This window comes from Rhizobium sp. BR 315, assembly GCF_050577975.1.
Lineage (GTDB): Bacteria > Pseudomonadota > Alphaproteobacteria > Rhizobiales > Rhizobiaceae > Rhizobium > Rhizobium miluonense.
The window spans coordinates 1-56,553 of sequence record NZ_JARWKZ010000015.1 but is presented as its reverse complement, the minus strand read 5'-3'; the positions used below and the strand labels follow the sequence as shown (position 1 = coordinate 56,553).

The following is a 56,553-nucleotide window of genomic DNA, read 5'->3' as shown; positions in this document are numbered from 1 at the left end:
AAGTTCGTCGACGATGACACGGTACGTCTCCTCTATTTTCACCGGCGTCTTGCTCGTGCGAACCACCCGGACGACATATTGGCCGTTCGGACTCATCTTCGCTGAAGGGGGGCTCGCAACGACATCTCTCGTCGGCTCGAGCCGCTCTACGCCACCTGTCTGGCTCCATTTGAAGATGCGTACCTGGACATTGATCGTGTGGTCCCCGTCGTTGGCGAGGTTGAGGACCGCGGTGCCGGATGGCGCAATGAGCTCCAGGCTGGTGGGGGCCACGCGCAGCGATGCTGCGTTCACACCGTGGGTACTCAGAAACAAAAGCATGGTCATGGCAATGCGTGGCAACATGCGTTGCATGGCAGCCTCCTGTGCGTGAAGTTTTCTAGTAGGTGACGGTGATCGCCACGGTATCGGTATAAGCACCGGGAGCAGGGGTCGTCTGCGGCGGAACCCGTCCATAAACCGTGAGGTTCTGGACATTGCCATTGCCCGTGCCGGTCTCGGTGTCGGTGCCGATCGTTGTCCCCCAGACTTGGCTACGCGCGGAATCCTGGTAGAGGCCGTAGCTGATTGTCGCCGCCCCAGGTCCAGTCATGAGACGAACGCTCGTGGTTGCACCGCTCCCCGCACCGGCGCTCAAGCCCACATTATAGGTTTGTCCGGTTGTACACTGAACGCCGATGGTACTCGTCTGGTCGATATTGGCGCCGATGACGCCGTTGGTGCCGAAATTAAGATTGCCGCTGGTCTGGATCAGACACTGCGCCTGGATGGTGATGCTGACCGTCATGTTGCCGTTCACGACGGCCGCCATGGCGGGCGGTTCTGCTATGATCAAAGCGGCACCAAAGAGAACAGTACCGCACAGCACTCTCTGCATTCGCGATCCCCTAACCGTGTTCTCTGAAACATCGGAATATCAGAAACTAATCATATGTTATTGATTCGAGCAATCAGCAGAGACCGCGTTCATTTGCTGTCAAAGTATCAAATGAGTTGCTCGCCGATATAAATCGCATTTGTTCAGTATTTACTTATGTATGGATGATGTTCCCGGAAATAGCGGTTAACGCTCGCTCGGCGTGCCTACTATGATATGTACAATTAAAGAGGGAATATATTTTCATTTCAACCTAACAATTCGACCCTGTTCATGGCGGCAGTCGATCGGTGATTCGATTTGGTCACGATGGAAGGAAGGGGCATAAATCGTGCATACTGCATGGCTGCGATACCGGCATCAATACTCGACTTGCCGAGCGAGTGACCCGTCGTACCCCCGTCAAATAGAGGTGAGCGTAGCCGCTCAGTTGATGACCAACCCGAGAGCCGTAGCATCCGATCTTTCGTCGCTTCCGTCAGCGGCGTTGAGCACGATATGGCTCACGGAGTCGATGATCGCGTATTTCTCCGCTTGATATCTCCAGTATTCGGAGACGAACGTGTGGGACAGCCAGAAGCTGCTCTTTCCCGGCGCGCCAACCCATCCGACGCTGCCGAATTCGGCGGCTCGCTTGAACAGGCGCTTCAGATGCGTTCTGGAAATCATGAACTGATCCTGCATCATCTTCATGGAAACACGGCCGATCAGCACCTTGTCCGCTGCAAAGTCGATCGAGGTTATCCGGGAGATGAGGTAATCCATGACAATGCTGCCGGATGTGGCCCAGTTGAACAGGTTGTACGTCACTCCGGGATTGCGAAGAGCATCGCTATCCACGATGCGCTTGGCAATGATGGGATGCATGCGCCAGGTCGCTTCCGGATCGAGGGCGATCGTCGCCATGCGGTTGCCGCCGTCGAGCGTATCGAGCACGATGAGATGGGTATGGATCCAGCGCATCATGTAGTCGCGAGTGAATGGTGTCGGCTCCAGTAGGGTGATGCGACGATCCGGACTGCGCTGCACCGGCTGAATGAACTTGTAGGCCAGCATCTCCTTTAGGAAGGCGGCGGCGGTATTGCGGCTGGCGATGCCGTGCTTCACGGCAAAATCGATGAATCGGCTACTATAAAGCCCTGGCGTCGGCTCGTCGGGATAGCCGAGGGACAGCGAAAAACCCGCATGTGCCATAAGCCATCGCTGCTGCGCTGCCATAATGGAGGCTATGCGGGGATTCTCGCTGTATATCGCCATAAGCTCATGTGCGCTCTGCAATATAGCAGATAGAAAATGCTCGTTGCGAACTAGCGCATTTGCCGTGAATACCATGCGAAAAATTCAATATTTTAAGTTTCATAAGGGAATCGTGAGTGGCTCCAGCCTCGGCCACGGGATGATAAGATCATAAGAACAGTTGTTTGTCTCGTGGTCTGCTCGATTAACTTTAAGCATAAGGCTTAACGGGGAAGTGTATCCCTTAAGCATCAGCCATTTTCGGCCCGCGCGCTTTCTTCAACATTTCTTTGCACAAGGCCTGCAGTTAGCCATGTTTCGGTAAAATCCGCGCCACAGTTCTCGCGAGAATGGGCATTCTAGATTTTGTCGGATGGAGCGATCGATGGATACGCAGCCTGTGAGATGGTGGAATGGTCAAAGCGAGACGACCCGGAGGTTGGGTACCGGGCTCGCAGTTTGCGGCACCGTGGTCGGTGCTCTCTATCTGATTGTCGAAACGGCCCCGACCGAGCGGGCTATGCGGCTGTTCGACGAGAGCGGCCGCATCACAGTCAGTAGCGCCAAGCCTTTCGAACATGTCGCGATGAATGGGCCGCAGCTCGCAATCGATGCGAGCCCGGTCCAGCAGCTAATGTCCGTGCCGATCCCGACATCGTCGCCTCTTGCTGCCGTCAAAGCCACGGTTCCGGCAAAGCATGTGGCGTCTCGTTCCGATATTGCAAAGACCAAGGTTGCAGCTGCCAGCGGCGTCGAACAGTTTGACCGCTGCCTGCCGCAATGTGAAACGCGCGATCCTTTGATTGCAGGCTATCCGCAATATGCCCAGGCCGAAGTGCCGTCAGTGAGCAGCGATCCGGCTCCCGTGGTGGAGGAAAGCGTAGGGTTCCGCCCGCTGGCGGGAGCGCGCAACCTGTTGAGCCAGGCGGTGGATGCGCCCGGCAACGTGCTTCGTCGCGGACGGCAGGCGCTCGACGATGTCGCTCGTCTTGACTGGTAAGCCTCCGCGCCTCCCACATAAAGCAGCCCCATTTCGCAACGAGGCTGCTCTTCGTTTAGATCTCGATGGGAGTTATTCTGCCTGACGTTGCGACTATGCTCGCTCCGCCCAGATCTTCGCCAGTTCAACGAGCGTTTTAACGGCCCTTTCCATATCCTGCCGGCTCACCCATTCGAGCGGCGAGTGAAAAGCATGGCCGCCGGCAAAGAGATTGGCGCATGGCAAGCCCTTGAACGAGAGCCGAGAGCCATCCGTGCCGCCGCGAATGCTGCCGCGCACGGGCGTCATGCCGGCGCGCCGGATTGCCTCCACGGCATGATCGACGATTTCCGGATGACCGTCGAGAACGGTCTTCATGTTGCGGTACTGGTGCTTCACCGTGAAGGTGTAAGACGAGCCGGGGTAGGCTGCCATGACGTCCTTGACGATCCCCTCCAGCATGGTCTCCTTGACCGCGAGGCCAGCCTCGTCGAAATCGCGGATGATGAAGCCGAGCGAGGCCTTGTCCATCGAACCGCTGACACCGGTCGGATGGATGAAACCGTCACGGCCGCTCGTCGTTTCGGGCGCGATGTCCTTCGGCAGCCTGTGGATGATCGCGCCGGCGATCTTGATGGCATTCTCCATCTTGCCGAGGGCAAAGCCTGGATGGATGGCGACACCCTGGATGAGGACCTCGACGCCGTCAGCCGAAAACGTCTCGTCTTCGATGTGGCCTGCGGTTTCGCCGTCAACCGTATAGGCAAATTGCGCGCCGAGCTTCTTGAGATCCACCTTGTCGACGCCACGGCCGATCTCTTCGTCGGTCGTGAACAGGAGCTTGATCGTGCCGTGGCTGATATCCGGATTGTCGACGAGATATTGGGCCGCCGCAACGATCTCGGCGAGGCCTGCCTTGTCGTCGGCACCGAGCAATGTCGTGCCGTCGGAGGTGATAATGTCATTGCCGATCTGGTCGCGCAGGGCAGGGTGCTCCTCGACGCGAATGACCTGCTGCGGGTCGCCGATTAGCCTGATATCGCCGCCGCGATAATCCCGCAGAACCTGCGGCTTGACGTTCGTGCCGGTGAAATCCGGAGCGGTATCCATGTGGGAGCAGAAGCAGATCACCGGAACCGGCTTGTCGACATTGGAATGAATGGTCGCGTAGACGTAGCCGTGCTCGTCCAGATGCGCATCGGTCAGCCCGATCGCCAGCAGTTCATCGACGAGAATGCGTCCCAGATTCCTCTGCTTCTCGGTGGATGGTTGCGTGTTCGAGGTCGGGTCCGACTGGGTGTCGACGACGACATAGCGAAGGAAGCGATCGGTGACGGTATCGGTCATGAGCTTGGCTCCAATTGGTTTTCTGCGTTGCATAGCTATAAAGCTGTGCCGCCTTAGCGTGAATCCGTTTCGCGCTAAACGAAGATGCCGAATAACAGGAAAACATGGGCCGGAGCCACGGAAAGCGGAGCCGGCTTGCCGACAAGGGCTCAGCAAGAGGCTGAGCGATGGCTCCAGCCAAGAAATGGCCGCCCCAGCGGGAGCCAGGGCGGCCGTAGAAACCATGCCGCTTCGCTGCGGCATATATCTTAGTTCGCCGGAGTCAGCGTGACAGACGTGCCGGTCGCGGCAAGGTTCAGGCCGAGCTGGCCGGTCACGCTCACAGTCTGGAGATGGATCGAGCCGGCGGTGCCGCCAACAAGAATGTTCGTGCCGATGCCGGCACCGACGGTCGCTTCGACGGTAGCACCCTGATAGAGGCCGCTCAGCGAGCCATGATGATAGCCGGCTGTCGGCGCGAAGACTGCCCAGAGGAGACGGCTGCGAGTGGTGAAGCCGAGATCGACACCCATCTTTCTGATCGCACCGGTATAGTGATCGATGCGCTCGCGTCCGACCGTCGAATGGAAGGTGCAATCCACCTCCTTGGCCGATCCGAGCACATAGCCGACGCCACCGCCGATATCGCAATCGAGATAGCCGATCTTAACGCCGTTGCGCTGGTCGGATTCCTCTTCGCGATAGGTCGTCGTCAAATCCGCCGCGCGCGCCACCGCCGTGCCGGCGACGATCAACGACGCTGCAGAAAATGCCAGTGTCAGAATTTTTCTCATCTGTTTTCTCCTTGTCAGAGTATTATGGGTGTCGGGCACCCTGTGCGGTCGAGCCGATAGAATCAACCCTTACCCAACGTCTGTAGCCGCAGAACGATCTCAAAAATAAGGCGGCTATCGTCATGATCCGCCTCACAATATAGAGCGCTATGCCGGTGGCGGCAGCCCCTTGCTCTTTCACGTTTTGCAACCGACTGAATCGCGCCGCGTCAAATCGGCCGCGCAAGAGTGCAGAACCCGAGGTTTCGGCCGATCACGCGTCTTCCAGCAGTTTCTCTTTTGCGGTGAAGGCAAAGACATCGACCGGTTCGCCAAGGCCCTTCAGCGGAAAGGAGCCGAGGCATTCCATATCGCGCTGGCAACCAGCCATGTCGACGAATGCCTTGGACAGCAGCACCGGCCGCTTCACCTGCTTGGTCAGCGTCTCCAGCCGGGAGGCAATGTTGACGGCTGGGCCGATGACGGTGAAGTCGAGACGGGTGCGTGAGCCGATATTGCCGTACATCACGTCGCCGACATGCACGCCGACGCCGTAGCGCAGCACCTCGCGGCCATTCTTGCGATTTTCGTCGTTGAGCGCTGCGACCGCTGCCTGTGCCTCGCTGATGGAGACGAGGAGATTGTGGCAGGCGTCGGGATTGCTGAGCGGAAAGATCGCCAGGAGCCCGTCGCCCATGAATTTGAGAATTTCGCCGCCATGCTTTTCGATCGGCTCCACCATCGCGTCGAAGTAGCCGTTGAGCAGCTCGATAACGTCGTCGCGCGGCCACATGTCCGAGATCGAGGTGAAGTCGCGAAGGTCGCAGATCAGGATCGCTGCGCCCACCGTGGTGCCGCTGCCGCGCGTGGTCGCGCCCGCCAGGATCTTCTCGCTGGCATGCGGCCCGACATAGGTGCGCAGCATTGTGCGAGTCATGATGTTCTTCAGCCTGATTTCGGTCACCATCGTCAGCGCCGGAAGCAGATCCTTCAGGAAGGTGATGTGCGCGTCGGTGAAGCCGCCCGGCGCATCCGAGGCGAAGGTGACGATATGGCGCTTACCGAGCGTGTGGTAGATCGGCCAGGCGATGTAATCGGTCAGTCCCTCCGCATGCAACTCCTTATAGAGCGAATAGGGAAGCTCATCCTTATGCGAAACCTCAAGATTTTGCCGGACCTCGACGGCCCCGTTGAAGATTTCGTTGATGGGGCTGGCCAGAAACTGCGGCGTGTTCTCGACGCCATAACTGAAAGTGGCGATGTCGCCTTCCTTCATGCCGGTACGCCAGAGGATTCGCGCGCCGAGCCACTGCGGATGCAGCGTCCTGAAATGCAGCGTCGATCGTCCGACCGGAACTCCGATCGCCCGCATCTTCTCGCACAACTCGACGAGGATGTTGTCGATGAAGCGTTGATCGCGAACGTCATTCATCAGCCAATCGAGGATCTTGCTCTGCTTCGTCGGCCAGATGCCACGGTCATCGATTTCTGAGCCGGCCATTGTCTCCATAGAAGATTGCATTTCCATACCCCGTAAATTCCTTCGCCTGTCATCGGCTCACGCAGCGTGACTATATCTTCCTCGCCATTTACCGGGAACGGTATTCGCGCCCAAGCTCGAGGATTTACAAGCCACTCGTCCGGTCTGGCGCGGCAGCGCTGAATCGGTCATATCACTGATATGGTTCCGCAGCTTGCCTGCGGCAAACATTTTGTTGGAAGGGCAAAGAATTGAGAGCATATTTGGCGGGGCCTGAGGTGTTCCTCCCCAATGCGAGAGAGGTTCTGGACCGCAAGATTGCCATGGCGCGCAGCCATGGTTTTACGCCGGTATCGCCCGGCGATCTTACCGTTCCCGAAACGGAAACAAGGCATCAGCGCGGTCTCGCCATCAGCGCCATCAACGAAAGCCTGATGACGAGCGCCGACCTGATCATCGCCAATCTGACGCCGTTTCGCGGCGTTTCGGCCGATGTCGGCACTGTCTTCGAACTGGGCTTCATGTGCGCCCGCGGCTGCCCGGCCTTTGCCTTCTCCAATAGCAGCGAAAATCATTTCGAGCGAGTGAGCGATCTCTATGGTGGCAACGTGCAGCTCGGCCCGGACGGACGCCACCGCGGACCGGATGGCATGGCGCTGGAAAACTTCGATATGACCGAGAATCTGATGCTGGACGGCGGCATCGCGGTCCGAAACGGCGCGATAATGACGCGCAGGGTGGCACCGGGCCAGCTCTTTCTTGACCTGACAGCCTTCGAGGATTGTCTGAAGCTGGCTGCCGAAAAATTGTTGAAACCGGCAATCCGCGCCTGATCTCTGCCGAGTGTCCGCTTCGTTTCGAGGCCGATCAATTGGATGCAAGGCGGGAAGCATGGCAGTTGCGAGCATGCCTGCCGCGATGGTGGCAGGCATGCCAGAGTGTCACCACGGCCCTCCCAGAGCGTCATCGATGGCTTGAGCTCTTGCCGGGAGCCGATCATAAGCTGCGATATCCGGTTTGGCGAAGCCGGCGAGGCCGAGCGAGCTTAGAATATCGCGCCCTTCCGGGCTTTGGTGCGCCTCAAGAAGGGCAGCTTGAAGTGCATTGATCCTCTCGGAAGGCTGTTGCCTGGCGGCGACCAGAAGTGGAAATGGCGCCGGCCTCGTCGTTGCGACGATGCGCAATGGGGCAATCATGTCCGGCTCGTGCAGTTCCAGTAGCTGATAGGCGTAGGCGTCGATCGCACCGACATCGATCGCACCGGTGCGGATTGCCTCGACCACGCCGCGCGGATTGAGCAGCGGGCCGATGGTTTCGCGCACCGAACGTCCGTTTGCGATCTCGGCGAAGAATTCCCGCGGGGCATTGTAGCCGGACTGCGAGTCCCGCACGGTCCAGCCCCAGCGCAAGGTCGCAAAATCGGCCTCTGCGAACAGTTTGTCACGCGCGGCGACGATGTGGCTTGCATAGACCGGCTGCCCCTTGGCCCAACCCGCCAGCGAAACGGGTGCAGCTAGCGGCACTGGTCGTTCGGCTGCTGCAACCCTCGAAAACGGAAAGCCGCACATGAAGACGGCACCCATGTCCGGCCGCGACCAGAGCTCGGAGAGGGGAGCGGGGGCTGCATGCGGAATGACCTCAATGTCGATACCGGATTGGCTCAACAGCCAATGGAAAAGGCGATCCCATTGTCCCGAAATTTTCGGGCTGAGATTGTACATGCGCGAACAGGCAATGGCTGGGGAGAGGCGCGTCGTCATGGCGGTCACGCGAAACGGAGGCGCTGGCCGATATTCATGCGCCTGGCCTTGTCGACCATCGCCGCGCCGAGTGCGACGTCGGTGGTGCTGAGCCCGCGATGCCAGAAAAGGATGGTCTCATCGTCGTTTTCGCGGCCTGGTTTAGCGCCACAGACGATCTGGCCGATTTCAGCATGCAGCGTCTCGGCGGTGACCTTGCCTTCGTCGACGTGGCGGCGCAGCGCGCCGAACGGACGGCCAGGCCCGCACTGACCCCAATCGTCGACCACCACCTTGTCCATGATGTCGGTCAGGTCGAATTCGAGCGCGCTCATCGTGCCGTAGGGGACGACGAAAGCACCTTTCTTGACCCAGGCGGTCTTGAAGAGTGGCGTCGGCTCCGGCAGGCGGCTGGCCTCGATCATGATGTCGGCACCCTTGAGGCAATCTTCCCAATTGTCCGTCACGATGATCTTCTTGCCCAGATCCTTCTCCAACCGCGCGGCGAACGCATCTCGGCTTTCCGGACGGCGCGAATGCACGCGGATCTCGTCGAAATCGAAGAGGTGATCGAGCAGGCGCACGTTCCAATAGGACGTGCCGCGCGCGCCGATATGGCCGAGGATCTTGCTGTCCTTGCGGGCAAGATGCCGGGCGCCGATCGCCGTGACGGCACCGGTGCGCATGTCGGTGATGGCAGTCGCATCGATAATCGCCTTCGGCACGCCGGTGTGTGGATCGAACAGGTTGAGCACGGCCATTTCAGAGGGCAGGCCCTGCTTGTAATTGTCGACGAAATCGCCGACGACTTTGACGCCGGCATAATCAAGTGGTTTCACATAACCGCGCAACACATTGAAATGACCTTTGTCTGAGCTTTCCGGGACGAGATGGACACGAGGTTCGATCACGGTCTCGCCGCGTCCCTGCGCGTCGAGCGCCTTGGTGACAGCGTCAAGAATCTCATCGTTGGAAAGCGCAAGTGCCTTCGCATCGATGGCGTTCAGATAGTCGATCCAGATTTCCTGCATTGCCATTCTCCAGGTCAGTTGCCGGTCATGCCGGCTTATCGAGGAAGGAGGCCGCGGACGGCCTGCCGGAAAGCTTCAATCAGGTGAGGCTACGCTCTTGGTGCCGCTGCCCCTGATTTCGTCATGGATGGGGAGCAGCCCCTTCTTCCCAAGGTGTGTTTCCTATGAATTCCGAAAGCCTCTGAAAATCCGGTCCCTGAGCCCGGTCCTCGTCGAGCGGCGGCACAAGGGCGCGAGCCTGCCGATAGGCCTGCTCTGTGCCCGCGCCAAGCTCACCCTGCACGCCGCGAAGCTCAACGGCCTGGGCCGAAGCGATGAGCTCGATGGCAACGAGATAGCGCAGCCGTTCGATGATCGCCTCGGTCTTTGCCAGAACGCTTGGCGCCATCGATGCCTGGTCCTCGATGCCATCGGCGACCGGAATGGGCGTCAGCGAAATCGGCGCAGCAAAATGGCGTATCTCGGTTTCGAGCGCCGAGACGGTTTTTTGCACGGTCGCGAAACCTGTGCGGCTCTGGCCGAGCGGTGTGAGGAACCGTGGCAGTTCCGACATCGCAGCCGACATGATCTTCATCGTGCGGTAGGCCGTCGCGGCTGCGCAATGCGCCAGCGCCTGGCCGAGGCGCTCCCAGGCGAGCACGAAAGCCGTCATGTCGAAATTGCCATGCGAAAGGATGAGGCCTTCGTCCGCCAATACGACGGGGTTGTCACCGGAGCTGGCGATTTCAATCTCCGTCGCCTCGCGAGCCTCGGCGATCGCATGGAGAAGCGCACCCCAGACCTGCGGAGCACAGCGATAGCTCAAAGGATCCTGCAGTCGCCGGGCCGCGCCTTCGGTGAGCAGCGAGCCTCCGGAAAGCAGGTCGCGGAGCCTCGCTGCCGCCTCACGTTGACCGAATGCCGGCCTTGCCGCCAATGCCCGGTCGTCGAAAGCGGATACGTTGGCGCGGAAGGCTTCGAAATTCAGTGCGATGGCCGAAAGCGACCAGTCGGACAGCCGCTCCACATCTTCGAGGCAGAGGCAGGCTTTCCCGACGGAGAGGCTGTTGGCGACGACAAGAGCGTGACCGTCCTTCGGCCCGAAAGGCAATGGTTTCAGTCCAGCCGTTTCAAGAGCTTCGCCGGCCGCCATGACGACACCGCCGACTTCGGCCTCACCATCCCCTAACAAGGCCCGACCCATATGTGCAAGCGGCGCGAGATCGGCGGCGCCGATGGAGCCCAGCGAGGGCACAACGGGATGGAAGCCGGCATTCAGCGCCGCCACCAGGCCGGAGAACACCGGCAACGAGACGCCAGAGCCGCCAGCTGCCATGCCGGTGATGCGCGCCGCCATCATCGCCCGCACGACATCCCGCGGCAACGATGCTCCGACGCCGACTGCACGGGCTTGCGGCACACGCATCTGGAAAGCGACAAGATCATCCGTATCGAGCCTGGTATCGACGCCTGCGCCCAGTCCTGTCGTCAAACCATAAACTGGCCTATCGTCTGCCAGATAGCGTTCCACGACGGCACGTGCGGCGGCGATCTTCCGCTCGACATCAGGTGAAATCTCAATCAAGGCGTTCTGCCGCGCGATCGCGGCGATATCGCTCACCGTCGGGGGCATTCCGGTGAAGGATATGATGTTGTCCGCCTTGCTCATTGCCGCCTGCCTCCAAGAAGTGCGATCGGTTTCCTGCGATCTTCGCCGGAATACGCCTCCCGTCGAAATCTGTCGTTGGAATAGATCGGCACCACACATATCACGGCATAGGGGTGGCGACGGTCATACCGATTGGAGAACACTCTATCTCCTTACTCTGCTGGATCGGGCTGCATCGCCCGGCTGCCCGACATTCATATTTGAGGCCATTGCGCATATCTCCCAAGTCGGCCAACGCTGCCGTGCGGCGGGTGACCTCAGTTTCGGCTTGCAGCCATAAGCGGTCTGATTTCCTGGGTCGTCCCGTCAGTCAGTCCAAGATCGGTGACGTGCGGGCCGGGGTTGCATGCAAGGCTGGCCCCGACGACTGCCTTGAAGGTGCGAATTGGCGGCATCCAATCGGCGATCGCATCGGCTGCCGTGCGCAGCTTGGCGAAGTCGTCGGCAACTTGCTTTGCAGGAGCGTCCGACAACAGTCCGCAGACGGGCAGGGCGAGCACGGCCGTAACCTTGCCGCCTGCCGCCGTTGCCATGCCGCCGCCGGCATCGATGACGGCATTGGCAGCCGCAGCCATATCTGCGGGATCGCGACCGAAGACGGTAAGGTTGTGACTGTCATGCGATATCGTCGTTGCCAGGGCGCCGCGCCAATGGCCCCAATCTTCCAGAATGCCGATGACGGGCGTGGGGTCTTTTCTTCCATGGCGATGGATGACGGCCATCAAGAGCATGTTGTCAGGCAGCACGAGCTTGTCGTCGCTTACTTTGACAACCGCCTCTCCCCATTTGGTGAAACGCGGGCTGACGACCGTGTGGACGCGTGCCTCGGTCGTGCCTGGAAGCCTGATGTCAAAATCGGCGGCAGAAAGCTTTTGAAGCTTTACGGTGTCGCGGTAGGCGTCTGTGGAGATGCTATCATCGGCTGCGGTAAGTTCGCCATTTCTTGCGGCCTCGCGACCCGATGCATAGACGCGGTCAACCACGATCTTTTCGAGATCGGACAGGATAACGATATCAGCGCGCCGGCCAGGAGCGATCAGTCCGAGATCGTACCGATTGAACCACATTGCGGCATTGAGCGTGGCGGCGCGAATGGCGTCGATCGGCTTCATGCCGTGGGCAATGAGACGCCTGAGAACGGATGACATTGCTCCGTCGCTCAAAAGATCATCGGGGAAGACATCGTCGGTGCAGATCGTCAGCGTCTGCGGCAAATGCGGCAGCTTCTTCAGCGCCTCGATCACGCCGGGAAGGACATAGTCATGGGAACCGCGCAACTCGACGGTAAGGCCGGCTCGCAATTTCGCCAGCAGATCTTCGCCCGACGTAATCTCATGATCCGATTGAATGCCAGCCGAGACAAAGGCCTGCAAATCTGCGTCTTCGAGGCCGCGGGCATGGCCGCAGACGCGCTTGCCGCTGGCAAGCCCGGCTTCCACGACGCCGCGCATCGGCTCGCTTCGCTCAAGCACGCCGCGCATGTTCATCACTTCGGCAACGCCCGAAATCTCCGGCCAGCTCAGCATGGTTGCCATTTCGCCGGCCCGGAATTCCGCACCGGCGAGCTCCAGGCCTGGTGCCGAAGGGACGCAGGATGGCGCCAAGGTCAAAAAGCGCAGCGAAAGTTGTTTCGTTTCTTCCAGCGCCCATCGAATGCCGTCGAGGCCGGCGACATTACCAACTTCATGGGGATCCCAGCACACGGTCGTCGTTCCCTGGGGGACGACGGTCTCCGCATATCGCCTTGGCGTTACCATCGAGCTTTCGACATGCATGTGCGTGTCGATAAATCCGGGCGTGATGAAGCATCCTGAGGCATCGGTGGTCTGCTTGGCGTCCGTCCTGCTTGCTGCAGCATGAACGCTTGCAATCAAGGGGCCGACAAGGCCGATATCGGCCGGCCGCATCTCCGAGGTTGCGACGTCGACAAGTGTCCCGCCGACGATCAGCACATCGAACGGTTCAAGGCCGCGTGCCGCCCGTACGGCGTGATCTCGCAGGGCAGACGAATTGAGGTCATGAGGTTCATTCGGCATTTTTATCTCCCTGGGAGAAGGCCGACGGGCGTGCGGTGGATTGCCTCACGACAAGATCGGTTGGGAAAATTCTGCTGGCATCAGCTTCGCCGGTGACGAAGGAAAGCGCATGGGTGGCCACCGCCTCGAGATCCTGGCGGACCGTGGTGAGGGGCGGCGAGACTATCTGCGCCCACATCAGGTCATCAAAACCCGTGAGCGATATATCTTGCGGGATGCTGTAGCCTCTGTCCCGGACAGCGAGAGCAAAGCCTATGGCGAGCGCGTCATACGCGGCAGCGCAGGCGGTAAAGCGACTGAGATCGAGCTCGCGGCCGAGAACACCGCCTGCTTCGAGGGTTGCGTCGCTATATTTCAGCGTCGGCTGGATCCCAGCCGAAACGAAGATCTCGCACATTCCTTCGACGCGCTCGCGCGCCACCAGCGAATTTTCCGGCCCGGCAAGGACAAGAAGTCTGTCGTGACCGAGCTCAATCAGGTGCCGAGCTATCTTGCGACCACCTTCGCGGTGATCGCTTGCAGCAATATTGCCGGCGGTGGCGGCGCTGTCGATGATGGCAACCGGGACTGAAAAGCTCTGCGGCATAACTGTCGTGCCCCGGGTCGGTATGATGATCAGAGCATCGACGCCGCGAGCGATCATGTTTCTTATTTCGAAATCCTGCTGCGCGGGATCACCCTCGCTGTCGCCGATCAAGACGGCAAGGCCTCGCTGCTTGGCGGCGCGTTCGATGGCCTGGGCAAAGGCGGGAAACAGAGGCTGCCCGATATTCGGAACCAGCAAGCCGATTGTATTGCTTTTCCCCGTGCGCAGCGCGCGCGCCGCGTGATCCGGGACATAGCCCAGCGTCTCCGCCTCTGCCCGAATCTGCAAGGCCAGGGCCGGCGAAACTCGTCCCTTGCCACGCAGGGCATTGGAAACGGTTGCCGTAGAGACACCCAGCCTGTCTGCAATCTCGCGAATCGAAGAAGGGCGTGTTTCGCTCATTTGGGAATGGTCTCGATCTCCTCTGATTAAACGATTAATCAAAGTGATGTATTTTTGCAAGTCCTTATTTGCAGAGGATGTCTTTTGCGCGAGGTTCGCCGATAATGGTCTATCCGCATCTATAGGTGAAACAGCCTTAGCCTCATCGCGTCGATTGGTTCAAGGCTAAACGCATGGATTGTAGCTCGCCATCGGCCGCTGAAGCCATCGGCAGGCACAACAATGGATCTTATCGCCATTTTTCGCCTTCCCGTCCAAAAAGATAGAAAGTCTATAGGAAGTATATAGATAATGTAAATCCTATATATGAACTATCATATGTGAGAGATAGTCTATCGCATCTGCGTATTAAAGCCTCTCATTGAAGTAATGAAGGGGCGAATCCACGCCCTAAAGATTTCGTTAAGTATTATGATTTATTAAAATTGAACATACTAATTTTGCAAATTCGAAGGAACTAAATCCTTCGTCGAGTGAATTTCTAGTTGAAAGAGCCGGAAGGGATATCACGACGATGTTAGGAATCCATGGTGCCGCTGGAACGATGAAAACCGGTGCGTTGGATGCGATGAGTGCCAATATCATGATCGCTGACGCCAAACTCAATATTGTCTATATCAATCCGGCAACTCGGGAATTGCTGCAGGAGGCCGAAAACGACCTCAAGAAAGAACTGCCGCGGTTCAGCATGGCGACCCTCGTCGGCTCCAACATCGATATCTTTCATAAGAATCCGGCGCATCAGCGTTCAATGCTCGCGGCTTTGAAGAAACAACACAGGGCGACGATATCCGTTGGCCAGCGCATGTTCGATTTGATCGTGACGCCGCTTATGCGAGCAGAGAGGATCATGGGCTTCGTCGTTGAATGGGCCGATGCGAGAGCGAGAATCCAGAATACCGATTATCGCAATCAGCTGTTGGCGATCAATCGTGTGCAGGCTGTCATAGAGTTCACGCCAGCCGGCGAGATCGTCAGCGCCAACGACAATTTCCTGGCGGCGGTCGGCTATACGCTCGCCGAAATCAAGGGGCAAAATCACCGCATATTTCTGGAGGAAGGCGAGGCGGGAGATCGTCAGTTTGAGCAGCTCTGGACAGATCTCCGCGCCAACAATCCTCATATTGGGGATATTATACGCTACGGCAAAGGCGGAAGAGCCATCTATCTGAATGCGTCCTACAATCCGATCACGAATGACGCTGGAAAAGTTGTAAAAGTCGTCAAATTCGCAACCGACGTCAGCGAACGCGTATTCGCTGTGCGCACGGTCGGCGATGCATTGTCGAAACTCGCGCTCGGCGATCTGAGCTTCTCGCTCGATCGGCAGTTCGCAAAGGATTTCGAGGCTTTGCGGGAGAATATGAACTCGGCCATGCAGCAACTAGGCGAGACGCTCGCCTCTGTTTCCCGGTCGACCGGCTTGATCGATGATGGCGCACGCGAAATCAGCGATGGCGCCAGCAATCTGTCGCGGCGCACGGAGCAGCAGGCTGCGGCGCTGGAGGAAACGGCTGCCGCCCTCGATGAAATCACGGTCAATGTCGGCAACGCCTCAAAGCGGGCCAATGAGGCGCGTCAGGCCGCCGCAACGGCAAATGACAGCGCATGCCGCTCCGGACAGATCGTTGCCGATGCCGTCGGCGCAATGGCACGTATCGAGGAGTCCTCCAATAGCATCGCCAACATCATCGGCGTGATCGACGAGATCGCCTTCCAGACGAATCTCCTGGCGCTCAATGCCGGCGTGGAGGCTGCGCGCGCCGGCGAAGCGGGTAAGGGATTTGCCGTCGTCGCTCAGGAAGTGCGTGAACTCGCCCAGCGCTCGGCCAAAGCTGCCAAGGAAATTAAGGAGCTGATCCGAAATTCCTCGGAAGAGGTGAAGCATGGCGTGAAGCTCGTCCATGAGACGGGCGATGCGCTCAAGACGATCCAGGACAATATCACCTCCGTCAACGAGCATATGCAGGCCATAGCGGTCTCCGCGAACGAGCAGTCCACCGGATTGTCCGAGGTCAATTCCGCCGTCAACCAGATGGATCAGGTGACGCAACAGAACGCGGCAATGGTGGAGGAGGCAACAGCCTCAAGCATGACGCTGGCCCAAGAGGCCGAACGGCTGCGGCAGATGATTACGCGCTTCAAGCTGCCGGGGCAGTCGAGCTACGCCGGGGCAGCTCAATCCGCGGCCACGTCGACCAATGAGGATGCATTCGCCTCGTTCAGCGAACCGAAGAAAATCGTACGCCTGTCCTCCAATTCGGTAGCGAGAGGTCGATGAGGAAGCGCACAGGTCCCGGCGGATGGAAAGGTTCGATGTCGAATCCGCAAAAGGACCTGTGCAGCCCTCACGAGCAATTGGGTTAAGAGCGATCGGCGTTCATTCGATCATTTCCGGAAGCGACGGTTCAGCCGAAGGCTGGATCGTCGCTTTCGTCAAATAGGAGCTTGCTGTCACCCATCGGATAATACGGCGCGTGCGGCAATCGCTCATGTTTTCGCTATGAGCCTAGCAACACCCTGCAAGATACTTGGATCTCGCCGGACGGCTTCTGCCGTCGGGTCAGACGTATGCTTCCCGCTTGCCGAAGTCGGTGGACGCGTCGAAATTCTTGGTTCCGATACGATCGCTTTCGCCGGAAAGCGCCGAGCCCGATTTGCCACCCTTATTTTCAGTGTTTGCGGCCGAGTTCGCCCTATCGGCGTCCTGGAGCTTTTGAAGCTGTGCTTGAAGCTTGCCTATCTGCTTTTGCAGGGAGGCCTTTGTCTTTTCGTCCGTTGCCTTATCCAGCTCTTTCGTCTTCTCCTTGATTGCGGCTTGAAGCTGAGCCTCGGTGGCGGCAGACGATGATGCGTTGGCAACTGCCGTTGCCGCGGCAGATGAAGAGACAGCAGAAACCATGGAGCGTTGCCCTTTGAAAAGTTTGCGCGAGCATCGCATGGCCTTGGTTAACGCAGGACTAATCCGCAGCCTGCCGGGCATGACAGTTGCCGAGTTGTGTTATGGACGAAAGTCTTCGGATCGTCGCTTTGAACGAGCACCGCGATGCCGCAAGGGGCTGGGGTACAGCGGCGCCGGCAAAGCCCCAGGCTTAAGATAACCTCCTTCAGCGCAGGGTGGGGTCCAGCCTGTCGCGCAGCCAGTCCCCGACGATCGATATCGAAAGTGTCGTGACAACGATGATCGCGGCGGGTGTCAGCATGATCCATGGTGCGGACTGGATATAGTCGCGGCCATAGCCAACCATGTTGCCGAGACTGGTCTGCGGCGGCTGCAAGCCGATGCCGAGGAACGATAGGCTGGATTCGAGCAGGATGACGCCAGGGATGTTGAGCGTCATGGCGACGACGATCGTGGTGGAAATATTGGGCAGGATATGTCTCAGGTAAACGCGGGCCGGCGAAGCGCCGATATCGCGGGCGGCAACCGCATAGCCCTGGGCATTCGCGGAAATCGCAAGCCCCCGCGCCATGCGGGTGATGATATCCCAGCCGTTAAGGCCAAGCAGCAACACGAAGATGACGAGAGAATTGCCGAGGAATGCCAGCACGGCTATGGCGATGATCATGAAAGGCATGGCCAGCTGGGCGTCGACCATCATCAGGATCAGCTGGTCGACCCAGCCGCGAAAATAGGCGGCAAGGAACCCCAGGGTCACCCCGATGATGGTGGTGATGATGGTGGCGGCGAGTGCGATGGTGATTGATATGCGGATCGAAGCGATGACGCGGGAAAAGACGTCGCGTCCGAGCTGATCGGTGCCGAGCATGTGCTCGAACGTGCCGCCGAACAGGGCGGGCGGGCAGAGGCGCGCCAGGACATTGGTGGCCATGAAATCATAGGGCGCCAGCCAATGGGCAAAGAGCGCGACAAGAATCATCAGCCCGAGCCAGGCGAGGGAGATCAGCACCAGCGGCGGCCAAGCGGAGAAGAAGGCCCGGAGGTTGCTTTTCCTCTGGATGACGCCGCCGAAGGCCGGCGCGTTTTCAACTTCGGCTGCCATCGGAAATTCTCCTATGATTTGGCCTGGCGTGGCGCGCGCATGCGCGGGTCGATGACGCCGTAGAGAAGATCGACCAAAAGGTTGGACATGACCATCATCGCGCCGATGAGCAGCAGGATGACCTGCACCACCGCCAGATCGCGGGACGTGACCGACGAGATCAACAGACGCCCGATTCCGGGCCACGAGAAGACGCTTTCGACGACGACGGCGCCGCCAACCATTGAGCCGAGCATGAAGCCGAAGATGGTGACGATAGGCACGGCGGCATTGGGCAGTACGTGGCGAATGACGATTTTGGTCCACGGCACACCCTTGGCGCGGGCGGTCCGAACGAAAGGTTGACCGAGCACTTCGACCATTGCTGAACGGGCGTAGCGCGCGATGACCGCAGCGCCGGCGATTGAGAGGGTCACGATGGGCAGTACCATGTGGAGCGGGCTCGAGTAACCGCCTGACGGCAGCCAGCGCAACTGCACCGCAAAGATCAGCGCCAGCACCAGGGCGAGTACGAAGGTGGGCACTGTAAAGCCCAGCACGGAGATCGACATGATCAGCCGGTCGAACACGGAATTGCGATGCAGGGCGGCGGTAATGCCCGCCAAGAGGCCGAGCGCCGTTTTGAGCAGTAGCGTGGGTGCCATGATGGCGAGCGTCGCCGGAAGCCGGTCGAGCACGACGGCGAGGGCGGGCCGGTTCTCGCGCATGGAATTGCCGAGATCGCCGTGCAGCACCGCGACCAGATACTTATAGAACTGTACCCAGATCGGCTGGTCGAGACCCCATTGGCGGCGGAAGGCCTCGATGACTTCCGGCGGCGTATTGGCAACGTCGAAAAACCGGCTCAGCGGATCGCCCGACAGGCGCATCACGAAAAAGGCAAAGGTGACGATGATGAACAGCGTCATCAGCGCTCGCAAAAGTCGCGAGCAGACGAACTGGACCATGCTCAGGCCACCTCCATGCCGGATAGCGAGGGATTGTTGACGAGGTGGCAAGCCACCGCGCGACGGCCCTTTTCGACGAGCTCGGGGCGGATCGAGCGGCAGGCTTTGCGTACCTCTGGGCAGCGGGTGTGGAAGGGACAGCCGGCGGGCATGTCGATGGCGCTCGGCGGATCGCCCTTCAAGACGATGCGATTGCGTCTGCTGCGTCCCGGCATCGGCACGGCGGAAACCAGGGCACGGGTATAGGGATGGGCCGGGTTGGCGAAGACTTCACCGACATCGCCCATTTCGACGATCCGGCCCAGATACATGACGGCAACGCGCTCGGCGACCTGACGCACAACCTTGAGGTCATGGCTGACGAAGACGCCGGTGAAGTTGGCGCGGGTGCGGATGTCGTCGAGCACATTGAGAACCTGCGCCTGCACGGAAACGTCGAGCGCGGATACCGGCTCGTCGCAGACCAGCAGCTCCGGATCGATGATGAGCGCCCGGGCGATGATGACGCGCTGGCGCTGGCCGCCCGACATTTCATGCGGATAGCGGGTGCCGTGGTGGGCGAGCAGGCCGATCTGCCCCATGACATCGGCTACATGAGCGCGACGTTCGGCGGCGGAGAGCTCCGGTCGATGGACGATCAGTGGCTCTTCGATCTGTAGCCCCACGGGAATGCGCGGGTCGAGCGCTCCGAGAGGATCCTGGTAGATCATCTGCATGCGCCGGCGCATGCGGCGCCAATCGGCATCCGGCTTGGCACTGACCTTTTCGCCGCCGAAGCGGATTTCGCCGCCGCTGGCGGGTATATGGCCGAGCAGCAGCCTGGCCGTCGTCGATTTGCCGCTGCCGCTCTCGCCAACGATGCCGAGCATTTCACCGGGCGCAACGTTGAAGGAAATTCCGTCGACGGCTTTGAGGAGCTTGGTGGCGGAGAACAGCAGGCCGCGTTCGCGCACCTTGAAGACCCGGCTCAAGTTTCGGACTTCCAGCGCGCCTTTCATTGCATGGCTCCCGCCAGGACATCGCTCGCCGCTACTGACGGCGATATGAGCATGCAGGCGGCGCGGTGCGCAACCTGGCCACCCACCATGCGCAGTGTCGGCACGGCCTGCGCGCATGTTGTCATGGCCGCGGGGCAGCGCGGTGTGAAAGGGCAGCCGGGCGGCAGTCTATCGGGTGGCGGCACCGTGCCGGGGATGGCGACAAGCCGGCGGCGAGGGCCATCGAGATCCGGCAGCGCGGCAATCAGCCCGCGCGTATAGGGATGAGCAGGCCTGGAGAACAGCGCACTCGTCGGCGTGTCCTCGACCACGCGACCGCAATACATGACGACGACGCGCTCGGTCATTTCCGATACCATGCCGAGATCATGCGAGATCAGGACGAGCGCCATATTGCGTTCGCGACGCAGGTCATCGAGGAGATCGAGGATCTGCGCTTGAATGGTGGCATCCAGCGCTGTCGTCGGTTCGTCGGCGACGAGTAGTTCGGGATCGCCGGCCAAGGCCATGGCGATCATCACGCGCTGGTTCATGCCGCCGGAGAACTCATGCGGATATTCGCCCAAGCGGCGGCGGGCATTGGCGATCCCGACGCGATCAAGCAGACGTTCTGCTTCTTTGCGGGCTTCCGCTCCGCGCAGATTCCGGTGTAGCGCGAGGGCCTCGGTCAATTGCCAACCGATCTGGTGGAGCGGGTTCAGTGAGCTGGTCGGGTCCTGGAAGATCATCGCCACACGACCGCCGCGAATGGCGTTGAGCTTTGGCTCGGGCAAACCAAGGATCTCGCGGCCGTCGAATTTGATCGAGCCGTCAACGCGGGCATTGGCACCGAGCAAGCCAAGGCTTGCCATCCAGGTGATCGACTTGCCGCAACCGCTTTCGCCGACGATGCCAAGCGTCTCGCCGCGGTGGATGGATAGGTTGACGCCGTGCAGGGCACGCGCCGTGTGGTGGCGACTGCTGAAATCGACGCAAAGGTTGGAAATCTGGACGAGCGGGGCAGCTTCAGCCATGTTGCGTTTCCATCTGCTGTTCGCGCAGGGCGCGCAAGGTGCCGCGATCGACGGTAATGAGGTGTCGCCCGGTACTCTCAAGCACCACGCAGCTCAGGACCCCGGTGGCATAGATGCCCGTGTCGACATTGATGCGGTTGGGCAGGCTCTCGACGCGAGGGCCTGAGGTATGGCCATGCACCACGACCTTTCCAAAGTCCGTTCTTGAGGTCAGAAACCGGTCGCGAATCCATGTCAGGTCTTCCTTGCGCTGCTCCCCGAGGGATCGATCGGGATTCACGCCCGCATGAGCGAAGAAGTAGCCGCCCCGTTGGTAGGATAGTAGCAGGGTGGCGATGAACTCCTTGTGACGCTGCGGCATGCGTGCGACGAGAGCGAGCCGCATGACCTCGGCTGCTACCGGATCGGCCATTGCGCGCATGACCTCCTCGGGGGAGAAACCGTAGGATGCCAAGGTCTCAAGCCCGCCCTTGCGGCCCCAGAGTGGTAGAACGGCGGCGTCGGTCAGGAACTCGTTGAGCCAGGCATCGTGATTGCCGGTAAGGCAGACGATTTCCATCGTCTCGTTGGCGGCATTCTGCTGGGCGGCGATCTGCTCGATGACCGACCGGGAATGCAGGCCGCGATCGATCAGGTCGCCGAGATAGACAATCACCACGCGCTCGACAGGGTGCTGTGCTCGATCGGCGGCGATAGCTGCCTGCATGGCCAGCAGATGATCGAGATGGCCGTGGATATCACCTACGGCATAGATGCGCACGCCTTCGGTGCCGGCCGGCAGCACGTCGCGAAAATGGCTCCAATTGCCGCCGCTCATGTCGATCGGCAGAGGTTGCCGCATAAAGAAGGTGGTCACGAAGTTCGTCCTGCAAGGTCGAGGAAGGCGGCGGACGAGCGTTGAAGCGCCCGCCCGCGCGGTGTCTTTAGTTCTTGATGGCGAAATGGCCCGGCGTGAAGTCCATGGCAAACATCGCCGACGGCGCCCATTCGATGTTCGATCGCTTGCCGTAAAGAATGGCGTTCTGGTGCAGGACGATCATGCCTGGATCTTCGTTCTCGATGATGTCGAGGGCGCGCGTGAAGGCCTTTTTGACCTCGGCTCGATCGGTCGACTTGTTCAGTACGTCGCACAGCCGGTCGAACTCGTCGTTCTGCCACATCCCGGACTTTGGATTGGTCTTGGTGTTGTAGGTGCCGTTCGGGCAGTTGTTGGCCAGAAGCGCTGCCGGGAAGGCGAAATAGGCGGTGTTCGAAAGGTCCTGCATCATGCGGTGGGGGCTCGGATCATTGGGATTATCGATGACCGAAAATTCGATGTTGAAGCCGATGGCACGCAGATTTTCGAGATTGTACTGCGCAATGGTCAATTCGTTGGGATAATAGTTGTTGTGCGCGCGGTAGGTGATCGGTTCGCCCTTGTAGCCGGATTCGGCCAGAAGCTGCTTGGCCAGCTGCGGATTGTACTCCGAGGTCTGGTGATCGGTGGCGAAGAGATCTCCGAACAGTGGATGCTGGAAGCCTTGCGACATCGCGGTGCGGCCGCCCCAGAGCGTCTTGACGATGGTCTGCCGGTCGATGGCATGGCTCAAGGCCTGGCGCACCTTCACGTTCTTGAGAGGGCCGTTGTTCTCGTCGAGAGCGATGAAACGCACGTTGGCGACGGGGCCGCCGACGACACGGAAGTCGGACGAGCCTTCGATCATCGGGACCTGATCGGGACCGACATCGGAGATGATATCATACTCACCCGACATCAGGCCGTTCACGCGGCTGGCAGCTTCCGGCACGACGAGGATGTTAAGCTTGTCGATCGGAGGCTTGCCGCCCCAGTAATCGGGATTGGCGACCATGTGGATGGCCGAGCCGGGCTCGATGTTTTCGACCTTGTAGGGGCCGGTGGCGATCGGCTTGGCCGCCCAGGCGTTCCAGCTGGCGGTTTTCATGAAACCGCGCTTGGAGATGATGGCGGCATAGTTGACGCGGGCGAGGCGGGCTTCGGTATCAAGCGTGGCCTTCTTCATGACGAAGCGGACGGTGAGGTCATTGACGGCTTCGACATGGTCGAGCAGCGGCCATTCGGAGGCGCGGCTGGCTGCGACGGTCGCCGGCGGCACGATGCCCTTGCTGCCGTCGGCACGGGTGAAAGTGGTTTCGCCCTTTTCGCGGGCGGCCGTCTGCGAGGGCAGCAGGCCGAAGCGTTCGTCCGAGAATGAGAAGACGACGTCTTCCGCGGTCATGGTGTCGCCGTTGTGGAACTTGACGTTCGGACGCAGCTTGAACTCGAGCGTCTTATCGTCGATCCACTTCCATTCGGTCGCGAGCCCTGGCTTGGAGGCAAGGTTGGGGTCCTGCAGATCAAGCGCGATAAGCTGTTCGAAGACCGAGTTCTGGAATTTGCGCGCCGCTGTGCTGCTGTACTCGACGGTTTCGATCGAGCCGGCATTGCCCATGGACTGGACCGCAACGTTGATGGTGACGTCCTTAGCCATCGCAACGGAGGCGAAGCCAAGGAACAAGCCGCTCATCAGAGCAGCTTTGGTGAAGGTCTTGAGGGTCGGTTGCATATACGTCTCCCGTGAGGCCGCCTGTTCGCGGCATGGCTCGACCGTGATCTGCCGAAGAGGGTTCGGCAGACTGCGTGATTAATGGGCGCCGCGAGTTCGCCCTCGCAGCGGGAAAAGTTCTAGATGTGGCGCTCGTTACTCGGCTGGCGCCTTGACCACGATTGCCTCGTGGCTGACCGATGGGACCGTGGCCGCCGGCGAGGCCCAGGCCTCATCGACATAGCTTTGGGTCCCCACACTTCCGAAGCGCAGGTGCGAGGTCTTGCCCTGAGCCGTAGCCGTAAACTCTTCGGAGACCGGAGCGCCGATGGCTTCACCGTTCTCCAGCAATTCGTGCATGACACGGCCGGTCATGGTGTCCGGCGCGGCAATGCCCAGCATGTGCAGGCACGTCGGCGCTAAATCCGTGATACCGGTGCGGGTGGTGATGACCTGTCCTCCCGCCTTGAGGCCGGCGCCGTCGGCAATCAGCACGGCCGTCAATTCGGCGAGATGCAGGCCGCCATGCGTGCCGCCGCCGACATCGATCTTGTAATTGCCGACATCGCAGGTTGATGTGCCCGGCACGCCGAATTCATTGGGCGTATGGTCGCCGACGAGGTTGATATAGAGATCGGGTGCCCGCAGATGACCGGCGCCGGTCAATTCTAGCGCCAAAGTACCGTCGATCGTGCCATAGGGCGAACCAGGCTCGATGGCGCGGGTAAAGGTCGCGCCATACCAATCCTGCGCCACGATGGCATCAAAGGCGGCCTGCAGGAGTCCCTTATCGTACTGGCGCAGCCACAGGCCAGGCGCGCGACCGCGGCGGAAGATGATGTCGACTTCATCGTCGAAACGGGTGGCGGCGCGGATGCCTGCGGCCTTGAAGGCATCGTCGACATTGATGAAGCGGGTCGAGGTCGTGTGGCCGTGGTCTGAGGTGATGAAAACAGCGATCGCATCGCGCTCGGGCTGATGCTCGCGCCAGTCGAGCAGGGCGCCGATGGCCGCATCGCACTGGATCAGGCTTTCAATCTGCCCTTCGGTGCCGAGCCCGTGGAGATGGGAAGCGCTGTCGACTTCGGTCAGCCAGATGATCGAGGCGCTCGGCTTCTTGGCCGGCCAGACGGAATTGACGAAGATGTCGACTGCCTTAGCCTCGGCGCCGCGTTCGAAGCCTGTGCTTGGGACTTTGTGGCGTGCGGTGATGTCGATGGCGAGATCGTGCGGGAAGGCGAGCTGCGGATGGCGGACGTTGAAGCCCGTCTGCCCAAGTTCGGCACCTTTCCAATTGAGCGAGGTGAACGAACCCTGACCGCTGGAGGTGACGACGGCAAAGGACCTGCCGGCTTTGGCGAGGGTTTCGCTGAGGTTGACCGTGTGCACCATGCCGCCGGCATATTGTGCCTCGCCATGGCGCCAATCGTGGATGGTGTCGGTGCCGGCAAGTCTGTTGCCGCCGTCGCGGGCGTAGAAATCGTTGCCCAGAACGCCCGTGCTCTCGGGCTTGGCACCATTGGCCAGTGCCGACAGCGCGCCGCGCGTTTCGCTCGGAAACACCGTGCGGTGATCGCTGCTGGCGACGCCCCTTTGCTTCAGGGCGTGAAGGTTCGGCATGGTCACGGCATTGATCTGGTCGGGCCGGAGCCCGTCGACGCCGAGAATGATGGCGTGGGCAATGTCACTCATGGTCCGGGTTCTCTGCTGCGGTAGAAACTTGGAGCGCGTCGTCGTCCGCTTTCTCCGGGTAAAGGATGCTGGCGCCAGCCTCGGTGAGAAGAGCGGTAAAACGGGGGGCGAGCTGTTCGTCGGTGACGAAGGTGCTGATATCCTTGAAGGGGATGGACTGGTAGCGGCCAGGTGCACCGATCTTGGTGTGATCGGCCACATAGATGGCGTCGCGCGACTGGCTGACGATCTGCAGCTTGAGCCGCATGTTGTGGCGGGTTTCTTCGACGAGGCCGAAGCGTTCGTCCAATCCGTAGACGCCGACTATGGAGAGATCGAAGCTGCAGTTTTCGATGGCATCGAAAACTTCGTCGCCGATCAGCATCTTGCTTGAGGCATTATATTCGCCACCGGTGAAATGAACACGGTGGCGCTGGCCCGCCTGCAGCGCTTCGCCGATAGCAGGCATATTCGTCATCACCGAAACGGTCGGGCCGTCGCGCATCGCCTCCGCAACGGCAAGCACCGAGGAACCGCCGGTCATGAATATCCATTGATCGGCTTCGATGAGCGAGGAAACCCTGCGGCCCATGGCCTGCTTCCCAGCCCGCTCCATCAGCACACGGTCTTCGAGCGGCGCCTTGCGATCCGACGGGATGGCGCCGCCATAAACACGTCTTAGGGCTCCATTGCGCTCGAGCGCCACTAGGTCGCGGCGCACCGTCTCGGTCGAAACCCCGAATGCCTCGGCCATGGCGGCGATCGACATGCCATGGCCGCCGTTGACGAGGCTGACAATGTTTTGATGTCGACCGGCTGCGGGAAGTTTCGACAAAGGTCTCTCCTTGGTTCGCGGAGAGACTTAGAGGTTCAAAATTACAGTCGCGTGACACCTAATTGAAGTTTGTGTAACGAAATTAAGAGAGGCAACATTATCACACAAAGTCCAACATTCGGCGGCGCAGCTCTACAGACCTGCCGATAGAGCCTTGCTCAGCATGACGCTGCGATAATTGGTGTGGGACCATTGTTCATGGCCAATGAAACGATAGCCAAGCCGGGTATACCAATCGACCAAATGCGTGGCGGGCTCAGCCGTATCGAGCGACAATTCCCGCGCACCACTGGCAATCGCCTGTCGCTCGGCAAAGGCGATCAGCTGGCGGCCAAGCCCCTTGGCCTGCAGGTCGGGCTCGACGCCGAATTGAGCAATGCTCGATACCTCCGGTTGGTCGTACCAGGCACAGCCCTTGGTCTGGCTTGCATTCTTGAACAGGATCGTGCCGCAGATTTTCCCGTCTATTAGGCCGACGAAACACTGACCTTCGGCAATGCGCTTCGCGGTAACCTCATCGCTCTGATGGGTCGCCATAAAGCGCAGCCCCATTCTCGCCAAGCCGCCATACGCGCGATGCAGCAATGCGGTCATTTCGTTTATGGAGTCGGTTTCCATCCATGGGCGTATGACCAGAGTAGAGGAGGTTGGACGTGTCATGTGCGATGCTCGCTGGCTGTCGTTAATATGGAGGTGATGAAAATTGATCTGCCAATACCTTTGAGCAGGACCCTTATGACCGCAGGGAGGTCGTTTTCGCCCTTCGTCGTATCCGCTTGGCTCAACAGGAGAGCTAGAAGCTCAAAATTACGGTTGCGTGACATTTGTTTGAAGTTTGTGTGCCCGGGCACACAGGATGACACTTATCCATAAAGGACCACAGGGAGTGGCAGGCAGTTCCATGCCCTCGCCGGTAAAGCCTCGCTCTGCGTGACGTTGCAATGACCGGCAACGACCTTGCAGACCGCGGACACCAACCAATAGAAGATCAATGACATCAAGATCGTGATTTCGCCGCTGGCCAAGATCGCTTCCGAGGCGATGGGGGGACAGATAATGAGGCCTGTACGCCGGAAAGGCTCGAGCCAGCGATTTGTCCTGCGCCGATGCTTTCATTGCCGCTGGCCTGGAATTGAGCTCATTTCATGCCGCCAATTTCAATAGCCAGGCATCATGGTGTTTGAGGAAGGCCATGAGGCGATTGCTGTAGTCGTCACTAACAGCCTGGCGTACGCTTTCGCGCTCGGCCAAGGCCTCTCGCCAGGGTTTGACGCGCGGCAGCCTATCAAAGACTCCGGTCGGTGTAATGGTGTCGAACACATCGAAATAGCGGAAGATTGGGGCAAAGACCGCGTCGACCAGGCTAAACGATTCGCCGGTGAAAAATGGCCCGGCACCCAATTCGGCCTCAACGCGGCCGAACTTGTCGATAAGGGCGAGGCGCTTGGCTTCATAGGTAGTGGCATCCTTGGCGGTCTCGAAGCCCCACAGGTCTGAAAGGATGGAGGAGCCGAACTCGATCCATCCCCGGTGCAGCGCCCGCTTCAATGGGTCAGCAGGGTGGAGCGGAGCGCCGGGTTGCGTTTCCTCCAGATATTCGCAGATCACGGCGCTCTCGAATAACACCGCTTCGGTTCCATCTTCCCCACTGACGATCAGCAGCGGCACCTTGCCGAGTGGCGAGATGGCATGGAACCAATCGGGCTTTGCCGACAGATCGATATAACGGCGCTCGAAAGGGATGTTCTTTTCGGCAAGGGCGATGGCGGCGCGCTGGACGTAAGGGCATAAATGGTGACTGACGAGGGTCAACTTTGTTTCGGACATGGTGAGTTCTCCTGAAGTCGGTTCAGCGTAAGGGAAGAGTTGGACGGAGTGCATAGCGGCCGTCGCCAAGCAGGAATTGGGCTACGGACAGCACGACGAGGTAGAGCGGATACTCCCAGCCACCGCCCGGCGCGTTGAACACCCACCCATTGCCGCTATGCGCCCAGATGATCGCGCCGAGCAGCGCCAGGAGCAGCGCTAAGGCGACCCAACGGGCATAGATGCCAAGAACCAGCATTAAGCCCCCGACGGCCTCGGCCGAGAAGGTGAGATATGCCAGCCATCCGGGCAGGCCAATCGACTCGAAATAGCTCGCCGTACCGGCAAGTCCGAAGGTGAAAAGTTTGAGCACAATGGAATGGGCGAGATACATCACGCCGAGGCTGACACGCAGCAGCGTGACGGCATATTCGGTCAGGCGATCATGAGACATGGGCGGAGGCTCCACTGAGTGTAGATGTTATTGCATCTATATTGAGTCTTGAGCTTTCGGTCAATATGGATGTAATTGCATCTATGTCCGAATGTTCAGATGCATCGCAACTCCACCCCTCCATCACCCGCGCATGGGTGCGGCTCATGCGCGCCCAGCAGATTGTCCTCGAGGCGATCGAGCAGGATCTGAAGGCGGCCTCTGTTCCGCCGCTTGGGTGGTATGACGTGCTTCTGGAACTGTCGCGAGCCGAGGACGGTAGATTGCGGCCTTACGAGATCGAGCAGCGTACGCTGCTGGCACAGCACAATCTGTCTCGCCTTCTGGACCGGATGGAAAAGGCCGGGCTTGTTCAGCGGGAAGTATTCTCAGAAGACGGTCGCGGCCGTTGGGTCATCATTACCGACAATGGCCGAACCATGCAGAAGCGCATGTGGAGCGTCTATGCGGCAGCGATCCAGCGTCATCTCGGTGATAAATTGGACATTGCTCAGGCTGATCAACTGGCCGATTTACTGGCAAAGCTGTCACGCACTCCCTGATTTCTCGGGTAAAACCAGAGCGGTAACTTTCCTGAGGCAGGGCACGGTTTGCCGTGCCCGCCCAGTCCATCGGCGTCGCTTTGTCTGGAGATCTATGCCAGTCGATCCTTGGCCAGATAGTAGAAATACAACGCGCCGCGCTCAAGGATCTCGTCGTTGAAGTCGTAGGTCGTGGTGTGCAGGCCAGCGCTGTCGCCGTTGCCGATCAGGACATAGGCGCCGGGAACCTTTTCGAGCAGGAACGAAAAGTCCTCGCTTCCCATCAATGGAAGGTCAAGATCGACAAATGCGTCCTCGCCGAAGCGCTGCACGATCATGGATTTTGCCGTTTCCACGGCTTGCCTGTTGTTGATGGTCGCGGGATAGCCGACATGCCAGTCGAAAGAGATATCGGCACCGTAGCTCTTGGACTGAAATGTTGCGATCTGTTTCACGCGCCCGCGGATCTCCTCGCGCACCTTCGGGTTCATCGCCCGCATGCTGATCTCAAGCACTGCAGTGTCGGGGATGATGTTGGATGCCGAGCCGGATAGGAAGGCGCCGACGGTCACGACCGCGGGCTGGTGAGGGGAGATGTTTCGCGACACCAGCGTCTGGAGCGCCATGACGATGCTGGAGCCGACGACCACGGGATCGACGGTCAGTTCCGGCTGCGCACCATGGCCGCCCTTGCCCTTCACGGTCACCGTCACCACGTCGATCGAGGCTGCGATCGGTCCGGCGCGGGTCGTGAAGGTGCCGGTTGGGATGCCCGGCCAGTTATGCAGCGCGAAAACCTGATCGCAGGGGAAGCGCTCGAACAAACCATCCTCGATCATCAGCTTGCCGCCGCCAAAATTCTCCTCGGCCGGCTGGAAGATGAAATGCACGGTGCCGGAGAAACTTTTGTCCTGCGACAGCGCCCACGCCGCACCGAGAAGCATGCTCGTATGGCCGTCATGGCCGCAGGCATGCATGGCGCCCGGGTGCTGGCTGGCATAGGGAAGGTTGGTTTCCTCCTGCATCGGCAGGGCGTCGAAATCGGCGCGAAAGCCGATGGCGCGATTGCTGTTGCCAGCGCGAAGGCTCGCGACGATGCCGGTCTTGCCGAGGCCGCGCGTGATCTCGAAGCCCCATTTTTCGAGTTGAGTGGCAATGAAATCGGACGTCTTAAATTCTGAAAGCCCGATCTCCGGCATCTGGTGCAGCCGGTGCCGGATCTCGATAAGTTCCGGCAGGAAATTCTGGAAATCGATGTCGCTCATTTCAGTCCTCATCCCATCCGGAGAAATTGGCGAAGCCGTTCGGATTGCGGGTTCCTCATGACGTTCTCAGGGGCGCCACGCTCTTCGACCAGTCCCTTGTGCAGGAAGATCACCTCGCTCGAAATGTCGCGCGCAAGCGCCATCTCGTGGGTGACCATGATCATGGTGCGCCCTTCTTCGGCAAGCTTCTTGATCACCTGAAGCACCTCATTGACGAGCTCCGGATCGAGTGCGGATGTCGGCTCGTCGAAAAGCATCACCTCTGGCCTCATGGCAAGCGCACGGGCGATTGCCGCGCGTTGCTGCTGCCCGCCGGAGAGTTGTGCCGGATATTGATCGCGCTTCGGCGTAATGCCGACCTTCTCCATCAAGACCTCAGCCTCGGCGATCGCATCCTTGCGTGACGTGCCGAGAACATGGATCGGTCCTTCGATGATGTTTTCGAGGATCGTCCGGTGAGACCAGAGATTGAAGCTCTGGAAGACCATGCCGAGCCGGGTGCGAATGTGTTCCAGCTGCCGGGGATCCGCAGCATGCATCTTGCCGCCCCGCGCCGGAGCCGTGCGGATGGCTTCACTCGCCACCGAGATTTCGCCCCTGTCCGGCGTCTCGAGATAGTTGATGCAACGGAGCAAGGTGCTCTTGCCCGAACCGCTGCTGCCGATCAGCGAGATCACATCGCCCTTGCGGGCTTCGAAGGATATACCCTTCAACACCTCGACATCGCCGAAGCTCTTGTGGATGTCCTTCACCGAGAGCGCAGTCTCGACCATTTCAATTCCTCCCGAGGCTTTCAAGCTCACTTCCGAGCGGCGCGATAGCGCGTCATGCGGAGCTCGACGACGTTCATGATCCGGGTCAGGATGAAGACCACGGCGAAATAGATGATGCCGGCGGCGATCAGCGGTTCGAAGATCAGCAGCGACTGGCGCTGCAGCATCCGCGCGGTTCCCATCACCTCAAGAATGGTGATCGTCGAGGCGAGCGACGTCGTCTTCAGCAGGATGATGAGATCGCTCGTCAGAACCGGCATGCAGTGGCGGAATGCTTGCGGCAGCGTCACGCGACGAAGGATCGTCCATGGTCTCATGCCGACCGAAAGAGCCGCCTCGATCTGGCCGCGGGGGATCGCCTGAATAGCGCCACGGATGACTTCGGCATTATAGGACGCCTGGTTCAGGCTGAGTGCTGCAATCGCGTACCAAAGGCCGTCACGCAGATAGGGCCAGAGGAAGCTGTGGCGAACCCAGGTTCCAGGCAGGACCTGACCGAGGCCGTAATAGATCAGATAGATCTGCACCAGCAAAGGCGTGCCGCGAAAGGTGAAGGTGAAGGCGAAGGCGGGCCAGGCCAGCAACCTGTACTTCGACAGGCGGGCGAGCGCGGTCAGCGTGCCGATGACGAGGCCGAAGATGCCTGCCGTTACCGTCAGCAGCAGCGTCAGCGGCATGGCCTTGATGAGGGCAGGCAGGAAGGAAATGACGTTGGTGATCGTTTCCATCAGCGATGCCCCCGGTTCAGGTGCTTTTCGATGCGGCTGATGACGAGAACGGAAACCAGCGTAATAAGCAGGAAGAGCAGGGCCGTCAGGCCATAGAAGAGAATGTATTGCTTGGTGCTGGCGGCTGCGCGGTAGCCGGTATAGAGCAACTCGCTAAACGAGCCGAGCACGGAGATGATGGCGCTTTCCTTGGTGATGGACAGCCAGAGATTGCCCATTCCGGGCACCGCATGGCGCATCATTTGCGGCAGGACGACGCGGGTCAGGATCTTGCGCTGCCGCATACCGATCGACACGGCCGCCTCGATCTGGCCGGGGGGCACCGCAAGATAGGCGGAGCGGAGAACCTCGGTCATGAAGGCGCCGGAGACGAAGGCGAGCGCGATGATAGCCGCCCAGAAGGGGCTGAACTGGAAGCTGGAGTCGACGAGGCCGGCATATTTCAGGAAGCGTTCGGCACCGCTTGCGACGGAGAAATAGAGGAGAAGAATGACCAGCAGTTCCGGCAGCGAGCGTACGACCGTCGTATAGATTCCGGCGATGATGCGAAGCGACCGGTGGTGCGAAAGCTTGCCGGCGGCTCCCAGGAAGCCGAAAATCACTGCTACTATGTAGGAGACGATCGATACCTGGAGGGTCATCAGCAAGCCCCAGGCGAAATTTGCGCCCCAGCCTTCCGGCCCCCAGCCGAGCAAGTGCCAATATGTGTCCATGCGTTCTACCTGCTCTATGCGGCTTCGCCTGTGGAGGTCAGCCGGACGGCCTTATGTTGCCGATATGCGGAATCGGGCGCCGTCTGCTCATGAAGGCTGCGATGAGGCTGTGGAAGCGATGTCGCGACGCGAGCAGGTATGGGCGCCGCCGGGTGCGGAAGAGGCCACGCCCGGCGTCACGCAATTACTTCTTGTCGAAGATCCACTTGTCGACGAGCTTCTGCGTCGTGCCGTCCTTGTCGAGTTCGGCAAGGGCCTTGTTGACTTTGCCGAGTGTGTCCGAATCGCTCTTGCGGATGGCATAGGCTACGCCTTCGCCAAGCGTGGTGCTTTTCGGGACTTCGAGCTTCACCTCGTAGTCGGCACCCGCGGGCGACTTCAGGAACGTCTGGATGTAGAGATCCGGGATAAGAACATAGTCGACGCGGCCAGCAACGAGATCGGCAACGGAGTTGTCAGCGGTGTCGTAGCTCTTGGCTTCTGCACCCTTCAGGTACTTGGCGACGTAGGCGGCCTGGACGCTGGAGGTCTGCACGCCGATGATCTTGCCTGATACGATCGACGGATCGAGGATCTTGCCTGCGCCGTCAGGCGCATCGACCGTGGTGATCTTCGTGCTATCGGACTTGGCGCCGACGAAGGACGTTCCCTCGGTGTAGTAGGGCGTGCTGAAGTCGACGACCTTGCGGCGATCATCGGTGACTGAGAAGGCGCCGATGATGAAATCGACCTTCTTTTCGTTCAGCGACGGGATCAGGCCGTCCCAAGCCATCTGCTTGATATCGCACTTGATCTGCATTTTCGCGCAGACAGCGCGTGAAAGATCGGCCTCGAGGCCTTCCCATTGGCCGGCGGAATTGACCTGCGTAAACGGCATATAGGGCTCGGGGGTCATGCCGAGGCGGATGGTATCCTCGGCATGAGCAAAGCCGGCGGACAGTATCAGTGCGACACCGGCGATGATTTTCGATTTGAAGCTGTGCATTCTGTTCTCCCGTTGTTCTTGAGTTTGCTTATCGGCCGTTGCGGTACCAGCGCAGCGACATGCAGGACAGGCCCGCATCGATCTTTCCGATCTCGGTCGTCTTCATCGGCACGACCTTGTAGCCGAGCTTGTCGAGCATCTCGATCGTGCGCGGGAAGTCGGAACCGACCATGACGACATCATTGACGCGCAGTGCGTTGGCAGCGGGCTCCTCGCCTTCCGGAATGATGATCTGCTTGAAATCCTTGAAGACGCCGGAGCGGGCGAGGCGGGCGGTCGACAGCACGCTTTCGTCGTCGAGCAGCGAGCAATCGGTTTTGAAATGCAGCACGCCTTCCGGGGTCGCTACGATCTCAGCCTTGCGGCCGAGCTTGGCGATGCAGGCGGAAAGGGCCTCGGCACCAACCTTGTCGGTGCGTGCGGAAAGGCCGATCATGACGCTCTTCGGCGTCGTCAGCACGTCGCCGCCATCGGCAAAACCTGGGGTCGGCAGGTCAAGCACGGTTTCGAACATATCGCGCAGCGTCGGGGTGATTTCGGCCGTTTCGCCGACACGGCTGACGGCGCCCGGACGAAGGAGGATCGCGCCTTCGGGAAAGGCGAGTGCGGGGTCTTCCACGAAGATCGAGTCCGGGAAGGCTTCGAGCGCTGGCAGGATCGTTACTTCTACGCCGGCGTCACGCATGGCGGCGATATAGGCGTCGTGCTCGGCCTTGACGCCTTCATAGGTCGGGTTGCCCCGATCGTCGGCGCGAAGGCCATTGACGACAGAACGCGAAGGCTCGCGGACGATGACGGAATTGAAGTGATAGACTGATCTTGCTTGCGACATTTGCAGGTACCTTTACTTTTGTACGGGCTTCTCTATCCGGCTCAACCGGCGGCGTAAAGCAATTGTGTAGCTGCCGGCTCGCGGCGCGAAAGATGAATTCCGGCGAGCATGCAGCGGACCGATCCGCCCGCAAGCTCGATGGTCGAGACGTCGAATGGCAGCAATTTTGCCGACTGTTCGATGTCTTCGATCTGCGCGGCATCAAGCGCTTCGTGGGCCCTGGCGGACAGCACGACCAGCCTGCCGTCCTTGCCGTCCAGCTCAATCGCGTTGCCGGCGAAGTTCTCAATCTGCTCGATCGACAGGTCGATGACCTTGCGGCCAGTCTCTTCGAGGCGTGCGATGATTTCGCGCCTGCGGGCGACATCCGGGATCATCTGCGATCCGAGAAGTGCAAAGTCGGTTCCGATGCACATCAGCACGTTCGTGTGATAGATCGCCTTGCCGTTGCGATCGACTGCGTCGAAGACCATCGGCTCGAAATTGAAATGCGTGCAGAATCGTTCCAGTGCCACTTCATTGGTGCGGTTGGAGCGGACGGCATAGGCAACGCGGCCGATATGGTCGAGCACCATGGCGCCGGTGCCTTCGAGATAGACATGGTCTTTCTCAAGGCCGGAATAGTCGATTACGTCCTGGACGCGATAGTCGGTCTTCAGCATCTCGATCACGTCGCTGCGCCGTTCGGACTGGCGGCTCGCCGAATACATCGGATAGATGGCGACATGGCCGCCCGAGTGCGTGGAAAACCAGTTGTTCGGAAAGACGGAGTCGGGCGTTGCGGCTGTCTTGTCTTCGAAGACATGCACGGTCACGCCGGCCGCAGCCAGCCCCTCGGCCATGCGCGTCACCTCGTCGAAGGCGGTGCTGGCTATGGCCGCCGCCGCCCGCTTCTCGTCATTCGACTGGAACGAGTTGTCGTTGGCGGTCATCGGATTCGGCGTGAAGTGATGCGGCCGGATCATGACGACGGACTTCGGCGCTTGTACGGAAAGCTTGCTCATTGCTCAGACATCGCTCCGTCGCAGCACGGATGCTGTCTGACCAGGCAAGAGTGTTTTTATACCGACTGATCGGACCAACCCAGCGACATTGCCGCCGCCTACATAATCAACCACGTGTTTCAGCTCCCTCAGGAAGTTTGATGAGGGCAGCGTAGGTAGGCATAGCGTTAGTTGAAATTTGAGAACTATAGAAATTTTGATAGAAAAGTGAGCATACTGCTTGGTTGCTTTGTTCAAATTGTTCAGTGCACTTTTATGGTGTGCGGATTGGCGTTCGATTTCCTCTTGGCAGGAGGATTGGCGGACTGTGTTCTCTCGGTCTTGCTGCATGCGCTTTCCAACCTGGGCGAGGTGCTCAGCTTCGATCCTCAGCACTCCCGGAGCGAATTGCTACACGAACGGGAAGGTGACGAAGATACGCCGCATGGAGAGAAACTAAGTGCACATTTGGCGCATCGAGATGCTTGACCTTGGCTCAATTATATTGCTATGTGGCAATATAGCTAAAAGGTGATATATGCAGCAAAACCTCGATGCAATCTTCTCGGCACTGTCCGATCCGACACGACGGGCGATCGTCGCCAGGCTGAGTCAGGGCGCCGCCACGGTCGCCGAGCTCGCTGATCCTTTCGATCTGGCGCAGCCTACCATTTCCAAACATCTGAAAGTTCTGGAGGAAGCGGGGCTCATCGCCACGAGGCGGCAGGCGCAGTCACGTCCACGAGAGCTGTGCCCCATTGCATTAAAGGGGATCGCCGATTGGCTCGAAGACTACAGCCACTTCTGGCGAGAGAGCTTCGATCGTCTGGATGCCTACATTGAGAAGACAGGAGGAAACGAAAAATGAATTCTGATCAATTGCGTACGCCCGTCTCGAACGAAATTCGGATGGTGAGAGTGTTCGCTGCACCGCCCGAGGTGATTTTCAAGGCATGGACCGATCCCGAAATCATGGTGGAGTGGATGGGGCCGAAAGGCTTCCGGTGCGTTCCGGACAAACTCGAGCTGCGCATTGGCGGTGCCCATCGCGCCTGCCTCATAGCACCCAACGGCGAGAACCATTGGGTCGCGGGACGATATTTGGAGATCAACCCGCCATCACGTCTCCGCTTCACCCATCATTGGGAGCAGAGCGACGGCGGCATAAGCCCCGAGACGATCGTGACTGTCGACTTGGTCGCATTGGGAGGCTCGACGGAAATGACGTTTCACCAGGGACCGTTCAGCAGCGACGCGTCGCGCGATGGCCACACCGATGGCTGGAACCAGACCTTTGAACGACTGGCACTCCTGCTCAAGCACCAGGTCGAAGAGGGCCGGTGACATGGGACAACCTATGAAACTCTATTATTGCGAGACGCTAAATCCGCGAAAGGCCTGTGCGGCAGCCCGCTATCTCGGTGTGGACGTCGAGTTCATTCGCGTGGATCTGGCGCGTGGCGAGCAGAGAACGCCCGAATTTCTGGCACTCAATCCGAACGGCAAGGTTCCGGTTCTAACCGATGGCGATTTACGGCTATGGGAAGCCAACGCGATCATGCGCTTCCTGTCCGATCGGGCGGGTTCGGATTTTTGGCCGGAAGATGCGCGACGGTTCGATATGACACGCTGGATGAGTTGGGACGCCGTCCATTTTACCCGCTATGGCGCAACGATATGGTTCGAGAGGTTGATCAAGCCGCTGTTGGGGCTGCAGGAGGACGAGCGGATCATTGAAGAGGCGCGTTCAAGCCTCCTAGTGAGCTGCCGGATCATCGACGAACATCTCGCCGATCGGACATGGACCGTCGGACCTGCGGTAACTGCTGCAGATTTCGCAATCGGTGCCGCACTTCCATATGCGGATGCGATGGGATTCGATTTCCGTCAGTTTCGTCACCTGTCCCGATGGTACGAAGCGCTTGATCGGATCGACGCCTGGCATGATCCATTTCCGCCGAACCTTCAGCGAGATTAGCTAGGCCCCACGCTTACGATTGGAGACATGGACGAGTGCTGCTACTTGCTTGTTACCGTATTCGGCACCGGGTCGGGATTCTCGATGCCGAGAAGTTGGCGTAGCGCCACGGTTGGTCCGACGAGGTCCTGCAGCGTGTAACCATCCAGAACCTCGAGAAAGGCTGCAGCCGCAGTTGCAAGCGCGCGCTTGAGCACACAGGCCGGCAGCACCACACAGGCGTTGCCGCCTTCAGCCTCCATGCAGGGGACCAGCGCGAAGTCTGGCTCGCAGGCCCGGACAATATCCCCGACCCTGATCGCCGATGCTTCACGGGCGAGGCGCATTCCTCCTTGACGTCCCCGTATGGTCTCGATCAAACCCTTCCTGCCGAGTTCGTTGGTGATCTTCATCAGGTGAGCCTTGGAGATACTGTAAGCTGCTGCCACGTCGTCGATCGTCGACAAGCTGCCGCCCTTGCGGAGGCCGAGATACATCATTAGCCGCAACGCATAGTCGGAGTAAACTGTCAGCCGCATGAATTCTCTCCCGATTCCATCGCAGCATAATAGCAATCAGGCGGCGGAGCGAACTCCAGCCGCCTGATGCTCGTCTTATGCCGCCAGATCGTCGGCTGGACCGAAGAACTCGTAGTGGATCCTGTCTTTCGGGATGCCGGCTCTGTCCAGTCCATTGACGAAGGTCGCGAGGAACGGCTTTGGCCCACACAGATAGATGTCGGCCTCTTTCAGCGGCGTGTTCTCGGCGAGCCACTCAAGGGTCACAAAGCCTTCCTGGTCGTAATGAACGCCCTTCCGATCGTCGGAGTGCGGCGCGCGATAGAAGACTATAGATCTCATCCCATCGCGACCGAAGACGAGCTTGCGAACATGCTCGCCCATCGCATGAACCTTGCCGTCTTCAGCGCCGTGAACGTAGTAGACATTCGCATTGTTCTCTTTTGCCGCCATGGTTTCCAGCATGCTGACCATCGGCGTCAGGCCTACGCCGCCGCTCAGCAAGACGACCGGCCGCGCCGTATTCTCCCTGAGGAAGAATTCGCCTGCCGGCGGTGCAACCTCGAGCACATCGCCTACGACCAGTTTGTCATGCAGATAATTCGATATCAGGCCCGAGGGCTCGCGTTTGACGGAAATTCTGTATGTCTCACCGTTTGGAGCGGAGGAGATGCTGTAGTTGCGGCGGTATTCACCCTTTCCGGGTACGACGATCCGGAATGTCAGATACTGGCCTGGGAGATGGCGGACGACTGACCTGCCATCTTCCGGCTTCAGGACGACGGAGGTGATGATGTCGCTCTCGCGGCGCTTGTCGGCAATGCGGAAACGGCGCCAGCCGGACCATCCGCCTTCGGCAGAGCTTAGCTCATCATAGACCTGCTTTTCCCTGCCGATCAGGATATCCGCCAGGAACCAATAGGCCTCGCCCCAAGCGGCAAGCACTTCGTCGGTTGCGGCATCGCCCAGCACCTGCTTGATGGCCGCAAGCAGGGCATTGGCGACATGCGGATAATGATGCTCCCGGATCTGAAGGCCGACATGCTTTTGTGCGATCCGCTCGACCGCAGGCCCGAGGACTGCGAGGTTATCGATATTTTGCGCATAAGCGAGGATCGCCTGCGCCAGCGCCTTCGTCTGTCCGCCGCCTTCGCCTTGGTGGGACTGGTTGAAGAGATTGCGAACCTCCTCGTCCTTGAAAAGCAGCAGGTACATGGCGGCGGTGATCTCCGTGCCGTGGGCCGCAAGCGCGGGTACGGTGGCCTGCACGATTGCCTTGGTTGCCGCGCTCAGTTCTCTAGCCATTTCGGATCTCCATGATTTTGTTGGTGGCGGCATCGATGTATGCTCTAAAACATATATCTACAATATATCTTTTGGCTTTGAGGCACATCCTGTGCGGTTCTGTCACAGGCGGGTGTCAATGTGGGACGGGAGCCAAAGCCAACTGTGTTGATTGCACGGAGATCTGAGCACCAACATCACCGTCACGAGCCGATAGGCGGGTCGTGAATGCAAATGACGGCGATGCCAGGTTATTCGGCGCCGAGTTTTGGCTGGTACTCGGCGGCATGATCGGACGGCTGAAAGAGCAGGGAGGGCTTGCCCGGCAGCACTTCACGACTGTCTTCGGGAACGTTTCAGCGGCCTAGACGATCGTTTCGCCGCCATCGACGACGAGGATCTGTCCGGTCATGTAGGAGGAACGGTCTGAGACAAGAAAGAGGATAGGTTCGGCAATTTCCGAAACGTCGGCCCATCGCCCGAGCGGCACCTTTTCAGCGATATAGCCTTCGATGGCGCTGCGTCCACCCATTTGCGTAATGAACGGCGCGTTGAACGGCGTGTCGACCCAGCCGGGGCAGAGCGCGTTGACGCGGACGCCAAACCGGGCATAGTCGCCTGCCATCTGCCGCGTCATGGCGATGACAGCGTGTTTGGACGTGGTGTAGGCGATCATCTCGCGGTCATAAAGGACGCCCGACGATGAGGACGTGTTGAGAATGACGCCTTTGCCAGCTTTCTTCATGATCGGCATGACGAGGCGCGAAGCCATGAAATGCGCGCGGACGTTCAGGTTCCAAGACGTATCGAAACCGGAAACGGCGACGTCCTCCAGATTGCCCGCCACCTGGGCGCCTGCATGATTATGCAGGATATCGATGCGGCCATGTCGTGTTGTAATGGCTGCGATACCGGCTTCGAGGGCCTGATCATCCATGACATCGACCATCATGCTTTCGGCGCTGTGGCCTGCCTCGGCTATCTGGCTCACGGTCTCCTCGGCATTTGCCAAATCGATATCGGCGACAATCACATGCGCGCCTTCGCGCGCCATGATGAGCGCGCCGGCGCGGCCGATGCCGGAGCCGGCTCCGGTGACGATTGCGACCCGATCCTTGAGTATCATGATATTTCCCTGGTCAGTTTGTCGTTGTCTTTTCGCGCATCAGGAAACGCGCGATGAGAATGAGGACGAGCGATGCGATCAGCACCATCGTCGCGATCGCGTTGATCTCTGGCGTGACGCCGCGGCGGATGGAGGCGAAGACATAGATCGGCAGCGTCGTATTGGATCCCGCGACGAAGAAGGCGATGATGAAATCGTCGAAGGAAAAGGTGAAGGCGAGCAGGAAGCCGGCTAGGATCGAGGGCATGATCTGCGGCAGGACGATCTGCCGAAACGTGGTCAGCGGCGTCGCATAGAGATCGCTGGATGCTTCGACGATGTCGCGGCCGAGGCTGGCGATGCGCGCCTTCACGATCATCGTCACAAGCGCCATGGTGAAGAGACCATGTGCCGCGATGATCGAGCCATAGCCGAGCGCGAATTTCGGTGGCTGGTCGCCGGGCCAGACGGCCGCGATCAGCGGGTTGATGACGCCGAAAACTTCCACCAGCGCCACCAGCGTCGCAATGCCGATGACGACGCCCGGAACGACGATCGCGGCGGCAAACAACCCGTCGAAGATGGCGCGCATGCCGGGACCGAGCCGTTCCAGGCCGATCGCTGCCATTGTGCCGAAGATCGCGGCCAGTGCCGCGCTGGTGAAGGCGATGATGAGGCTGTTCTGCAACGCCTCCATTAGGAAGGTGTTCGACAGTGCACGCCCATACCATTGCGTGGAAAAGCCGGTGAACTCGCTCGCATTGCGGCCTGCATTGAAGGAAAACAGCACGACGAGCGCGATCGGCGTATAGAGGAACAGATAGACGAAAGTGACGAGCGCGCGCATCAGACGAGATCCACCTGGCGGGTGCCCGCAACGCGCCAGGCAATCCGCATGGCAACCAAGAGCACGATGACGACGACGGCAACCAGCGTCACGGCGATCGCCGATCCGAATGGCCAGTTGCGCGACTGCAGGAAGAGATCGACCAGCGCATTGCCGATGAAGAACACCTTGCCGCCGCCAAGCAGCTGCGGGATCAGATATTCTCCGAGCAGCAGGATCGTCACCAGCGCCACGCCGGTCATGACACCTGGCAATGACAGCGGCAGCGTAATGCCGAAGAAGGTCGAGATGGGCTTGGCGCCGAGATCAGCCGATGCCTCCAGCAGCCGGCGATCGAGCTTTTCGAGACTGACATAGATCGGCATGATCATCAGGGGCAGGTAGCCGTAGACGATGCCGAGAAGCACAGCACCCGGCGTGTTGATAAGCCTGACATTCTCTATTCCGAAGTATTCGAGCAGATGCGGGATACCGCGCGCGCCGAGCAGGTACATCCAGGCATAGGTACGCACGAGCAGGCTGGTCCAGAAGGGAACGACGACAAGCGAGACGAGCAGCAGACGACGCTGCGGACTTGCCTTCACCGCCAGATAATAGGCAACCGGATAGGCGACCAGCAGGCAGGCCGCCGCGCCGATCGGCGCAAGAATCAGCGTATTGATGAAGGCTGCCGAGCGCGAGCCGAGATTGGCGAATTGCGCAAAGGTGAAGGCCGCCTGATACCCGCCTTCCGGGGCACGTTCGCCAAAGGCAAAGACGATGATGGCGATGAATGGCAGCACCAGGAAGACGAACAGCCAGATGCTTGCCGGACCGACAAGGGCAGCGGTGACGAGGTGCCGTTTGGTGGCAGGGTTAAGGGGCATCGAGAGGGTCTTTATCTGCCGGTTCGGAACGCGAGGCCGGCCCTGGCCGCCATGGCAGCAGGGGCCGGAGTTGGGCGAGGACGATCAGGCCGACTTGAAGCGCGCCATCAACTCGGCGCGGCTCGGATCGGTGAGCGTAACGGCGGCACCGAATTCCAGCGGCGTCAGCGAAGCCTCATCCGGATAGACGATTTTGTTCGACGTGACATCCTTCGGCAGCAGCGTGATGACGCGGCTGTCGGTGGTGGGCGCCCCGTTGGCGATGTGCTCCTTCACCGCGTTCTTCGGATCCATAAGATAATTGAGCAGAGCGTAGCCGGCCGCCTTGTTCGGCGCATCCTTCGGGATCGCATAATAGTCGGTCCAGATCTCGCCGCCGTCCTTCCCGAGCACATAGGCAAGCTCGGGCATATCGCGGTTCAGCTGCGCGCCGTCATTGGTCCAGCACATCGTCAGCCAGGCGTCTGTCGAACGCATGGACGGCTGATAGTCGGAGTTGATGGCGAAGAGATGCGGCTTGACCTTGATCAGCAATTCTTCGGCTTTGGCGAGTTCTTCCGGCTTGATCGAGTTGAAATCGTAGCCGAGGGAAACCAGCGCGCTGCCGATGGTCGTCAGCTGATAGTCGTGCACCATGGCACGGCCATCGGCCTCCGTCTGGGCGATTTCGAAGAAATCTTTCCAGCTTGAAAGCTTCCTCTTGATCTTCGAGGTGTTGACGGAGAAGCCGGTCGTGCCCCAATTTTTCGGCACGGCATAGGTCTTTCCGCCGATCTGCCCTTCCTTGGTGAAGCGCGGGCTTTCGGTTGCCTGGCTAAAATTCGGGATCTTCGAAAGATCAAGTTCCTCGATAAGGCCGAGCTTGTGATGGGTTGAAATCGTGTAGTTAGTGGGCACGAACAGCGACCAGCCGGAGGCGCCTGCCTGCAGTTTCGCGAGCATTTCCTCGTTCGAGCCGAAGACATTGACTTCGACGGCAACGCCGGTCGCTGTCTTGAAGTTCTCGAAGGTTGCTGGGTCGTGATAATTCGGCCAGGTTGCGATCGACATCTGCGTGCCCAGCTCGCCTGCGGCATAGGCCGGCGTCGAAAGCGCACCGGGGATGCGCGACAACACCGCCGTCGCAAGGCCGAGGCCGGTAATGCCCAGGAAGTGACGGCGGCTGACGGAGCCGCGCTTCAGGCGCATGAATTCGTCCATGAAGCCTTCGGCAGAAATGGGGAGATTGTCCTTATAATCCTTGCTCATGATGCTGTTCCCTTGTTTTGGCTTATGCATTCGATGCTGGAAAGACATGTAAGGCTGCGGGATCGAAGCCGAGGAAAACCTGTTCGCCCGGCGCCACGAGATCGCTCTCGCTCATGCTGCGGCGATCCGAAGTGATCAAAAAGTCGCCCAGTCCGGGAACGGTGACCGCGTATTCCGCTGACGATCCCAGGAAGATGCGGTGTGTCACGGTGCCTTTGAAAGACTTGCCTGATGCCGCCATCTCGCGGCTCAGATGGATCGCCTCGGGGCGCAATGCCGCAATCGCTGCTCCCGGTGCGAGACGCTTGCCGGCCGAAAGTGCCGAGCCGTCGGCAAGGCGAAGCGTTTCGCCATCGGCTTCCATCATCGCCTCTATGCGGTTCGTCTTGCCGACGAAATCGGCGACGAAGAGATCGGCCGGACGATCATAGACTTCCTGCGGCGTGCCAAGCTGCCGGATGCGGCCGGCGCTCATGACGCAGACGACATCGGCCATCGACAGCGCTTCCTCCTGGTCATGGGTGACGAGAACGAAGGTGATGCCGAGTTCGCGCTGCAGCGTCTGCAGCTCGATCTGCATGGCCGAGCGCAGCTTCTTGTCGAGGGCGGCGAGCGGTTCGTCGAGCAGGAGTACGGAGGGGCGATTGACGATGGCGCGCGCCAGCGCGACGCGCTGCTGCTGCCCGCCTGACATTTCATGAATGCGCCGCTTGGCGAAGCCGCCGAGCCGGACCATCTCGAGCGCTTCGGCCACACGCCGGTCAATCTCGGCAGCGCCGACCTTTGGCCGCATCTGCTTCAGCCCGTAGGCGACGTTCTGCGCGACATTGAAATGCGGAAAGAGCGCATAGTGCTGGAACACCATGTTCACAGGGCGCCGGTAGGCTGGAACGCCATTCATCTCGCGCCCGTCGATCAGCACCGTGCCCTCGCTCGGCTGTTCGAAACCGCCGATCATGCGCAGGCAGGTCGTCTTGCCGCAGCCGGAAGGTCCGAGAAGCGCCAGGAATGCGCCCTTGGGCACATTGAGATTGATGTCCGTTACGGCTGTCACGGCGCCATAGGCTTTTGTGACCGAACGGAATTCGATGTCGTTCGTTGAAGCGGATGCCACGTTTGTTCCCTGCGGTTGGTCGGCAGTCTTGATCTGCCTTATTGCCACCGTCGTTAAGGAAAGAGTAAGCCTGCGCCTCTTGCGAGGTATATACCCCGAAAGAGGTATTTCAGCGCGCAATGCTTCATGGAAGGTGTATATAGGGCTGCGCTAGATGGCGCAGGGCGGGAGAGGGGATCCGTCACATGAGCACCGACCTTGAAGGACTGTTTTCCGCCTTCAACGCCACGATCGGCAGATCGACGATGGCGGATGCCGAGTTCGGCGAGACCTTCCGCCAGATGATGGCGGCGCTGGTACGGTTCGATTACGTTGTTGTCTTCGCCTATCGCGGCAAAGAGCGGCCGATCGATCTCTACAGCACCTTCGACCGAGAGGAGCACGTTGTCTTCGTCACGCTCTATCAGGCCGGCCCCTATTTGCTCGATCCGTTCTATCATACGGCGCGCGAACGCCGTGAAGGCGTGCTGAGGATGCGGGAGCTGGCACCGGACCGCTTTTTTTCCAGCGAATATTACCGAACCTATTATGTCCAGACCGGGCTTGCCGAGGAGATCGGTTTCTTCGTCAATGCAGACGAAGATGTCACTATCGTCCTGTCCCTCATGCGGCGTGAGACGACCGGGGTTTTCCCACCCGCCGAATTCATGACGCTCAAGAAGGTCGAGCCGCTCGTTGCAAACATGGTAAGGCATTATTGGTCCGGCCTCGCCTCGCGCTTCGATGCGCAATTGGCTGCCGGCAGCAAGAGTAAGCGCCGGCAAGGTCAGAACGAGAATATTGCGCCAGCCGAAGCGGTCTGGCGGGATCTCAACCTGACAGGCCGCGAGACTGCTATCGTCGAACTCGTCCTGCAGGGACATTCGTCGGAATCGATCGGCCTGAGGCTCAATATCTCCACGGGGACGGTGAAGGTTCACCGGCGCAACGTCTACCGCAAACTCGGCATTTCCTCACAGACCCAGCTGCTCTCGCTCTACCTCAAGAACCTCGCATAGCGGTGTCGGGGATGGCCCTTTTCGGCTGATCGCCAACCCGCATTTTTTTGAATATCGCCCGGTTCGGGACGCTCTCCAAAAAATCTTCTAGGTCGCGATCCGTTTCCGACCTTCGGATCGTCCTTGGCATATCCGAAACAGAAGGAAACATGCCATGTCCAACGAACCCGTTATTTTGGTCAATCTCCTGCGGGTCAAACTGGGGAAGCAGGATGCGCTGATCGCGCTCCTGAAAGAGAATATAGATACCGTGATCCGCACGCTGCCTGGCTGGAAGACGACCCGGCTGATCGCAGCCGAAGACGGCGCCGGCGTCGTCATCTACTCCGAATGGGAGACTCCCGCAGCCGTCGAGGCGATGCGCAGCGATCCGCGCATGAAGGCCTACTTCCCGAGGATCGCCGAACTGGCAAGCCTGGATTCGCTCATGGGCTCTGCGGTGGCTCACGAGCACGCGGCCGAGCCTGCATCACACAACCAGCAAACGAAAGCTGGAATGGCCCAGATGGTGGTGATCTATCGGACGCCGAAGGACACGGAGGCATTTGACCGGCATTACTTCGACATCCACGTGCCTCTTGCCAAGAAGCTTCCGGGGCTCAGGAGTTACGACGTCAGCCACGGCCCCATCGCAACGCCGGCCGGCTCGCCCGATGTTTATCGGATCGGGACGCTGCATTTCGATGACCTTGCAGCAATCAAAACAGCCTTCGCAAGCCCGGAGGGGCAAGCCGCCGCTGCGGATCGCCGAATTTATGCGCCTGATGAGTCGGGTGTTCAAATGTACCTTTTCGACAACAAGACGGTCTGATCCTCATATCCCCTTGTCCGTTCCGTGGGCGAGGAGACAGGTCGGCGGCGGAATGGCCGCCGGCCGTTCGGGTAAGTGGCCAAATGATAACATCAGATAGGGAGAGCTCAGCAATGTCAGTACCCAAGGCCGTTTTCGTCCTGGTTCACGGCGGTTGGCACAATCGTTCGGCGTGGAACAGAATTACGCCAATCCTTGAAGCGAGCGGCTTTGCCGCCTTGACGCTCGACCTTCCCGGCGCAGGGGCAAATGCGATAGCGCCCACGTCACTCAATCGTCACCCATTCGACGCCGGCGCGTTTGCTACGGAGCGGTCACCTGTTGCGGACGTGACGCAGGAGGAGCGGACGGAGGCGGTGGTCGCCTTGGTAGAAGAGGCGGCATCACGCGCTGACGGTAGAGTCATTCTTGTAGGGCACTCGGCTGGCGGGATGACGATTTCGGCGGTGGCTGAAAGGGTTCCTGACCTGCTTCTCGCGGTTGTTTATCTTGCCGGGTTCATGGTCCCGAACGGCATGCCGTTGCTTGCCATGCTCCAGCATGAAACCATGTCTTCCGCCCTGGCGCCTCAGCTGTTCACAGGTGACCCCATCGCCATTGGCGCGACCAGGATCCATGCCGGATCGACCGACGAGGCCTATAGGTCGCTGCTCAAGGCTTCGTTTTATGCCGATGTGTCGGAGAACGAATTCGTACATGCGGCGTCGCAGCTTCATTGCGACGAATCCAACGCTGGCGCTCTGGCTCCATCGCAGATTACGCCGGCAAGATTTGGTACGGTGCGGCGCCACTATATCCGTTGCACCCAGGATCGTGCAGTTCCGTTGGCCGGCCAGGATCATATGATTGCTACCGTTGATGACGCGATCGGCGGCAAGACAGTGATCCACACATTGGAAAGCAGCCACTCGCCATTCCTGTCACAGCCGGCTAACCTGTCGAAGGTCCTCATCGACATCGGTGTCCGATCCTTGGCAGAACTGAGCGCGGAAGTACGGTAGGTTTATGGACATGGATGGATTCGAAGATCGCCTGCAAGCGCTGCGGCCACGCCTTCATCGTTACTGCGCGCGTATGACGGGATCGGCCGTCAATGGCGAGGATGTCTTGCAGGACACGCTCGTGAAGGCCCTCCAAGCACGAAGCCAGGGGGCCGAGGTGGATAATCTCGAGGGCTGGCTGTTTCGCATCGCCCACAATGCGAGCCTGGACTTCCTGCGCAGCAGGTCGCGAAATACGGTTGTTCCACTCACCGAGGACATCGAAGCCGAGCCCATACCCGAGGCGGATATCGTCGCAGTTGGTTTTCAGACGTTTCTGCGGCTGCCTGAACTCCAGCGCTGCGCGGTAATCCTCAAGGATGTTCTGGGGCATTCGGTCGAGGAGATCGCAAGCATCGCCGAATGCTCTCCGGCGGCAGCCAAATCGGCGCTCCAGCGGGCGCGCATTACGCTCAGGCTGCTCGCACAGGAACCCGAGGATGCAAGGCTGCCGCTGATGTCCGATCTGGATCGGCAGAAGATCATCGCTTATGTCGACATGTTTCGGAACGGGGATTTCGACGCTATCCGCGCCATGCTTGCCGATGACGTGAAGCTGGAATTGGTGAACCGGCTCCAGTGGCAAGGGCGTGAAAAGATTACCCCTTATTTCACACGCTATGCCGAAGTGGCGAAGTGGCGGTTCGCCTTTGGCGCGGTCGAAGGACGGCCAGCCATGCTCGTCTTTGACGGCACCGGCCCGACGGAAAGACCGGCGCATTTTGTTCTCGTCGAATGGTCGGAAAGCCGGATTATCCAGATCCGGGATTTCTTATTCGCGCCCTATGTGCTCGAGGCCGTGGATTGGGTGCGGTTGGGATAAATAGGCAGTATCGCCAGAGAGTTAAGCATAGGCATTGTCATGCAGACTGGCGCATGATGAGCCGCGCTTCCAGATGCATCGCTTTGCCCTGGTCGCTGGACTTCTCCGGCATTCCGCCGATCCTTGAAAACAGCATGTCGATGCCGGCGGCGGCGATGCCCTGGTAGTCTTGGGCCATGGTGGTCAGCGGCGGACAGGTGAAGCGGCTGAGCGGATGGTCATCATGGCCGGCCACACGCAGGTCGCAATCGCTGTCGTGCCCGACGCGTCGGCGTCGCTCGAAGGCGGCCGCGATGACGCCAAAGGCGAGCCGGTCGTTGGCGCAGAGCACAGTGCGCGTCGGAAAGCCGGAACCATCAAGCATGCGCCCAGCGGCCTCGTAGCCCAATTGCTCGAAATTCCAATCCCTGGCCGGTATCGGCAATGTGATGGGCTCCAGCCCCAGGCGCTCCATCGTTGCAACATAGGCGCTGCGCCGCTCGAGAGCATTCTGGTTGACCGCCGGCATTTCCAGGAAGCAGGGATGTTCGCCGGTCCTGCACAGATATTCGGTGATGTTGCCAATGCTCTTGCGGTTGTCTGTGCCGACAAAGGGCCGGTCGCCGATGCTGTTGTCGAGGAAGACCGTCGGCATGGCGTTGGCAAGGTTTTCGAGCAGGCGCGCATCGGTCTCGAAGCCGAGCGGCGCCATCAGGACGCCGGCAATGTTCAGAGAGAGAAGGGTGCGCATGGCTCGTGCCTCCAGCTTCCGTTCGCCGTGGGACGACAGCACGATCGTCCAATAGCCCTCCGCAAAGCAGCGCATCTCTATCTGCCGCACGATCTCGGCATAGAACGGATCCGAAATATGCGGGACGATCAGCCCGATGTTTTTCGGATTCTTGCGGTTGAGACTGACGGCGAAGATGTTGGGCCGATAGTCATAGTCCTTCAGCGCTTTTTCGATGCGGGCGCGGGTGGAGGGCTTCACGCTCTCGGGATTGTCGAAATATTTCGAGACGGTCGGGCGGGAAAGCCCGCTTGCCGCAGCGAACTCCTCCATCGTCCGGATTTTACTTTCGCTCATGATCGCTTCCGAGATTCGCAACGGTTTTGACGCATTTCCGCGTCTAATTATCATGTGTAAAAATAATTCTTTATGCCTATCAGCGTGATCTGCGCCTGTTTCCAGGCCGCCATAGCTCTTCATCGCATATATAGCCGCCAAATCTAACGTTACCAACAAATTTCCGCTCGCCTTAGAAGTTTTCACGTGTAAAGAAATTGATTGACGCGATGTTTAATCGGTGGCATACGAACATCGCCCGATACGGGTGGATCGGTCCTGCGCAGGAGAGGAAAAGCGGCTTAGGTCGCGGCCGGCAGGGAAAGCTTCACGCATTCATCACAGCAGCCGGCGAGGCCGGCCATTGGAGGAAATCATGCTTCGCAAAACGCTCGGTCGTATTCTTCTTTCCGGCGCTGCCCTTGCCTTGATGGCAAGTGTCGCCTCTGCGGAAGGCATCGGCGCATCGCTTCTGACCCAGCAGCATCCGTTCTACATTTCGCTCGCGAATGCGATGAAGAAGGAAGCTCAGGCGGAGAAGGTTCCGCTGGAAGTGGCCATCGCTAACCAGGATCTTTCCAAGCAGCTCGCCGACGTCGAGGACTTCATCACCAAGGGCGTCGACGTGATCGTCATCTCGCCGGTCGATAGCAAGGGCGTGCGCGCAGCGATCAAGAAGGCTGAGAAGGCTGGTATCAAGGTCATCACCGTTGATGTTCCCGCTGTTGATGCCGATGTCACTTCCTTCGTCGGAACGGACAATTTTGCCGGCGGCGAGCGTGCGGCCGAGCTGATGGCAAAGAGCGTCGGCGGCAAGGGCAAGGTCGCCGTCATCGACTATCCGACGGTGCAGTCGGTCGTCGATCGCGTCGAAGGTTTCAAGAAGGGTCTGGAAAAATATCCGGACATCAAGATTGCCGCCATTCAGACGGGCATCACCCGGCCGGAAGCGCTGGCCGTTGCCCAGAACATGCTACAAGCCAATCCCGACATCGTCGGCATCTTCGGCTTCGGTGACGACGCCGCTCTTGCTGCTGCTTCCGCCGTGAAGGCCGCCAAGCTGGAAAGTCAGGTCAAGGTTATCGGCTTCGACGGCATGGAAGAGGCGCGTAACGCCGTGAAGAACGACCCGGTCATGGTCGGCGTCATCGCCCAGTATCCGGACCAGATGGGCAAGGTTGCCGTCGAAACGGCCGTCAAGGTCATCAAGGGCGAGACTGTTCCAGCCAAGCAACCGATCGTGCCCGGCGTCGTGACCAAGGACGGAGAGACCAAGTAAACCGCATATGGCGGCGGCCCGCGGGGCCGCCGCCATCATCTTGCGCGGGTGGCCCATCTGCCATCCGCCGCGCGGACTACAGTCCATTTCATTCGCCAACAGCCGGGCTTGCCGCTGCCGAGTGCGCGGCCGGGGAGGAGCTTGCGTGACACAGAGCAATTCAGCCATAAAGGAAGAGGCGTCGCGAGGCACTGAGGCAGTGCTGGAAATCCGCGATGCTGCCAAGTCCTTCGGCGCCGTGCAGGCGTTGAAGCGCATGAATCTCAAGGTTCGCCGCGGTCGCGTTCACACGCTGCTGGGGGAGAACGGCGCGGGCAAGTCCACGCTGATGAAAATCCTCGCCGGAGTCTACAGGCCGACCTCCGGCGAAATCCTGCTCGCCGGTAAGACCTACCAGCCGCAGAACCCGCGCGATGCCCGCGCGCACGGCATCTCCATTGTCTTCCAGGAACTCAGTCTGTGCCGAAACCTTTCGGTCGCGCAGAACATATTTGCAAGCCACGAACCGAGCCGCTTCGGTTTCGTCCGCGACGGCGCGCTCGTTGCCAAGGCCGAAGCGCTCATCGAGGACCTTGGTCTGCCGGTCGATGTGCATGCCAAGGTAGGCGACCTCTCCATCGCCCAGCGCCAACTTGTCGAGATCGCCAAGGGTCTCAGCCTGCCTGCGGACGTGGTCATCCTCGACGAGCCGACATCGTCGCTTTCCGATAGCGAGGCGGAAATCCTGTTCTCGATCATCGAGCGGCTGAAGGCACGCGGCAAAGCGATCATCTACATCTCGCACCGCATGGAAGAAATCATGCGGCTTTCCGACGACATTACCGTCATTCGCGACGGCGAATATGTGACGACGACGGAAAAAAGCGAGACCAGCATCGACAAGCTGATCGCGCTGATGGTCGGCCGCGAAATGCAGGATATCTATCCGCCGCGCGTGGCGCCGCGTCCGGCCGCGGGCATTGCGCCCGTCCTGGCGACGAAAAACCTCACAGTGCCGGGGAAATTCCACGATGTTTCCATCTATGTGAAGCCGGGCGAAGTCGTCGGTCTTTTCGGTCTGATCGGCTCCGGCCGGTCCGACATCATGAAGGCGCTCTTTGGCATGGAACGCCCCGAAGGGCAGATCCTCCTTGACGGCAAGCCGTTGACGCTCGCCTCGCCCTCGGACGCGATCCGCAACGGTATCGCCTTCGTAACGGAAAACCGCAAGGAAGAGGGGCTCGTGCTTGCGCACAGCGTCGAGCGCAATGTCAACATGGTGGCGCTGAAGCAGCTTGCCGGTCCCTTCGGCCTGATGCGCAGCAGCGCCGAGCGTGTCGCCGCCAAGGCTGAAGTGCTGCGCCTTGCCATCAAAGCGGCTTCGATCGACACCACAGCCGGTTCGCTCAGCGGCGGCAACCAGCAGAAGATCGTGCTGGCCAAGTGGCTGCAGATCAGGCCGCGTGTTCTGATCCTCGACGAGCCGACGCGCGGCGTCGATGTCGGCGCGAAATTCGAGATCTATCGCATCATTCGCGAGCTTGCCGCCGAAGGTGCGGCGATCCTGATGGTCTCCTCGGAACTGCCAGAGGTGCTTGGCCTCAGCGATCGCGTCGTCGTGATGCACAACAGAGGCCTGGCAGCCGTGCTCGATGCCGAAGGCCTGACACCCGAAACCGTTATGACCTATGCAGCGGGGATGCACGCATGAGCAATCCTCAGACAACACAGAGGAGGGGCGCGGACACGCAGGTCCGCCAGTCGTTCTTCCGATCGCCGATGGTGCGCCAGTATGGCGGCATCATCGTTTCCCTTGCCGTGCTCTGCATCGTCTTCTCGGTGTTGAGCCCGCGCTTCCTCGCCCTCAACAACTTCATGAACATCATGCAGCAGGTGGCGGTGGTCGCCGTTGCGGCCTACGGCATGACCTATGTCATTCTGCTTGGCGAGATCGATCTTTCGATCGGTTCGATCATCGCGGTTGCCGGCATGGCGGCGGCGCAGGCCTTCGCCATGGGCTTCGGCTTTCTGCCGACCATTCTCCTGACGCTCGCGGCAGGCGCTATCATGGGCGGGCTGAACGGAGCGCTCTCTGCGAAGCTGATGCTGCCATCCTTCATTGTCACGGTTGCGACCATGGGCATTTTCCGCGGCATCGTCAGTCTACCTACCAACGGTGCTCCGGCCATGATCGACAATGATGCGTGGCTCGCCATTGGCTCGGAGAGCTTCCTCGGGCTTCCAATCATCATTTGGATCATGGGCGTGCTCTTTGCGATCAACCACATCGTCCTGTCCAAGTCGATCTTCGGCCGGCAGGTCTACCTTTCCGGCGGCAACCGCGAAGCGGCGATCTATTCCGGCATCCGCGTCGATCGCATCAAGATCATTGTCTTCATGATATCAGGCGTGATGGCGGCGATCAGCGGCATCCTGCTCTCTTCGCGCCTGTCCTCGGCGCAGACCAATTCGGGGATGGGCTACGAGCTTGACGCCATCGCGGCGGTCGTGCTCGGCGGCACCTCGCTTGCCGGCGGTGTCGGCACGATGGTCGGCACCATTCTTGGCGCATTGATCATCGGTGTCATCAATAACGGCATGAACATGCTGTCGGTGCCGTATTTCTACCAGCTCATCGTCAAGGGCCTCGTCATTCTCATCGCAGTCTGGCTCGACGTGCGCAGCAAGGCGGTACGGACATGAGCATGAAGAAGATCATCACCATCGGGGAGATCGTCGTCGAGATCATGGCGGTCGAGACCGGTAATGGTTTCCGTTCTGCCATCCCGCTAATCGGCCCCTTTGCCTCCGGCGCTCCGGCGATCTTCATCGACCAGGCGGCCAAGCTGGGCCAGCCCTGCGGCATCGTCAGCGCCGTCGGCAATGACGATTTCGGCGTGCTCAATGTCGAACGTCTGCGGAACGACGGCGCAGATGTCTCGGCCATCGCCGTGCACCCGACGGCGGCGACCGGCAGCGCCTTCGTGCGCTACAGGCCGGACGGCAACCGGGACTTCATCTTCAACATCAAGCACAGCGCCTGCTCGGCGATCGGGCTGACACCCGCAGCCGAGGCGCTGGTCGAGACCGCCGACCACCTGCATATCATGGGCTCGGCGCTCTTCTCCGACGGCATCGTCGAGGCCATTCACGAAGCGACCCGGCGCATCAAGGCGAAGGGCGGCACGGTCTCCTTCGATCCCAACATCCGCAAGGAGATGCTGGACCTGCCCGGCATGCGCGAGGCGCTCGGCCATGCGCTTGAGAATACCGACCTGTTCATGCCGAGCGGCGCGGAAATCTTCCTGTTTACCAAAGCCACCGAGGAAAAGGCTGCTGTCGCGGAATTGCTGGCGCGCGGCATCAAGGCCGTCGTGATCAAGCGCGGCGCCGAGGGTGCCAGCTATTTCGACGCCTCCGGCGAGACCTCGGCTGCGGCCTTCAAGGTGGAAGAGGTCGACCCGACCGGCGCCGGCGACAGTTTTGGCGCGGCCTTCGTCACTTGCTGGCTGCGCGGCATGGCCGCGGATAAGGCCCTTGTTATTGCCAATGCCACSGGCGCRCGTGCCGTSGGCGTCAARGGSCCGATGGAGGGCACCTCCAGCATGGCTGAAATCGAAGCCTTCCTCGCCGCCCGCAATCTTTCCGGAGTATCGTCATGAGCAGCACCAAGACCCTCAGCACGCTTCCTGCCCGCTACGCGGCCGGCGAACGGCGCGGCATTGCTTCCATTTGCTCGGCCCATCCGCTCGTCATCGAGGCCGCTTTCCTGGAAGGCCTCGTCGCCGGTACTGACGTACTGATCGAGGCCACCTGCAATCAGGTCAACCAGGAGGGCGGCTATACCGGCATGACACCTGCCGATTTCCGCCGTTTCGTGGAAGAAATTGCCGCCCGCGTCGGTTTCGACACGCGCCGGCTGATCCTCGGTGGCGACCATCTTGGCCCCAACCCCTGGAAGCACCTGCCCGCGGAGGAGGCGATGCAGCGCTCCCAAGTGATGATGGACGCCTTCGTGCGCGCCGGCTTCACGAAAATCCACCTCGATACCTCGATGGGCTGTGCCGGCGAGCCGGTAGCGCTGTCGGATGCCGTCACCGCCGAACGCGCCGCGCGCCTTGCGCTGGTCGCTGAAAAGGCGGCGGTGGGCTCGGGCTATGATCGGCCCGTCTATATTATCGGTACGGAAGTACCGATCCCCGGCGGAGCCATGGAGGCGCTTGACCACCTGAAATTGACCAGCCCGCAGGCCGCACTGAAAACCGTCGAGGTGCACCGCGGCGCCTTTGCCGCCCTTGGTCTCGAAAATGCCTTCGCCCGTGCCATCGGCGTCGTGGTGCAGCCAGGCGTCGAATTCGGCAATGAGAACGTCGTGGTCTATGACCGCACGGCCGCCCGCGACCTCAGCAGCGTTCTGGGCCGTATGCCGCAATTCGTCTTCGAAGCGCACTCTACCGACTATCAGCCGGCATCTGCATTGCGCGGGCTCGTTGAAGATGGATTTGCTATCCTGAAGGTCGGCCCGGGCCTCACCTTCGCGCTTCGAGAAGCGCTCTACGGTCTCGACCAGATCGCCGCATTTCTTGACGGAGGCCCGGAGACCTTGCGCCCGGGCATGGAGGCGCTGCTGCTGGCAGAGCCGAAGAACTGGCAGAAATATTATCATGGTAATGAGGGGGAGCTGCGCGTACAGCGGCATTTCTCCTATAGCGATCGCATCCGCTACTACTGGCCGCATCACGATGCAGTGGCCCTCGTCGAGCGGCTGTTCGAACGGCTGGGGGAACAAGAACTGCCGGAGACCCTTATCAGCCAGTATCTCGGCGCCCTCTATCCGGCCGTCGCCGCCGGTAGAGTGGAAGCGAAGGCGCGCACGCTGGTGCTGGAAGCCGTCCGCAGCGTCATTCGCACCTATAATCAGGCAGCATCCTAGCTTCGGCGCCAGGATACCCATGCCAGATAGGGACCGCCGGCCGGGGAGGCGGGAAGGCCGGCGGGAATCTCCCATGGAAAAACCCGAAGTCAATTGCCGCATCGGCAATGATCACAAGCCTGCAGCGGGGCAGGGCAGATGGTGATCTCAGGTCAAACGGCTAAAATCGGGCGTAGGGTGATCGGAAAAATCTGACATTAACCGTGTCGTGAGACGCACGCGGTCGTCTCGACAAAAAAATCGCCACCTCTCTGTCGGAATCTCCTTCTACCGGCCGTCCTTGGAGCATCAACCGCTTCAACCCGGAGGGACATCGTGGAAAACACTCAATCAATCTGGCAGATTGCCGCCATTCTTATTGCACGCCTGATCTTCGCTGCTGTCTTCCTGATGGCCGTTTCGTTCAAGTTCATGGATATGGGCGCGACCTCCGACTATATCGCTGCCGCCGGCTTCCCGTTCCCGCTATTCCTGGCGTGGTGTGCGGCGATCCTCGAAGTGCTGCTGGTACTCGCCTTCCTGACCGGCGCCTTCTTCACCCCGGCGTCATTCGTCGCGGCCGCTTACGTCATCTTCCTCGGCTTCTCGTTTCATGGCCCGGCGCACTGGGCGGGCAACCAGGCCGAATTCGGCTTCTTTATCGACCACTTCACTTTCCTGGCTGGTCTGTTCTTCGCTGCCGTGCATGGGCCGGGGAATGTGCTTGCCGTCAGGCTGAGCAGGCCGGGCCTGGCGTGAGCATTCAGCTTTGTCGAACAGCCCTGGTGGCGCTATAGCGAGCTGGGCGGACTTGCCCGCCACGGAAGGATCGCCCGGCTAATGAACTTGGCCGGCCTGTCGATGACGTTCGCTTTGGATGATGCGGGGCTGATCCAGCGTATCAGCCGCCGGATCAAAGTCACGGGGCAGGGGGCTATCGTTGAGGCTGGATCGGTCGAGAAGTGTTCGAACGGCCTCCGTATGCCTTTACTCGCGAGCTTATTGCATCTTTGCCGAGGTTCGGGGCGTCTGGGGACGGAGGCTTAGAAGCGGCTGAATAGACAATCGCTTAAAAATCCAAATTTTTCAGTGCTTTATAAGATTTTCGCGATTTTTCAAAAGTCTGCCATTGACCTCGAGACGGAAGTACCTTTATAAGCCCGATCACTGACGAGGGCGGCGGCGCTGCTGGCGACGAAGACCTTCGCTCTAGTGTTTCCTTGATTGGCTGCGATGCTGATTGGTGGTTCTGGGTTGTGAGCCTGGGATTGCGGGGATTGGATTTCGACTGGTTTTTTCTGGTCTGTTATTTGACAATTGAAGATGAGAAGAAAGAGAAACGTGGGCGGCGGAGCTTGCGGGATCGGCAGAGATGCCGGTTCTTGGAATAGACTTCGACGGTCACGTTTTGAACAAGAGAATACACCTCGTTTTGGCGCAGTGATGCGTTTTGAAATGAGTGTGAGTTCTCGTCGATTCAGAATGACGTGATTTAGTCGAGATTGAATTCTCAACATGAGAGTTTGATCCTGGCTCAGAACGA

The 56,553-nt window shown here is 59.7% G+C and carries 57 protein-coding genes (1 of these 57 only partly in view); 18 read left to right on the top strand and 39 right to left on the bottom strand.

Features of this window, described 5'->3' with window-relative positions:
• The 3 genes from QD409_RS16785 to QD409_RS16775 all read right to left on the bottom strand — a co-directional run.
• Positions 1–354, bottom strand: partial view of a fimbrial biogenesis chaperone gene (locus QD409_RS16785; protein WP_430763157.1) — the 5' portion only. It extends 366 nt beyond the left edge of the window; only the first 354 of its 720 coding nucleotides appear in the window; it begins with the start codon at positions 352–354; the stop codon falls past the left edge of the window.
• A 25-nt stretch (positions 355–379) separates the two neighbouring features.
• Positions 380–877 carry a Csu type fimbrial protein gene (locus QD409_RS16780; protein ID WP_430763156.1) on the bottom strand — a complete coding sequence of 166 codons (498 nt, stop codon included), beginning with the start codon at positions 875–877 and terminating at the stop codon, positions 380–382.
• Positions 878–1,303: 426 nt separating this feature from the next.
• Entirely contained in the window at positions 1,304–2,209 is a 906-nt protein-coding gene (locus tag QD409_RS16775; protein WP_430763155.1) for a hypothetical protein, read from the bottom strand.
• A 289-nt stretch (positions 2,210–2,498) separates the two neighbouring features.
• Here QD409_RS16775 and QD409_RS16770 point away from each other — a divergent pair, with 289 nt between their 5' ends.
• Complete coding sequence (locus tag QD409_RS16770) at positions 2,499–3,113, top strand: hypothetical protein (protein WP_430763154.1); 615 nt, start codon at positions 2,499–2,501, stop codon at positions 3,111–3,113.
• Between the two features lie 93 nt (positions 3,114–3,206).
• On the opposite strand, the gene pepT is transcribed toward QD409_RS16770, so the two are convergent.
• The 3 genes from pepT to QD409_RS16755 form a co-directional block, all read right to left on the bottom strand.
• On the bottom strand, positions 3,207–4,439 hold the full coding sequence (gene pepT, locus QD409_RS16765) for a peptidase T (RefSeq protein ID WP_092847675.1): 1,233 nt from the start codon (positions 4,437–4,439) through the stop codon (positions 3,207–3,209).
• Between the two features lie 248 nt (positions 4,440–4,687).
• Positions 4,688–5,212, bottom strand: coding sequence for a DUF992 domain-containing protein (locus tag QD409_RS16760; protein ID WP_092847672.1), 525 nt, complete (start codon positions 5,210–5,212; stop codon positions 4,688–4,690).
• A gap of 253 nt (positions 5,213–5,465) precedes the next feature.
• A complete protein-coding gene (locus tag QD409_RS16755; RefSeq protein ID WP_092847910.1) occupies positions 5,466–6,713 on the bottom strand; it encodes an adenylate/guanylate cyclase domain-containing protein in 1,248 nt (415 codons plus the stop codon).
• 209 nt (positions 6,714–6,922) lie between these two features.
• Here QD409_RS16755 and QD409_RS16750 point away from each other — a divergent pair, with 209 nt between their 5' ends.
• Positions 6,923–7,504 (top strand): nucleoside 2-deoxyribosyltransferase, encoded by a 582-nt coding sequence (locus QD409_RS16750; RefSeq protein ID WP_430763153.1) that lies wholly within the window; start codon positions 6,923–6,925, stop codon positions 7,502–7,504.
• Between the two features lie 108 nt (positions 7,505–7,612).
• Here QD409_RS16750 and QD409_RS16745 read toward each other — a convergent pair whose 3' ends face one another.
• The 5 genes from QD409_RS16745 to QD409_RS16725 form a co-directional block, all read right to left on the bottom strand.
• Positions 7,613–8,431, bottom strand: coding sequence for a phosphate/phosphite/phosphonate ABC transporter substrate-binding protein (locus tag QD409_RS16745; RefSeq protein ID WP_430763152.1), 819 nt, complete (start codon positions 8,429–8,431; stop codon positions 7,613–7,615).
• A gap of 5 nt (positions 8,432–8,436) precedes the next feature.
• A complete protein-coding gene (locus QD409_RS16740) occupies positions 8,437–9,441 on the bottom strand; it encodes an ornithine cyclodeaminase family protein (RefSeq protein WP_430763151.1) in 1,005 nt (334 codons plus the stop codon).
• A gap of 121 nt (positions 9,442–9,562) precedes the next feature.
• A complete protein-coding gene (locus QD409_RS16735; protein ID WP_430763150.1) occupies positions 9,563–11,089 on the bottom strand; it encodes an HAL/PAL/TAL family ammonia-lyase in 1,527 nt (508 codons plus the stop codon).
• A gap of 257 nt (positions 11,090–11,346) precedes the next feature.
• On the bottom strand, positions 11,347–13,125 hold the full coding sequence (locus tag QD409_RS16730) for an adenine deaminase (protein WP_430763149.1): 1,779 nt from the start codon (positions 13,123–13,125) through the stop codon (positions 11,347–11,349).
• Positions 13,115–14,113: a LacI family DNA-binding transcriptional regulator gene (locus tag QD409_RS16725; protein WP_430763148.1), complete on the bottom strand. Its 999-nt coding sequence runs from the start codon at positions 14,111–14,113 to the stop codon at positions 13,115–13,117. Before QD409_RS16725 ends, QD409_RS16730 begins: the two co-directional genes overlap by 11 nt.
• Before the next feature lie 514 nt (positions 14,114–14,627).
• On the opposite strand from QD409_RS16725, the gene QD409_RS16720 reads away from it, so the two are divergent.
• Positions 14,628–16,394 (top strand): methyl-accepting chemotaxis protein, encoded by a 1,767-nt coding sequence (locus QD409_RS16720; protein ID WP_430763147.1) that lies wholly within the window; start codon positions 14,628–14,630, stop codon positions 16,392–16,394.
• A gap of 282 nt (positions 16,395–16,676) precedes the next feature.
• Here QD409_RS16720 and QD409_RS16715 read toward each other — a convergent pair whose 3' ends face one another.
• The 12 genes from QD409_RS16715 to QD409_RS16660 all read right to left on the bottom strand — a co-directional run bounded on the left by QD409_RS16715 (position 16,677) and on the right by QD409_RS16660 (position 28,384).
• A complete protein-coding gene (locus tag QD409_RS16715; RefSeq protein WP_430763146.1) occupies positions 16,677–17,096 on the bottom strand; it encodes a hypothetical protein in 420 nt (139 codons plus the stop codon).
• 124 nt (positions 17,097–17,220) lie between these two features.
• Positions 17,221–18,117: an ABC transporter permease gene (locus tag QD409_RS16710; RefSeq protein WP_430763145.1), complete on the bottom strand. Its 897-nt coding sequence runs from the start codon at positions 18,115–18,117 to the stop codon at positions 17,221–17,223.
• Positions 18,118–18,128: 11 nt separating this feature from the next.
• A complete protein-coding gene (locus QD409_RS16705) occupies positions 18,129–19,064 on the bottom strand; it encodes an ABC transporter permease (RefSeq protein ID WP_092847630.1) in 936 nt (311 codons plus the stop codon).
• 2 nt (positions 19,065–19,066) lie between these two features.
• A complete protein-coding gene (locus QD409_RS16700; RefSeq protein WP_430763144.1) occupies positions 19,067–20,062 on the bottom strand; it encodes an ABC transporter ATP-binding protein in 996 nt (331 codons plus the stop codon).
• Positions 20,059–21,075, bottom strand: coding sequence for an ABC transporter ATP-binding protein (locus QD409_RS16695; protein WP_430763143.1), 1,017 nt, complete (start codon positions 21,073–21,075; stop codon positions 20,059–20,061). The genes QD409_RS16700 and QD409_RS16695 overlap by 4 nt, the downstream gene beginning before the upstream one ends.
• Positions 21,068–21,931: a metallophosphoesterase gene (locus QD409_RS16690; RefSeq protein WP_430763142.1), complete on the bottom strand. Its 864-nt coding sequence runs from the start codon at positions 21,929–21,931 to the stop codon at positions 21,068–21,070. The genes QD409_RS16695 and QD409_RS16690 overlap by 8 nt, the downstream gene beginning before the upstream one ends.
• A 67-nt stretch (positions 21,932–21,998) precedes the next feature.
• Complete coding sequence (locus tag QD409_RS16685; protein ID WP_430763141.1) at positions 21,999–23,639, bottom strand: ABC transporter substrate-binding protein; 1,641 nt, start codon at positions 23,637–23,639, stop codon at positions 21,999–22,001.
• Positions 23,640–23,774: 135 nt separating this feature from the next.
• Positions 23,775–25,310 carry an alkaline phosphatase family protein gene (locus tag QD409_RS16680; protein WP_430763140.1) on the bottom strand — a complete coding sequence of 512 codons (1,536 nt, stop codon included), beginning with the start codon at positions 25,308–25,310 and terminating at the stop codon, positions 23,775–23,777.
• Positions 25,303–26,124, bottom strand: coding sequence for a DeoR/GlpR family DNA-binding transcription regulator (locus QD409_RS16675; protein ID WP_092847604.1), 822 nt, complete (start codon positions 26,122–26,124; stop codon positions 25,303–25,305). The genes QD409_RS16680 and QD409_RS16675 overlap by 8 nt, the downstream gene beginning before the upstream one ends.
• A 132-nt stretch (positions 26,125–26,256) precedes the next feature.
• Entirely contained in the window at positions 26,257–26,784 is a 528-nt protein-coding gene (locus tag QD409_RS16670) for a GNAT family N-acetyltransferase (RefSeq protein ID WP_092847601.1), read from the bottom strand.
• A 483-nt stretch (positions 26,785–27,267) separates the two neighbouring features.
• Positions 27,268–27,951: a glutathione S-transferase family protein gene (locus QD409_RS16665; protein ID WP_092847598.1), complete on the bottom strand. Its 684-nt coding sequence runs from the start codon at positions 27,949–27,951 to the stop codon at positions 27,268–27,270.
• Between the two features lie 22 nt (positions 27,952–27,973).
• The gene (locus tag QD409_RS16660) at positions 27,974–28,384 is read right to left on the bottom strand and encodes a DoxX family protein (RefSeq protein WP_430763139.1); all 411 of its coding nucleotides are present in this window, start codon (positions 28,382–28,384) and stop codon (positions 27,974–27,976) included.
• Between the two features lie 83 nt (positions 28,385–28,467).
• Between QD409_RS16660 and QD409_RS16655 the strand changes: the two genes are divergently transcribed.
• Positions 28,468–28,926, top strand: coding sequence for a MarR family winged helix-turn-helix transcriptional regulator (locus QD409_RS16655; RefSeq protein WP_430763138.1), 459 nt, complete (start codon positions 28,468–28,470; stop codon positions 28,924–28,926).
• Positions 28,927–29,018: 92 nt separating this feature from the next.
• Here QD409_RS16655 and QD409_RS16650 read toward each other — a convergent pair whose 3' ends face one another.
• The 7 genes from QD409_RS16650 to ctlX form a co-directional block, all read right to left on the bottom strand.
• Entirely contained in the window at positions 29,019–30,170 is a 1,152-nt protein-coding gene (locus tag QD409_RS16650; protein WP_430763137.1) for a M20 aminoacylase family protein, read from the bottom strand.
• A gap of 8 nt (positions 30,171–30,178) precedes the next feature.
• Positions 30,179–30,943 (bottom strand): ABC transporter ATP-binding protein, encoded by a 765-nt coding sequence (locus QD409_RS16645; protein ID WP_430763136.1) that lies wholly within the window; start codon positions 30,941–30,943, stop codon positions 30,179–30,181.
• 26 nt (positions 30,944–30,969) lie between these two features.
• Positions 30,970–31,671, bottom strand: a complete 702-nt coding sequence (locus QD409_RS16640) for an ABC transporter permease (protein WP_430763135.1) — start codon at positions 31,669–31,671, stop codon at positions 30,970–30,972.
• On the bottom strand, positions 31,671–32,384 hold the full coding sequence (locus QD409_RS16635; protein ID WP_430763134.1) for an ABC transporter permease: 714 nt from the start codon (positions 32,382–32,384) through the stop codon (positions 31,671–31,673). The genes QD409_RS16640 and QD409_RS16635 overlap by 1 nt, the downstream gene beginning before the upstream one ends.
• A 184-nt stretch (positions 32,385–32,568) precedes the next feature.
• Complete coding sequence (locus QD409_RS16630; protein WP_430763133.1) at positions 32,569–33,369, bottom strand: transporter substrate-binding domain-containing protein; 801 nt, start codon at positions 33,367–33,369, stop codon at positions 32,569–32,571.
• Positions 33,370–33,397: 28 nt separating this feature from the next.
• A complete protein-coding gene (locus tag QD409_RS16625; protein WP_430763132.1) occupies positions 33,398–34,201 on the bottom strand; it encodes a dimethylarginine dimethylaminohydrolase family protein in 804 nt (267 codons plus the stop codon).
• Positions 34,202–34,242: 41 nt separating this feature from the next.
• A complete protein-coding gene (ctlX, locus tag QD409_RS16620; RefSeq protein ID WP_430763131.1) occupies positions 34,243–35,205 on the bottom strand; it encodes a citrulline utilization hydrolase CtlX in 963 nt (320 codons plus the stop codon).
• A gap of 171 nt (positions 35,206–35,376) precedes the next feature.
• Between ctlX and QD409_RS16615 the strand changes: the two genes are divergently transcribed.
• Genes QD409_RS16615 through QD409_RS16600 form a run of 4 tightly spaced genes read left to right on the top strand, consistent with a single transcriptional unit; the run spans position 35,377 to position 37,162 of the window.
• On the top strand, positions 35,377–35,673 hold the full coding sequence (locus tag QD409_RS16615) for a hypothetical protein (RefSeq protein ID WP_430763130.1): 297 nt from the start codon (positions 35,377–35,379) through the stop codon (positions 35,671–35,673).
• A gap of 49 nt (positions 35,674–35,722) precedes the next feature.
• Entirely contained in the window at positions 35,723–36,052 is a 330-nt protein-coding gene (locus QD409_RS16610) for an ArsR/SmtB family transcription factor (protein WP_092847542.1), read from the top strand.
• A complete protein-coding gene (locus QD409_RS16605) occupies positions 36,049–36,528 on the top strand; it encodes an SRPBCC family protein (RefSeq protein ID WP_430763129.1) in 480 nt (159 codons plus the stop codon). Before QD409_RS16610 ends, QD409_RS16605 begins: the two co-directional genes overlap by 4 nt.
• Positions 36,529–36,541: 13 nt before the next feature.
• Entirely contained in the window at positions 36,542–37,162 is a 621-nt protein-coding gene (locus QD409_RS16600) for a glutathione S-transferase family protein (RefSeq protein ID WP_430763128.1), read from the top strand.
• Positions 37,163–37,203: 41 nt separating this feature from the next.
• Here QD409_RS16600 and QD409_RS16595 read toward each other — a convergent pair whose 3' ends face one another.
• From QD409_RS16595 to QD409_RS16565, 7 genes are all read right to left on the bottom strand, one after another.
• Positions 37,204–37,680 carry an RrF2 family transcriptional regulator gene (locus tag QD409_RS16595; protein WP_430763127.1) on the bottom strand — a complete coding sequence of 159 codons (477 nt, stop codon included), beginning with the start codon at positions 37,678–37,680 and terminating at the stop codon, positions 37,204–37,206.
• A gap of 75 nt (positions 37,681–37,755) precedes the next feature.
• The gene (gene hmpA, locus QD409_RS16590; protein ID WP_430763126.1) at positions 37,756–38,964 is read right to left on the bottom strand and encodes an NO-inducible flavohemoprotein; all 1,209 of its coding nucleotides are present in this window, start codon (positions 38,962–38,964) and stop codon (positions 37,756–37,758) included.
• A 343-nt stretch (positions 38,965–39,307) separates the two neighbouring features.
• On the bottom strand, positions 39,308–40,069 hold the full coding sequence (locus QD409_RS16585) for an SDR family NAD(P)-dependent oxidoreductase (protein WP_092847520.1): 762 nt from the start codon (positions 40,067–40,069) through the stop codon (positions 39,308–39,310).
• Between the two features lie 13 nt (positions 40,070–40,082).
• Positions 40,083–40,895 (bottom strand): ABC transporter permease, encoded by an 813-nt coding sequence (locus QD409_RS16580; RefSeq protein WP_092847517.1) that lies wholly within the window; start codon positions 40,893–40,895, stop codon positions 40,083–40,085.
• A complete protein-coding gene (locus QD409_RS16575) occupies positions 40,895–41,761 on the bottom strand; it encodes an ABC transporter permease (protein WP_092847513.1) in 867 nt (288 codons plus the stop codon). Before QD409_RS16575 ends, QD409_RS16580 begins: the two co-directional genes overlap by 1 nt.
• Positions 41,762–41,845: 84 nt before the next feature.
• A complete protein-coding gene (locus QD409_RS16570) occupies positions 41,846–43,009 on the bottom strand; it encodes a polyamine ABC transporter substrate-binding protein (protein ID WP_430763125.1) in 1,164 nt (387 codons plus the stop codon).
• A gap of 22 nt (positions 43,010–43,031) precedes the next feature.
• Positions 43,032–44,123: an ABC transporter ATP-binding protein gene (locus QD409_RS16565; RefSeq protein WP_430763124.1), complete on the bottom strand. Its 1,092-nt coding sequence runs from the start codon at positions 44,121–44,123 to the stop codon at positions 43,032–43,034.
• A gap of 185 nt (positions 44,124–44,308) precedes the next feature.
• Between QD409_RS16565 and QD409_RS16560 the strand changes: the two genes are divergently transcribed.
• The 4 genes from QD409_RS16560 to QD409_RS16545 all read left to right on the top strand — a co-directional run bounded on the left by QD409_RS16560 (position 44,309) and on the right by QD409_RS16545 (position 47,795).
• Positions 44,309–45,121, top strand: coding sequence for a helix-turn-helix transcriptional regulator (locus tag QD409_RS16560; protein WP_092847504.1), 813 nt, complete (start codon positions 44,309–44,311; stop codon positions 45,119–45,121).
• 154 nt (positions 45,122–45,275) lie between these two features.
• Positions 45,276–45,932 carry an EthD family reductase gene (locus QD409_RS16555; protein ID WP_092847499.1) on the top strand — a complete coding sequence of 219 codons (657 nt, stop codon included), beginning with the start codon at positions 45,276–45,278 and terminating at the stop codon, positions 45,930–45,932.
• Positions 45,933–46,045: 113 nt separating this feature from the next.
• Positions 46,046–46,933, top strand: coding sequence for an alpha/beta fold hydrolase (locus QD409_RS16550; protein WP_430763123.1), 888 nt, complete (start codon positions 46,046–46,048; stop codon positions 46,931–46,933).
• A gap of 10 nt (positions 46,934–46,943) precedes the next feature.
• Positions 46,944–47,795 carry a sigma-70 family RNA polymerase sigma factor gene (locus QD409_RS16545; protein WP_430763121.1) on the top strand — a complete coding sequence of 284 codons (852 nt, stop codon included), beginning with the start codon at positions 46,944–46,946 and terminating at the stop codon, positions 47,793–47,795.
• 37 nt (positions 47,796–47,832) lie between these two features.
• On the opposite strand, the gene QD409_RS16540 is transcribed toward QD409_RS16545, so the two are convergent.
• Positions 47,833–48,861 (bottom strand): LacI family DNA-binding transcriptional regulator, encoded by a 1,029-nt coding sequence (locus QD409_RS16540; protein ID WP_430763120.1) that lies wholly within the window; start codon positions 48,859–48,861, stop codon positions 47,833–47,835.
• Positions 48,862–49,216: 355 nt separating this feature from the next.
• Here QD409_RS16540 and QD409_RS16535 point away from each other — a divergent pair, with 355 nt between their 5' ends.
• From QD409_RS16535 to QD409_RS16510, 6 genes are all read left to right on the top strand, one after another.
• Entirely contained in the window at positions 49,217–50,119 is a 903-nt protein-coding gene (locus tag QD409_RS16535) for a substrate-binding domain-containing protein (RefSeq protein WP_430763119.1), read from the top strand.
• Positions 50,120–50,264: 145 nt separating this feature from the next.
• On the top strand, positions 50,265–51,809 hold the full coding sequence (locus QD409_RS16530) for a sugar ABC transporter ATP-binding protein (protein WP_430763118.1): 1,545 nt from the start codon (positions 50,265–50,267) through the stop codon (positions 51,807–51,809).
• Positions 51,810–51,877: 68 nt separating this feature from the next.
• Complete coding sequence (locus tag QD409_RS16525) at positions 51,878–52,801, top strand: ABC transporter permease (protein ID WP_430763202.1); 924 nt, start codon at positions 51,878–51,880, stop codon at positions 52,799–52,801.
• Between the two features lie 2 nt (positions 52,802–52,803).
• Positions 52,804–53,760, top strand: coding sequence for a tagatose kinase (locus QD409_RS16520; RefSeq protein WP_430763201.1), 957 nt, complete (start codon positions 52,804–52,806; stop codon positions 53,758–53,760).
• Entirely contained in the window at positions 53,757–55,031 is a 1,275-nt protein-coding gene (locus QD409_RS16515) for a D-tagatose-bisphosphate aldolase, class II, non-catalytic subunit (protein WP_430763117.1), read from the top strand. Before QD409_RS16520 ends, QD409_RS16515 begins: the two co-directional genes overlap by 4 nt.
• 315 nt (positions 55,032–55,346) lie before the next feature.
• Positions 55,347–55,769: a DoxX family protein gene (locus QD409_RS16510; protein ID WP_430763116.1), complete on the top strand. Its 423-nt coding sequence runs from the start codon at positions 55,347–55,349 to the stop codon at positions 55,767–55,769.
• 356 nt (positions 55,770–56,125) lie between these two features.
• On the opposite strand, the gene QD409_RS16505 is transcribed toward QD409_RS16510, so the two are convergent.
• Positions 56,126–56,553: hypothetical protein (locus QD409_RS16505; protein WP_430763115.1), on the bottom strand; the 428-nt coding region annotated here is incomplete at its 5' end.

Excerpts from the sequence above, each read along its gene's own strand:
- QD409_RS16780 (WP_430763156.1), bottom strand. The coding sequence starts at position 877 with ATGCAGAGAGTGCTGTGCGGTACTGTTCTCTTTGGTGCCGCTTTGATC.
- QD409_RS16775 (WP_430763155.1), bottom strand. The coding sequence starts at position 2,209 with ATGGTATTCACGGCAAATGCGCTAGTTCGCAACGAGCATTTTCTATCT.
- QD409_RS16770 (WP_430763154.1), top strand. The coding sequence starts at position 2,499 with ATGGATACGCAGCCTGTGAGATGGTGGAATGGTCAAAGCGAGACGACC.
- pepT (WP_092847675.1), bottom strand. The coding sequence starts at position 4,439 with ATGACCGATACCGTCACCGATCGCTTCCTTCGCTATGTCGTCGTCGAC.
- QD409_RS16760 (WP_092847672.1), bottom strand. The coding sequence starts at position 5,212 with ATGAGAAAAATTCTGACACTGGCATTTTCTGCAGCGTCGTTGATCGTC.
- QD409_RS16755 (WP_092847910.1), bottom strand. The coding sequence starts at position 6,713 with ATGCAATCTTCTATGGAGACAATGGCCGGCTCAGAAATCGATGACCGT.
- QD409_RS16745 (WP_430763152.1), bottom strand. The coding sequence starts at position 8,431 with ATGACGACGCGCCTCTCCCCAGCCATTGCCTGTTCGCGCATGTACAAT.
- QD409_RS16740 (WP_430763151.1), bottom strand. The coding sequence starts at position 9,441 with ATGCAGGAAATCTGGATCGACTATCTGAACGCCATCGATGCGAAGGCA.
- QD409_RS16735 (WP_430763150.1), bottom strand. The coding sequence starts at position 11,089 with ATGAGCAAGGCGGACAACATCATATCCTTCACCGGAATGCCCCCGACG.
- QD409_RS16730 (WP_430763149.1), bottom strand. The coding sequence starts at position 13,125 with ATGCCGAATGAACCTCATGACCTCAATTCGTCTGCCCTGCGAGATCAC.
- QD409_RS16725 (WP_430763148.1), bottom strand. The coding sequence starts at position 14,113 with ATGAGCGAAACACGCCCTTCTTCGATTCGCGAGATTGCAGACAGGCTG.
- QD409_RS16720 (WP_430763147.1), top strand. The coding sequence starts at position 14,628 with ATGTTAGGAATCCATGGTGCCGCTGGAACGATGAAAACCGGTGCGTTG.
- QD409_RS16715 (WP_430763146.1), bottom strand. The coding sequence starts at position 17,096 with ATGCCCGGCAGGCTGCGGATTAGTCCTGCGTTAACCAAGGCCATGCGA.
- QD409_RS16710 (WP_430763145.1), bottom strand. The coding sequence starts at position 18,117 with ATGGCAGCCGAAGTTGAAAACGCGCCGGCCTTCGGCGGCGTCATCCAG.
- QD409_RS16705 (WP_092847630.1), bottom strand. The coding sequence starts at position 19,064 with ATGGTCCAGTTCGTCTGCTCGCGACTTTTGCGAGCGCTGATGACGCTG.
- QD409_RS16700 (WP_430763144.1), bottom strand. The coding sequence starts at position 20,062 with ATGAAAGGCGCGCTGGAAGTCCGAAACTTGAGCCGGGTCTTCAAGGTG.
- QD409_RS16695 (WP_430763143.1), bottom strand. The coding sequence starts at position 21,075 with ATGGCTGAAGCTGCCCCGCTCGTCCAGATTTCCAACCTTTGCGTCGAT.
- QD409_RS16685 (WP_430763141.1), bottom strand. The coding sequence starts at position 23,639 with ATGCAACCGACCCTCAAGACCTTCACCAAAGCTGCTCTGATGAGCGGC.
- QD409_RS16680 (WP_430763140.1), bottom strand. The coding sequence starts at position 25,310 with ATGAGTGACATTGCCCACGCCATCATTCTCGGCGTCGACGGGCTCCGG.
- QD409_RS16670 (WP_092847601.1), bottom strand. The coding sequence starts at position 26,784 with ATGACACGTCCAACCTCCTCTACTCTGGTCATACGCCCATGGATGGAA.
- QD409_RS16665 (WP_092847598.1), bottom strand. The coding sequence starts at position 27,951 with ATGTCCGAAACAAAGTTGACCCTCGTCAGTCACCATTTATGCCCTTAC.
- QD409_RS16660 (WP_430763139.1), bottom strand. The coding sequence starts at position 28,384 with ATGTCTCATGATCGCCTGACCGAATATGCCGTCACGCTGCTGCGTGTC.
- QD409_RS16655 (WP_430763138.1), top strand. The coding sequence starts at position 28,468 with ATGTCCGAATGTTCAGATGCATCGCAACTCCACCCCTCCATCACCCGC.
- QD409_RS16650 (WP_430763137.1), bottom strand. The coding sequence starts at position 30,170 with ATGAGCGACATCGATTTCCAGAATTTCCTGCCGGAACTTATCGAGATC.
- QD409_RS16645 (WP_430763136.1), bottom strand. The coding sequence starts at position 30,943 with ATGGTCGAGACTGCGCTCTCGGTGAAGGACATCCACAAGAGCTTCGGC.
- QD409_RS16640 (WP_430763135.1), bottom strand. The coding sequence starts at position 31,671 with ATGGAAACGATCACCAACGTCATTTCCTTCCTGCCTGCCCTCATCAAG.
- QD409_RS16635 (WP_430763134.1), bottom strand. The coding sequence starts at position 32,384 with ATGGACACATATTGGCACTTGCTCGGCTGGGGGCCGGAAGGCTGGGGC.
- QD409_RS16630 (WP_430763133.1), bottom strand. The coding sequence starts at position 33,369 with ATGCACAGCTTCAAATCGAAAATCATCGCCGGTGTCGCACTGATACTG.
- QD409_RS16625 (WP_430763132.1), bottom strand. The coding sequence starts at position 34,201 with ATGTCGCAAGCAAGATCAGTCTATCACTTCAATTCCGTCATCGTCCGC.
- ctlX (WP_430763131.1), bottom strand. The coding sequence starts at position 35,205 with ATGAGCAAGCTTTCCGTACAAGCGCCGAAGTCCGTCGTCATGATCCGG.
- QD409_RS16610 (WP_092847542.1), top strand. The coding sequence starts at position 35,723 with ATGCAGCAAAACCTCGATGCAATCTTCTCGGCACTGTCCGATCCGACA.
- QD409_RS16605 (WP_430763129.1), top strand. The coding sequence starts at position 36,049 with ATGAATTCTGATCAATTGCGTACGCCCGTCTCGAACGAAATTCGGATG.
- QD409_RS16600 (WP_430763128.1), top strand. The coding sequence starts at position 36,542 with ATGAAACTCTATTATTGCGAGACGCTAAATCCGCGAAAGGCCTGTGCG.
- QD409_RS16595 (WP_430763127.1), bottom strand. The coding sequence starts at position 37,680 with ATGCGGCTGACAGTTTACTCCGACTATGCGTTGCGGCTAATGATGTAT.
- hmpA (WP_430763126.1), bottom strand. The coding sequence starts at position 38,964 with ATGGCTAGAGAACTGAGCGCGGCAACCAAGGCAATCGTGCAGGCCACC.
- QD409_RS16585 (WP_092847520.1), bottom strand. The coding sequence starts at position 40,069 with ATGATACTCAAGGATCGGGTCGCAATCGTCACCGGAGCCGGCTCCGGC.
- QD409_RS16580 (WP_092847517.1), bottom strand. The coding sequence starts at position 40,895 with ATGCGCGCGCTCGTCACTTTCGTCTATCTGTTCCTCTATACGCCGATC.
- QD409_RS16575 (WP_092847513.1), bottom strand. The coding sequence starts at position 41,761 with ATGCCCCTTAACCCTGCCACCAAACGGCACCTCGTCACCGCTGCCCTT.
- QD409_RS16570 (WP_430763125.1), bottom strand. The coding sequence starts at position 43,009 with ATGAGCAAGGATTATAAGGACAATCTCCCCATTTCTGCCGAAGGCTTC.
- QD409_RS16560 (WP_092847504.1), top strand. The coding sequence starts at position 44,309 with ATGAGCACCGACCTTGAAGGACTGTTTTCCGCCTTCAACGCCACGATC.
- QD409_RS16555 (WP_092847499.1), top strand. The coding sequence starts at position 45,276 with ATGTCCAACGAACCCGTTATTTTGGTCAATCTCCTGCGGGTCAAACTG.
- QD409_RS16550 (WP_430763123.1), top strand. The coding sequence starts at position 46,046 with ATGTCAGTACCCAAGGCCGTTTTCGTCCTGGTTCACGGCGGTTGGCAC.
- QD409_RS16545 (WP_430763121.1), top strand. The coding sequence starts at position 46,944 with ATGGATGGATTCGAAGATCGCCTGCAAGCGCTGCGGCCACGCCTTCAT.
- QD409_RS16540 (WP_430763120.1), bottom strand. The coding sequence starts at position 48,861 with ATGAGCGAAAGTAAAATCCGGACGATGGAGGAGTTCGCTGCGGCAAGC.
- QD409_RS16535 (WP_430763119.1), top strand. The coding sequence starts at position 49,217 with ATGCTTCGCAAAACGCTCGGTCGTATTCTTCTTTCCGGCGCTGCCCTT.
- QD409_RS16525 (WP_430763202.1), top strand. The coding sequence starts at position 51,878 with ATGGTGCGCCAGTATGGCGGCATCATCGTTTCCCTTGCCGTGCTCTGC.
- QD409_RS16515 (WP_430763117.1), top strand. The coding sequence starts at position 53,757 with ATGAGCAGCACCAAGACCCTCAGCACGCTTCCTGCCCGCTACGCGGCC.